This is a genomic window from Roseivirga misakiensis (assembly GCF_001747105.1).
In the GTDB taxonomy this organism is placed as follows: domain Bacteria; phylum Bacteroidota; class Bacteroidia; order Cytophagales; family Cyclobacteriaceae; genus Roseivirga; species Roseivirga misakiensis.
In genome coordinates this window covers 1153431-1211101 of the sequence record NZ_MDGQ01000003.1, presented here as the reverse complement: position 1 = coordinate 1211101, position 57671 = coordinate 1153431, and the positions used below count along the sequence as shown (strand labels likewise).

Annotated in this window: 54 protein-coding genes (2 of these 54 cut by a window edge); 36 read left to right on the top strand and 18 right to left on the bottom strand. The window is 39.5% G+C overall.

All coding sequences use genetic code 11. The features are described from left to right. Together BFP71_RS05535 and BFP71_RS05530 are read right to left on the bottom strand one after the other, a co-directional pair. A protein-coding gene (locus tag BFP71_RS05535) for a hypothetical protein (protein WP_069834431.1) crosses the window boundary here: on the bottom strand, positions 1-444 show its 5' end (the start). Its footprint begins 540 nt before the window's first position; 444 of the gene's 984 nt are visible here — the first part of the coding sequence; the start codon lies at positions 442-444; its stop codon lies off the left edge, out of view. A gap of 76 nt (positions 445-520) precedes the next feature. Continuing rightward, a complete protein-coding gene (locus BFP71_RS05530) occupies positions 521-736 on the bottom strand; it encodes a hypothetical protein (RefSeq protein ID WP_069834430.1) in 216 nt (71 codons plus the stop codon). A gap of 199 nt (positions 737-935) precedes the next feature. Here BFP71_RS05530 and BFP71_RS05525 point away from each other — a divergent pair, with 199 nt between their 5' ends. Together BFP71_RS05525 and BFP71_RS05520 are read left to right on the top strand one after the other, a co-directional pair. Further along, positions 936-2351 (top strand): pyridoxal phosphate-dependent decarboxylase family protein, encoded by a 1416-nt coding sequence (locus BFP71_RS05525; RefSeq protein WP_069834429.1) that lies wholly within the window; start codon positions 936-938, stop codon positions 2349-2351. 17 nt (positions 2352-2368) lie between these two features. Beyond that, positions 2369-2920: a hypothetical protein gene (locus BFP71_RS05520; protein ID WP_069834428.1), complete on the top strand. Its 552-nt coding sequence runs from the start codon at positions 2369-2371 to the stop codon at positions 2918-2920. On the opposite strand, the gene BFP71_RS19475 is transcribed toward BFP71_RS05520, so the two are convergent. Continuing rightward, positions 2921-3055 (bottom strand): hypothetical protein, encoded by a 135-nt coding sequence (locus tag BFP71_RS19475; RefSeq protein WP_262501522.1) that lies wholly within the window; start codon positions 3053-3055, stop codon positions 2921-2923. It lies immediately after the preceding gene. Positions 3056-3243: 188 nt separating this feature from the next. On the opposite strand from BFP71_RS19475, the gene BFP71_RS05515 reads away from it, so the two are divergent. Continuing rightward, positions 3244-3453 carry a helix-turn-helix transcriptional regulator gene (locus BFP71_RS05515; RefSeq protein ID WP_069834427.1) on the top strand — a complete coding sequence of 70 codons (210 nt, stop codon included), beginning with the start codon at positions 3244-3246 and terminating at the stop codon, positions 3451-3453. Positions 3454-3471: 18 nt separating this feature from the next. Here BFP71_RS05515 and BFP71_RS05510 read toward each other — a convergent pair whose 3' ends face one another. Further along, positions 3472-3894, bottom strand: a complete 423-nt coding sequence (locus BFP71_RS05510) for a secondary thiamine-phosphate synthase enzyme YjbQ (protein WP_069834426.1) — start codon at positions 3892-3894, stop codon at positions 3472-3474. A 1-nt stretch (position 3895) separates the two neighbouring features. Next, positions 3896-4960: a peptide chain release factor 1 gene (gene prfA / locus BFP71_RS05505; protein WP_069834425.1), complete on the bottom strand. Its 1065-nt coding sequence runs from the start codon at positions 4958-4960 to the stop codon at positions 3896-3898. Between the two features lie 81 nt (positions 4961-5041). Here prfA and BFP71_RS05500 point away from each other — a divergent pair, with 81 nt between their 5' ends. Further along, positions 5042-5533: a hypothetical protein gene (locus BFP71_RS05500; protein ID WP_069834424.1), complete on the top strand. Its 492-nt coding sequence runs from the start codon at positions 5042-5044 to the stop codon at positions 5531-5533. On the opposite strand, the gene BFP71_RS05495 is transcribed toward BFP71_RS05500, so the two are convergent. Next, positions 5523-6086: a DNA-3-methyladenine glycosylase I gene (locus BFP71_RS05495; RefSeq protein ID WP_069834423.1), complete on the bottom strand. Its 564-nt coding sequence runs from the start codon at positions 6084-6086 to the stop codon at positions 5523-5525. The genes BFP71_RS05500 and BFP71_RS05495 overlap by 11 nt on opposite strands. A gap of 82 nt (positions 6087-6168) precedes the next feature. Between BFP71_RS05495 and BFP71_RS05490 the strand changes: the two genes are divergently transcribed. The 5 genes from BFP71_RS05490 (at position 6169) to BFP71_RS05470 (ending at position 11654) form a co-directional block, all read left to right on the top strand. Continuing rightward, positions 6169-7527, top strand: a complete 1359-nt coding sequence (locus tag BFP71_RS05490) for a hypothetical protein (RefSeq protein ID WP_069834422.1) — start codon at positions 6169-6171, stop codon at positions 7525-7527. Further along, a complete protein-coding gene (locus BFP71_RS05485) occupies positions 7524-8207 on the top strand; it encodes a response regulator transcription factor (RefSeq protein ID WP_069834421.1) in 684 nt (227 codons plus the stop codon). The genes BFP71_RS05490 and BFP71_RS05485 overlap by 4 nt, the downstream gene beginning before the upstream one ends. A 14-nt stretch (positions 8208-8221) precedes the next feature. After that, complete coding sequence (locus BFP71_RS05480; RefSeq protein WP_069834420.1) at positions 8222-9532, top strand: HAMP domain-containing sensor histidine kinase; 1311 nt, start codon at positions 8222-8224, stop codon at positions 9530-9532. A 90-nt stretch (positions 9533-9622) separates the two neighbouring features. Beyond that, positions 9623-10306: a response regulator transcription factor gene (locus tag BFP71_RS05475; protein WP_069834419.1), complete on the top strand. Its 684-nt coding sequence runs from the start codon at positions 9623-9625 to the stop codon at positions 10304-10306. 10 nt (positions 10307-10316) lie between these two features. Beyond that, a complete protein-coding gene (locus tag BFP71_RS05470; RefSeq protein WP_141719684.1) occupies positions 10317-11654 on the top strand; it encodes a sensor histidine kinase in 1338 nt (445 codons plus the stop codon). Here the strand turns inward: BFP71_RS05470 and BFP71_RS05465 are convergent. Further along, complete coding sequence (locus tag BFP71_RS05465) at positions 11629-12387, bottom strand: SDR family NAD(P)-dependent oxidoreductase (protein WP_176723326.1); 759 nt, start codon at positions 12385-12387, stop codon at positions 11629-11631. The genes BFP71_RS05470 and BFP71_RS05465 overlap by 26 nt on opposite strands. Before the next feature lie 97 nt (positions 12388-12484). On the opposite strand from BFP71_RS05465, the gene BFP71_RS05460 reads away from it, so the two are divergent. The 7 genes from BFP71_RS05460 to BFP71_RS05430 all read left to right on the top strand — a co-directional run bounded on the left by BFP71_RS05460 (position 12485) and on the right by BFP71_RS05430 (position 19238). After that, on the top strand, positions 12485-13570 hold the full coding sequence (locus tag BFP71_RS05460) for an amidohydrolase family protein (protein ID WP_069834416.1): 1086 nt from the start codon (positions 12485-12487) through the stop codon (positions 13568-13570). 36 nt (positions 13571-13606) lie between these two features. Continuing rightward, on the top strand, positions 13607-14968 hold the full coding sequence (locus BFP71_RS05455) for a hypothetical protein (RefSeq protein ID WP_069834415.1): 1362 nt from the start codon (positions 13607-13609) through the stop codon (positions 14966-14968). Between the two features lie 9 nt (positions 14969-14977). Next, on the top strand, positions 14978-15997 hold the full coding sequence (locus tag BFP71_RS05450) for a sensor histidine kinase (RefSeq protein WP_088124884.1): 1020 nt from the start codon (positions 14978-14980) through the stop codon (positions 15995-15997). Between the two features lie 3 nt (positions 15998-16000). Further along, positions 16001-16762, top strand: coding sequence for a LytR/AlgR family response regulator transcription factor (locus BFP71_RS05445; protein ID WP_069834414.1), 762 nt, complete (start codon positions 16001-16003; stop codon positions 16760-16762). A 148-nt stretch (positions 16763-16910) separates the two neighbouring features. Beyond that, positions 16911-18134 (top strand): hypothetical protein, encoded by a 1224-nt coding sequence (locus tag BFP71_RS05440; protein WP_141719683.1) that lies wholly within the window; start codon positions 16911-16913, stop codon positions 18132-18134. Between the two features lie 172 nt (positions 18135-18306). After that, a complete protein-coding gene (locus BFP71_RS05435; RefSeq protein ID WP_141719682.1) occupies positions 18307-18981 on the top strand; it encodes a hypothetical protein in 675 nt (224 codons plus the stop codon). A 5-nt stretch (positions 18982-18986) separates the two neighbouring features. Then, complete coding sequence (locus tag BFP71_RS05430) at positions 18987-19238, top strand: hypothetical protein (protein WP_069834411.1); 252 nt, start codon at positions 18987-18989, stop codon at positions 19236-19238. Here the strand turns inward: BFP71_RS05430 and BFP71_RS05425 are convergent. Continuing rightward, on the bottom strand, positions 19228-19854 hold the full coding sequence (locus BFP71_RS05425) for a cytochrome c oxidase subunit 3 (RefSeq protein WP_069834410.1): 627 nt from the start codon (positions 19852-19854) through the stop codon (positions 19228-19230). The genes BFP71_RS05430 and BFP71_RS05425 overlap by 11 nt on opposite strands. A gap of 131 nt (positions 19855-19985) precedes the next feature. Here BFP71_RS05425 and mfd point away from each other — a divergent pair, with 131 nt between their 5' ends. Beyond that, a complete protein-coding gene (mfd, locus tag BFP71_RS05420; RefSeq protein WP_069834409.1) occupies positions 19986-23339 on the top strand; it encodes a transcription-repair coupling factor in 3354 nt (1117 codons plus the stop codon). Here the strand turns inward: mfd and BFP71_RS05415 are convergent. Genes BFP71_RS05415 through BFP71_RS05405 form a run of 3 tightly spaced genes read right to left on the bottom strand, consistent with a single transcriptional unit; the run spans position 23317 to position 25796 of the window. Then, positions 23317-23904 carry a hypothetical protein gene (locus BFP71_RS05415; protein ID WP_069834408.1) on the bottom strand — a complete coding sequence of 196 codons (588 nt, stop codon included), beginning with the start codon at positions 23902-23904 and terminating at the stop codon, positions 23317-23319. The genes mfd and BFP71_RS05415 overlap by 23 nt on opposite strands. After that, complete coding sequence (locus BFP71_RS05410; protein WP_069834407.1) at positions 23904-24629, bottom strand: LytR/AlgR family response regulator transcription factor; 726 nt, start codon at positions 24627-24629, stop codon at positions 23904-23906. Before BFP71_RS05410 ends, BFP71_RS05415 begins: the two co-directional genes overlap by 1 nt. Before the next feature lie 15 nt (positions 24630-24644). Beyond that, the gene (locus tag BFP71_RS05405; protein ID WP_069834406.1) at positions 24645-25796 is read right to left on the bottom strand and encodes a sensor histidine kinase; all 1152 of its coding nucleotides are present in this window, start codon (positions 25794-25796) and stop codon (positions 24645-24647) included. A 309-nt stretch (positions 25797-26105) separates the two neighbouring features. Here BFP71_RS05405 and BFP71_RS05400 point away from each other — a divergent pair, with 309 nt between their 5' ends. Beyond that, entirely contained in the window at positions 26106-27629 is a 1524-nt protein-coding gene (locus BFP71_RS05400; protein WP_069834405.1) for an SUMF1/EgtB/PvdO family nonheme iron enzyme, read from the top strand. 48 nt (positions 27630-27677) lie between these two features. Here the strand turns inward: BFP71_RS05400 and BFP71_RS05395 are convergent, their stop codons facing one another. Beyond that, on the bottom strand, positions 27678-28139 hold the full coding sequence (locus BFP71_RS05395) for a ComF family protein (protein ID WP_141719681.1): 462 nt from the start codon (positions 28137-28139) through the stop codon (positions 27678-27680). A gap of 273 nt (positions 28140-28412) precedes the next feature. On the opposite strand from BFP71_RS05395, the gene BFP71_RS05390 reads away from it, so the two are divergent. From BFP71_RS05390 to BFP71_RS05310, 17 genes are all read left to right on the top strand, one after another. Beyond that, positions 28413-28757, top strand: a complete 345-nt coding sequence (locus tag BFP71_RS05390) for a carboxymuconolactone decarboxylase family protein (protein WP_069834404.1) — start codon at positions 28413-28415, stop codon at positions 28755-28757. Position 28758: 1 nt separating this feature from the next. Further along, positions 28759-29124, top strand: a complete 366-nt coding sequence (locus tag BFP71_RS05385) for a hypothetical protein (RefSeq protein WP_069834403.1) — start codon at positions 28759-28761, stop codon at positions 29122-29124. Further along, positions 29121-29879 (top strand): exodeoxyribonuclease III, encoded by a 759-nt coding sequence (locus BFP71_RS05380; RefSeq protein ID WP_069834402.1) that lies wholly within the window; start codon positions 29121-29123, stop codon positions 29877-29879. Before BFP71_RS05385 ends, BFP71_RS05380 begins: the two co-directional genes overlap by 4 nt. A 92-nt stretch (positions 29880-29971) precedes the next feature. Beyond that, positions 29972-33361: a coiled-coil domain-containing protein gene (locus BFP71_RS05375; RefSeq protein WP_069834401.1), complete on the top strand. Its 3390-nt coding sequence runs from the start codon at positions 29972-29974 to the stop codon at positions 33359-33361. Between the two features lie 9 nt (positions 33362-33370). Beyond that, the gene (locus BFP71_RS05370; RefSeq protein WP_069834400.1) at positions 33371-33772 is read left to right on the top strand and encodes an ATP-binding protein; all 402 of its coding nucleotides are present in this window, start codon (positions 33371-33373) and stop codon (positions 33770-33772) included. A 3-nt stretch (positions 33773-33775) separates the two neighbouring features. After that, positions 33776-34204 carry an rRNA maturation RNase YbeY gene (ybeY, locus tag BFP71_RS05365; protein ID WP_069834399.1) on the top strand — a complete coding sequence of 143 codons (429 nt, stop codon included), beginning with the start codon at positions 33776-33778 and terminating at the stop codon, positions 34202-34204. 73 nt (positions 34205-34277) lie between these two features. Beyond that, positions 34278-36143 carry a tRNA uridine-5-carboxymethylaminomethyl(34) synthesis enzyme MnmG gene (gene mnmG, locus BFP71_RS05360; protein ID WP_069834398.1) on the top strand — a complete coding sequence of 622 codons (1866 nt, stop codon included), beginning with the start codon at positions 34278-34280 and terminating at the stop codon, positions 36141-36143. Then, positions 36140-37021 carry a class I SAM-dependent methyltransferase gene (locus BFP71_RS05355; protein WP_069834397.1) on the top strand — a complete coding sequence of 294 codons (882 nt, stop codon included), beginning with the start codon at positions 36140-36142 and terminating at the stop codon, positions 37019-37021. Before mnmG ends, BFP71_RS05355 begins: the two co-directional genes overlap by 4 nt. Then, on the top strand, positions 37018-38643 hold the full coding sequence (locus tag BFP71_RS05350; RefSeq protein WP_069834396.1) for an Ig-like domain-containing protein: 1626 nt from the start codon (positions 37018-37020) through the stop codon (positions 38641-38643). Before BFP71_RS05355 ends, BFP71_RS05350 begins: the two co-directional genes overlap by 4 nt. A 366-nt stretch (positions 38644-39009) precedes the next feature. Beyond that, the gene (locus BFP71_RS05345) at positions 39010-40863 is read left to right on the top strand and encodes a tetratricopeptide repeat protein (RefSeq protein WP_069834395.1); all 1854 of its coding nucleotides are present in this window, start codon (positions 39010-39012) and stop codon (positions 40861-40863) included. Positions 40864-40867: 4 nt separating this feature from the next. Then, positions 40868-41068, top strand: a complete 201-nt coding sequence (locus tag BFP71_RS05340; protein ID WP_069834394.1) for a hypothetical protein — start codon at positions 40868-40870, stop codon at positions 41066-41068. 174 nt (positions 41069-41242) lie between these two features. After that, complete coding sequence (locus tag BFP71_RS05335; RefSeq protein ID WP_176723325.1) at positions 41243-43894, top strand: SLBB domain-containing protein; 2652 nt, start codon at positions 41243-41245, stop codon at positions 43892-43894. A gap of 97 nt (positions 43895-43991) precedes the next feature. After that, positions 43992-44426 (top strand): MarR family winged helix-turn-helix transcriptional regulator, encoded by a 435-nt coding sequence (locus tag BFP71_RS05330; RefSeq protein WP_069834392.1) that lies wholly within the window; start codon positions 43992-43994, stop codon positions 44424-44426. Between the two features lie 4 nt (positions 44427-44430). Next, on the top strand, positions 44431-46815 hold the full coding sequence (locus BFP71_RS05325) for a 3-hydroxyacyl-CoA dehydrogenase/enoyl-CoA hydratase family protein (RefSeq protein WP_069834391.1): 2385 nt from the start codon (positions 44431-44433) through the stop codon (positions 46813-46815). A gap of 31 nt (positions 46816-46846) precedes the next feature. Beyond that, positions 46847-48025, top strand: a complete 1179-nt coding sequence (locus BFP71_RS05320; RefSeq protein WP_069834390.1) for an acetyl-CoA C-acyltransferase — start codon at positions 46847-46849, stop codon at positions 48023-48025. 46 nt (positions 48026-48071) lie between these two features. Then, positions 48072-49877 carry an acyl-CoA dehydrogenase family protein gene (locus BFP71_RS05315; protein WP_069834389.1) on the top strand — a complete coding sequence of 602 codons (1806 nt, stop codon included), beginning with the start codon at positions 48072-48074 and terminating at the stop codon, positions 49875-49877. Positions 49878-50409: 532 nt separating this feature from the next. Beyond that, positions 50410-50619 (top strand): helix-turn-helix transcriptional regulator, encoded by a 210-nt coding sequence (locus BFP71_RS05310; RefSeq protein WP_069834388.1) that lies wholly within the window; start codon positions 50410-50412, stop codon positions 50617-50619. 1 nt (position 50620) lies between these two features. On the opposite strand, the gene BFP71_RS05305 is transcribed toward BFP71_RS05310, so the two are convergent. From BFP71_RS05305 to BFP71_RS05285, 5 genes are all read right to left on the bottom strand, one after another. Next, positions 50621-50986, bottom strand: coding sequence for a YccF domain-containing protein (locus BFP71_RS05305; protein WP_069834387.1), 366 nt, complete (start codon positions 50984-50986; stop codon positions 50621-50623). Further along, a complete protein-coding gene (locus tag BFP71_RS05300) occupies positions 50983-52134 on the bottom strand; it encodes a hypothetical protein (protein ID WP_069834386.1) in 1152 nt (383 codons plus the stop codon). Before BFP71_RS05300 ends, BFP71_RS05305 begins: the two co-directional genes overlap by 4 nt. Positions 52135-52199: 65 nt before the next feature. After that, a complete protein-coding gene (locus BFP71_RS05295; protein ID WP_141719680.1) occupies positions 52200-52820 on the bottom strand; it encodes a hypothetical protein in 621 nt (206 codons plus the stop codon). 50 nt (positions 52821-52870) lie between these two features. After that, positions 52871-54037 (bottom strand): retropepsin-like aspartic protease, encoded by a 1167-nt coding sequence (locus tag BFP71_RS05290; protein ID WP_069834384.1) that lies wholly within the window; start codon positions 54035-54037, stop codon positions 52871-52873. An 86-nt stretch (positions 54038-54123) separates the two neighbouring features. Next, entirely contained in the window at positions 54124-55731 is a 1608-nt protein-coding gene (locus BFP71_RS05285; RefSeq protein WP_088124910.1) for a beta-N-acetylhexosaminidase, read from the bottom strand. Positions 55732-55826: 95 nt separating this feature from the next. Between BFP71_RS05285 and BFP71_RS05280 the strand changes: the two genes are divergently transcribed. Continuing rightward, positions 55827-56810: an isoaspartyl peptidase/L-asparaginase family protein gene (locus BFP71_RS05280; protein ID WP_069834382.1), complete on the top strand. Its 984-nt coding sequence runs from the start codon at positions 55827-55829 to the stop codon at positions 56808-56810. On the opposite strand, the gene BFP71_RS05275 is transcribed toward BFP71_RS05280, so the two are convergent. Continuing rightward, positions 56811-57671, bottom strand: partial view of a DUF418 domain-containing protein gene (locus BFP71_RS05275; protein WP_069834381.1) — the 3' portion only. The gene runs 375 nt beyond the window's last position; 861 of the gene's 1236 nt are visible here — the last part of the coding sequence; its start codon lies beyond the right edge, outside the window — the gene reads right to left on this strand; its stop codon occupies positions 56811-56813.

Below are 57671 nucleotides of genomic sequence, written 5' to 3'. Positions count from 1 at the left end.
AAGACCTCCTACGAGATATTTATCTTGGTACTTTATAATCCAGTCGACATCTATCTGAGGTAGTTTGTATTTACCCAAAAAACCTAAGGTCCGGGCATCAAAAACCACAACATTCTGTCCATAAATAAAATACATGTTATCGATAACGCTATGACCACTATGAAATGATAGTGCATCAGGGCCAACACCCCTTTCCCCCAAAAGACCAGCGACCCAATTAAACTTTTTATCAACTAACACTAGTTGAAATATGGTTTTATCCCAGTAAAACAGTGTATCCCCCAACTGGCCTACTTTTGAATTAATGAGATAACTTTTAGGCATCAAATGATCTGTATTGATTTCTTTAACCATTTGAACTTCGAGTTCAGGCACATCTATTTGAGAACTGCAGCCTAATACTAAGCAGGCACAAATAGTTAACAAAACTCTATTCACCGTCATAATAAGAAATTGGAAAGTCCCCGTAGAATGTTTACAAGGACTTAATTGAAGGTTTATTTAAACTAAAGAAGCTTTCCTAAGTATGAAGTATTTTACAGTTCAACTTAAACAGCTTACATTCCGCGCGTTCTTTGGAGGTATAATCACCATTAGCTTTTTTATCTATTTTACACCTTCCCTTTTCATCCCTACAAAAGCTTTTACCAGTTTGGCCAGGTAGTGGTCCTTGTTGTGAAATAGCAAAAGGTACCGTTAAAGCTAAGAGCAACACTATTGATAATAATTTTTTCATGTTTTTAGTTATTTAGTTTATAAACATGAAGTACCAATAATTAATCGGAATATCAATGACATATTTTAAAATAATTATGTTTTTAATTTCCTTGATTAAATAACAAGGCCTTAGAAGCCACGGTAAACCGAATAAATAGCGCCTAGTTTTGATCATTACGTCCATTCTTATTTTAACTTCGGTTTATAATCAGAGCTGCATGAACACGTCAGATTTTAGAAAGCACGCACATGAGTTAGTCGATTGGATGGCCGACTATTTTGAAAATGTGGAGGACTACCCTGTACTTCCAGATATTAAACCCGGCCAAATTCTCAATCAGATTCCCAATAATGCACCGGATAAAGCTGATCCCTTCGAGGCCATCTTCAAAGATTTCAAGGATGTGATCATGCCTGGTATAACCCACTGGGAAAGTCCAAACTTCATGGCCTATTTCCCTGCAAACAAGAGTAAAGCCTCTGTTTTGGCCGAAATGCTAATGAGTACCTTAGGCTCTCAATGCATGATTTGGCTTACATCTCCTGCTGCAGCGGAGTTGGAAGAGCAAGTAATGATTTGGTTAAGAGAAATGCTTGGGCTTTCGAGTAATTACACTGGTGTTATTCAAGATACTGCCTCCACAGCTACATTATGTGCCCTCCTTACTGCTAGAGAAAAGGCCACAGCGTTCGCCATTAATGAAGATGGTTTTGGTGAACAAAAATTCACTGTTTACGCCTCCTCTGAAATTCATTCATCAATTGAAAAAGCAGTTAAAATCGCTGGTTTCGGAGCATCGCAGTTCAGGCAGGTTCCTGTAGACGAGAATTTTGCCATGCGTGCGGAAGTTTTGGCCGAAACAATTCAAAAGGATATCGCAGCAGGCTTTTTACCTATCTGTGTTGTCTCAGCTATTGGGACAACAAGTACCACAGCGGTTGATCCTATCGCTAAAATCAGCGAAATCTGCAAGCGCCACAACATTTGGCATCATGTAGATGCTGCCTACGCCGGTACAGCATTGGTATTGCCCGAATTGCGTTGGATGTCTGAAGGTGTGGACGAAGCCGATTCTTTTGTCTTTAATCCCCACAAGTGGATGTTTACCAATTTTGACTGCACTGCTTATTTTGTCAAAGACCCTGTCGCACTCGTTAACACATTTACTATTACACCCGATTACCTTAAAACTTCAGTTGATGAAGAGGTGAAAAATTACAGAGATTGGGGAATACCACTAGGCAGAAGATTTAGGGCTTTAAAGCTTTGGTTTGTGATAAGAGAAATGGGCGTTGAGGGAATTCAAAAGAAGATCAGAGCGCATATAGCCCTCGGTAAATGGCTAGCGCAAGAAGTTATTGAGCATCCAGATTTCGAATTAATGGCACCAGTTCCTTTAAATACAGTATGCTTTCGGTTCGTAGGAGCCCCCCCAGATCAACTCGACCAGATCAACAAAGCGATTATGAATGAAATCAATAAATCTGGAAAGCTGTTTTTCACCCAAACCAAACTTCTAGATCAATTTACACTCCGACTAGCTTTTGGTAACACCAACCTAGAGGCTTACCATGTTGAAAATGCATGGAACCAAATCCAGGAAGTGAGTAAAACGTACAAACAAGAAGCTTAACTATGGGTTAGAAACTCATGCATGTTAAATCATTTCTTACGGTTTGTCTGATTTCCCTATTCCTATCCTGCAATCCAGATAAAAGAACTGTAGTGGATCAGGCATCGGTGACTTTCGCCACGGATGATGCTTCTGAACTATTCTTTAAAAATGTTCGCCAACTCTATTACAACACAGAAGTAATGGAGGAGGCCAAGCTCAATATTTTCAGGCTAAAGAAAAGGGATTTGTCAAATGACAGGCCTATCATCAATTTGGCCATTGTCAATAACTGGCGCTTCGATGAAGCCTATTTACTTTTAGAACCCAATGACCTTATTGGACAAGCAGATACAATCACCATAAAATGGTCTAACGCTGATGGTAATAATGGAGAAGTATTATACGAGAAAGGAAATAAGAATAAACAAGCCGAATTTGCGGATAGCATATATGCGCATATACAAAAAGGCAGTACTTTTTCTATAAAAATAGAGGATGATTGGGTGGCTTTCCTAGACACTGAAAAGTCAAGGGAAGCCTTCAGAATAACCGTATTCGATTATTACAAACTAGTTAAAAGGATCTGACTAGTGTTCCTCTTTTTTCTTTTTCCCTTTAAACAGGGCGTCATGTTGACTAATTGCGCCTACAAATCCAATTAGAATAACAACAATCCAGATAAATGTATTTGCGCCAGAAGCGATTGGTGGATCAAACAACATAATTTTTCGTTTTGAGAGCACAAAGATAGTTCAAAAGTCATTTGTTAAGAAGCCCTTCACAAATTTTTAACAACTGTGTAACAATTAAGTCTAATTCGGCACAAAAATGTAATACAAAGTTAACTCTACTTACCTGACATAAAAGTGCATTTAAGTCTAATATTGGACGATAAATATTTCCGGTAGACATGAAAAGTATACTCAAGGAAGAACGCAAAAAGAAAAAAATTACGCAAGAACAGCTAGCAACACTAGTCGGTGTGTCTCGTCAAAGTATCAATGCTATTGAAAGAGGGAAATATACTCCTTCAACGGTCCTTGCGCTCAAAATTTCAGAAATCTTTAATACCTCGGTGAATCGCCTTTTCGAGCTTGAGGCTGAAGACTATAATTCCTAAAAACCACTCTTAATACAATCAAATACCCTGTGCGGTCAGCACTATAGAGCGGCTACCGCCATGGTTTCTGTGTTCACATAGATAAATCCCCTGCCAGGTTCCCAAATTGAGCCTTCCATTTGTGATCGGTACAGTAACAGATGAACCAAGTATCGAAGCCTTTATGTGAGATGTCATATCATCTGGCCCTTCAAATGTGTGCTGATAGTGGGTACCATCTTCAGGAACCAATAGGTTGAAATGAGATTCAAAATCCTCTCTCACTGTTGGGTCAGCATTTTCATTAATCGTTAGGCTTGCAGATGTATGCTTTATATGAACATGAAGCAGCCCAGTATTTATCTCTTTCAATGCTGGAATAGCAGTTGTAATTTCATGCGTTATTAAATGAAAGCCCCTTGACCTAGGAGAAAGACGGGTCTCAGCCTGAAAAAATTTCATGCTATTCGCCCTTCATTTTATCGGCATTTTCAGCGATTCTTAGATTCTCTATGAAGTCATCGATCTGTCCGTCCATTACTGTCGGTAAATTGTGAACAGAATAGCCAATTCGGTGATCTGTTACCCTTCCTTGCGGATAGTTATAAGTTCTAATCTTATCCGATCGATCGCCACTTCCTACAAGTGACTTTCGTTCTCCTGCTATTTCGTCTTGCTGTTTCTTAAGCTCTTGTTCATAGAGTCTAGATCGCAGTACCTGGAGTGCTTTGGCGTAATTTTTATGCTGTGACCTTCCATCTTGACACTCCACAACCGTGTTGGTTGGAATATGCGTCAAACGTACAGCAGATTCTGTTTTGTTTACGTGCTGACCACCAGCACCAGAACTTCGGTAGGTATCTTTACGAACATCTTTCATGTTCAAATCAAAATCAACTTCGTCAACCTCAGGCAGTACCGCAACAGAAACAGCACTGGTATGCACGCGACCTTGAGACTCTGTGACTGGAACCCTTTGCACTCGGTGAACACCGGATTCAAACTTCAGGGAACCGTAAACATCTTCACCTTCCACACTAAAAACGATTTCCTTAAAACCTCCGGAAGAAGCTTCATTAGTCGTAATCAATTCCTTAGTCCAGCCTTTAGCGTCGATAAAGCGCTCGTATAGTCTAAACATGTCACCTACAAAAATTCCAGCCTCGTCGCCCCCGGCTCCTGCGCGAATTTCAACGATTACATTTTTTTCATCGTCAGGATCTTTCGGAATCAGTAATATCTTGAGCTCTTCCTCAAGTTCTTCTTGTCTTGGGTTAAGCTCTTCCAATTCCAGCTTCGCCATCTCGCGAAACTCTTCATCTTTTTCGGTTTTTAAGATCTCTTTGGAGTTCGCAATATTGTCTATTACACTTTGATACTCATTGTAGATATTGACGATCTTCTCCAAATCCTTATACTCCTTACTTAGCTTGGAGTAAACTTTCATATCAGACATGGCATCTGGTTGGATAATCAACTGACCCACTTCTTCAAATCTATCTTTTATGGCAATGAGTTTTTCAATCATTCTTGGCGGTATTAAGTACCAAAATTAAAAAACAAAAGCAATCCGTTATACATTTGTATACCATTCCATAGAAACAAGTGAATGAAAAAGACATTAACCTTTATTACCTGCCTATTCTTTTTACAAAGTTGTGGCAACGAGAAAATAGATACCGCTAGCGCAAAGGCTGAAATGGATGCCCGTGAAATAAGAATTGTGTCCGACGCCGAAATTCAAGAGGAGGCTATGAAAATGGGCGATCAAATCTCTTCAGATTTTAGCCTCAGCGCCATTCCAGAGCCTATATCAGATACGTATGTATTAAATATCAGGTATGGTACAGATTCTATTTATGTCAAAGATCACTACTTTTTTGATGACCCCAGAGACTTATCTGGCAAGGCCCTAGATATCTTTGAAGCTTATTTGTATAACAGTGAAGCTGGACTGGTTTCGGAAGCTAATGTCCAGAAAATTGAGGATGGAAAAGTGCTACTATACACCAAACCAATGATTGCCAACGATACCACTGCCGTCGGTATGTGGACAATAGAAATACCTAGAAAAAACGTGGTATTAAATATTAAACAGTAGCATATCGAAAGCAGTCTACAACATGGTCGTTGACCAAACCGCAAGCCTGCATGTAAGCATACATAATAGTACTCCCTACAAACTTAAACCCTCTCCTTTTTAGGTCTTTACTCATTGCATCGGATTCTGGGGTTTTCGCTGGCACCTCCTCCATAGTTTTCCAGCGGTTAACTATAGGCTTATGGCCGACGAATGACCAAATGTATTGATCAAATGAGCCAAACTCCTTTTGCACTTCTAGAAACTTTTGAGCGTTAATAACGGTCCCTTGCACTTTAAGCCTATTTCTGATTATTGAAGGGTCAAGTAAAAGTTCTTCAACCATGCTCTGTGGGTACTCAGCGACAATCTCTGGGTCGAAATCTGCGAAGGCCTTTCGGTATCCATCCCGCTTTTTTAAAATGGTAGACCAGCTTAAACCAGCTTGTGCCCCTTCTAAAATTAAAAACTCAAAGTGCACGCGGTCGTCATGGACAGGCACACCCCATTCTGTATCATGATAGGTTATATAAGCATCAAAACTATTTTCGCACCAAGCACACCTTTTTTTCATACGCTTAAATTAAGAAACATTAATTTCAATTTAATTTCATCTTAAGGTTAGGCCATAGCTTGCGATCATAAACTCAAGAATTATGAAAAAAACTATCACAATACTATGCTTAACTGTGCTGGCAAACATCAGCTTAGCGCAAAAGGTAATTAGGCTTAATGCCGACCCAAGCGTCTCTTATACCGAAAAAGTTACCATAAACAAATTTCTACCCTCGACACTTGGGTTGATTATCGGTGTCGAAGTTGAAAAAGAAAACGGTGAAACAGCGTACATCCAATTCAAATCGATATTAGCTAAAGAAATGATGGATGCATTTCCAATTGGCACAAAAGCGGAAGTAAAATTTCGTAAAAGAGCTCGGTGGCAAATGAACATGATGTTCAACACAGCTCTTTTTAGAAGTTACTACAATAACGTTGGTTTACCAGAGGGTGGTTCTGCCTATCGAGTTCTGAGCAACGACTTACAAGTACAAAAAGAAGCCATGAAAAACATGAGCCGAAAAGAGCTCAGAGGCTTCGAGATAAATGAATTAATCTCCGTCAAAAGCGGCAATCAATATGTTGAAAATCCAAAAACATTTGAGCGTGAAAAAACCAGACCGAAAAAGGACGAATTATTCGAGAACATCACGGTTTTAAGCGTAAAAAAGGAAAACCGCTTCACCTCCACTGTAAAAACTGAATATGGCAGGACGCTTTCTATAAAGAATTATATTGATCGTAAAGTTGGTGACAAAGCTACCTTCTTAGTTCAATACCCATGGCTTTTTGAAGGAGAGGTTCCCGTAAGCGACGTCTTTTTCGAAAACGCAAGTAAGGCCAGAGTCTTAAAAGGTCAAAAAATGCAATTGTCAACACCTCTTTATGATAATTGGGGCAGATTATTTGCTTATGAGGCCGTTGTGGATGGTAAGGAAGCGGTTGTTAAGTTTGAGCCTTTTCACGCAGAACAAATTCAAGCTTATGCCGATGAACACCAAGGAGAGGTGCATGAGCTGCTTACATCTGGGAAGTCAAAGCGTGTGATAAAGAGAGCCAATAAGAGACGAGTTGTTGGTATATCCTATGACATTAGTGCCATTCCCACGGATGAGGGCAATGTACTTCTTAACGATCGTTTTGAGCCATACACTTATCAAGACACCGTTACTCTTAAGTCCAAAATCGTTGAGACAGAAAAAAAGACTTCTGAAAACTTTGAATGGCTGAACATATACGATAACCGATTTTTATTAGATAATGGGTATGCCTTCAGTATTAGTGAGAGAATTAGGAAAAGTTTTAAAACACCTCTCTTACCTGGCGACGAAATTGAAATTACTGGAGTGCCCTATGTCAAGAAAGAAGGAGAAGTATTGGAAGATGGGGTCAAGCAAATGTTTAAACCGATCTCAATTAAGGTTGGTAACATCACCTATAGCATAAATATCAGATGAAGATACTATTGATAGAAGATGAGGAAAAGCTAGGCTTATTTATTTCAAAAGCACTTGAAGAGTCTGGTTATTCATGCGAACTATCCACTAATGGCAGCGAGGGCTTAGAGCTCGCTGCCATTGGCGGTTTCGATCTGATCCTCTTGGACATTATGCTCCCGGGTCAAGATGGGTTTGAAGTACTGAAGAACCTTCGCAAGTTTAAAATCGAAACGCCAGTGGTGTTCATCAGCGCCTTAAATGAAACGGAGCACGTAATTAAAGGACTAGACCTAGGTGCTGTAGACTACCTAAAAAAGCCTTTCGATATAGAAGAGCTTAAAGCCAGGATTAGGAACGTTTCCCGAAAATTCACTGGAAAAAGAGCCACTATTTTATCGATAAAGGACTTAGAACTTGATTTGGTACGGAGAATGGTCAGCCGAAATGGCGTTGAAATCGACTTGAGTAAAAGAGAGTTTTCGATTTTGGAATTACTGGTTAGAAATACAAATCGTGTTGTTTCTAAAACTGAGATGACTCAAAAGATTTGGAATATTGAGTTTGATATGGGAAGCAACGTCATAGAAGTACATATGCACCAATTGAGAAAGAAAGTAGACGAACACGCCACTGAAAAGCTAATCGAAACTCAGGTGGGTTTTGGATACTTGATCAGGGGCGAACTCATTAAAAATTAAATGACCGTAGGCAGATGAACAGGTTAAGTATACGTTCCAAAGTCGCTTTTGCCTTTTTCGGCGTCTTTGTACTTATCTCCACAATCACGGGGATACTACTTTATCTGTTCATACAGTCCACACTCGAAAAAACCCATATCCAGTCTTCCTTCTTAGAAGCTCGAAGTATTTTGGAAGACACAGAGTTCGACCCAATTCAAATACCCATTACAGACACAGATCAGTGGATTTATATATGGTTTCAGTCTGCGAATGAACAGCAAGAGATCTATCAAAAAAGCGGGTTTCCTTTTGACGCCAATTTACTTCTGGATTTTAATGACCAAAGCTTCATGTTAGAAGAAGTAGAAGGCAATGTTTCATTCCTTTCCGATACGGTCACATATGTATTGGCTCGAAAACAGGTCACTTCTGGAGAAAATGGCACGCTCAACCTTGTGCTCGCAAAAAATAATGATGAATTCAAGCAACAGCTCACTCGCGTAAAAGGCAATATGGTTTTGGCTAATTTATTAGCGATTGCCTTATCACTAAGCCTTGCCTATTTTCTATCGGGTTATTCCCTAAAGCCTATTAAAGCCATAATTGCAAAGGCTCAAGAAGTAAAAGCTGGGACAAAAATGGCTCGATTACCGGTAGCCGATTCTGGTGATGAAATCGCTCAGTTATCTAATACTATGAACGCCATGATTGCCCGCATTGAGGCATCGATCAATGACCAAAATCGATTTTTCTCTTCTGCCGCGCACGAATTGCGTACGCCGCTCGCCAATATGCTTTCAGAAATAGAATATAGAATGTCTAAAAAAGGTCAAGTAGATAATGAGTCGCTTGATAGTATAAGAGATGAAGTCGTTCGGTTAAAAGTTGTCGTTCAGGATTTTCTACTCGTAAGTCAGCTTAAAAATGAAACTCTCGAGCTCAGAAAACGAAGCATTCGGTTGGACGATATCGTTTATGATGTTTTAGAAAAAAGCAGGCCTACACTAAGAAAGTCTGGGTATGAAATTAAGGTTTCACTACCCAAGGAATTAACGAAGGTTGAACTCGACTCAGAAAAGATGGAAAGCCTAATCCTTAACCTAATCGATAACGCCCAAAAATATGGTGATAACGCTGAGCCAATTATCATAAAGATTGAGGAATCAACAGACAAGCTCTCTTTAGAAGTTCAAAATAATATTAGTGATCAAGATGTGGTGAAAGGCAGCAACCTAGGCCTATGGGTTTGTCAAAGAATAGCTGAACTACACGGTTTCACTCTATCGACAGCTTCCAATGCCGGTAAATTCACAGTTTCGCTTATTCTCCAGAAAAGGGCATAAACGTCGTATTAAGAAACATTAATCGCTTACTCACGCTATTATACTACATGATCCTTATGTTTAGGGCCAATAAGAGCATGCTATCCGATTATGGAAATTCTGGTCATAGAAGATGAAGCTAAACTAGCCGCGCTAATAAAAGAGGGGCTGGAAAAATCTGACTATATCGTAACTGTTGAAACGAACGGAAGCAATGGAATAGCCACCGCAATCAACCAGACATTTGATCTGATTCTTTTGGACATTATGTTACCTGACCAAAGTGGGTTTGACGTACTTCAGGCAGTTCGGGCAAATAATATAATCACCCCGATCATATTCCTTAGTGCTTTGAATGAAAGCAAAACTGTCATTAAAGGACTGGACTATGGCGCAGTTGACTATATCAAAAAACCATTTGATTTTGACGAGTTGAGGGCGCGCATTAGAAATGTGCAGAGGAAGTTTGGCTCGGATCGAGTGTCAATACTTGAACTTGAAGGAGTAAAGGTGGACTTGATTAAAAGAGAAGTTTTTCGCGCTAATAAGAAGATAGAACTTAGTAAACGTGAGTTCGCCATTTTGGAGCTACTTTTAACACATGCCAATCGACCTTTGTCGAAAGCAGAAATCACGGAAAAGATATGGAACATCAATTTCGACATGGGCACCAATGTAATTGAAGTGCATATGCATCAATTAAGGAAGAAGCTAAATGACGGTTTTGAAAAACAGTTGATAGAAACCATAGTAGGAAGTGGTTATCAAATTTCTGGTGTATTAATCAAACGTTAAACTGTCCAAATTGAATTTTCTCAGGAGTTTACGGTTTAAAATCGCTACCTCATTTTTTGTGGTTTTTACTATAATCGCTTCACTTTTCAACGTTTTTTATTTTAAAGCTGTTAAGGATAGCCTTATTGGCGCCTATTATGAAAAAGTAACGGCGGAAGCACAGACCATTTTGACTGAGATAGACTCTGTCAATCGAGATCCTACCGCGCTACCAAATGTAAATTCATTTCAAGTTTGGCACTCCAACGCCGAAAAAAGCTCTCTAATAAAGACTCAAGGCAATTTTCCAGAAAGTTTCCATGAAAATTTTCCGCTCTTAAATGCCAATATGTTCGTCCCTGGTTTAGAAGAACCTTCCATCCTAGAATTAGATGATATCACCTATTGTATAGTAGAAGCAGCGCTTATCAAAGGACAACCCGATAAGCTCACTATAATAACTACACAGAATAACAATAATGCGTATGCTCAAATTAGCTCTTTGAGGCAATCACAAATTTATATGAGCATCACCGCCGCCTTGATTTCTTTTTTAGTTGCCCTTGTGGTTTCTGGATGGGTATTAAAACCTATTAAGGCCTTAATCACACAAGCACGCCGGATTAAAGCGTCCGAAAAGATGGAGAGAGTTCCTGTTTCCTCCGCCAATGATGAGCTTACAGAACTCGGTCTCACAATGAATAAAATGATTGAAGGAATCGAGTCTTCCATTCAGCATCAGAGCCAGTTTTTTACGTCGGCAGCACATGAACTGAGAACGCCACTAGCCAATATGCAAGCTCAATTAGATTTGACGGAGCCACTTTCCAATGAAGCACCAAATACAGAGACATTAAGCAGCTTTCGCCAAGAGTTGCAGCGATTGAAAAGAGTAGTCGAATACTTTTTGCTAATGAGTCAACTCAAATCAGACACATTATCCCTTCAATTGACGGAATTTCGACTTGATGATTTAGTCTATGACGTCTTGGAAAAGATGCATTTTAATAAAGATGACGAGCCATTTGAATTTCATTTAGAAATCGACCCACATACCGACCACAGCATTAAAGGTGACAATGAAAAAATGGAAAGTATTCTTGTCAATTTATTTCAGAACGCACAAAAATATGGTGATATCTCAAAGCCAATAGAATTTCACCTGAAAAGAACAAATAGTAATCTCAAGCTATTCATTCGAAACAAAGTGAGTCTTACGAAAGCCAAAAACCACGGAAATCAGCTTGGTTTATGGATATGTGAACAACTTTCACAAAAGCAAGGGTTTGAATTCAGCTATTCAAACGATGGGGGATACTTTAATGCACAAATAAATATCCCATTTAGTGAACATAACTCGCAGCATTAATATCAATTGTAGTTCCTGTAGCGTGATCGGCCAATCCGCTGGCGAGTAACACAATCATTGGGGCCAAATCTTTCGGTTCAGTCAGCGTCGGAAGGGCAATATCATTTAGGGCAAAGCCCTCTCCATACTGATCCATAAAATCTTTCGCCATGTCGGTCCTTACAAAACCAGGCGCAATATTAAATGCCTTAATGTTATCCTTTCCGCAATAACGGGCGATCGACCTGGTCAAAGATGGAATAGCACCTTTAGATGCCCCATATGCCAAATAATCTAGGGTGTCCCCTCTAAATGCGGCTCTAGATGAAATGTTGATTATTCGTCCTCCACCAATTTCTCGAAAATGATCAATCGCCTTTTTACATAAAATTCCCGTAGCGCGTGTATTAACCGCAAAAGTTTTATCCCATTCTTCTACCCAAGTGTGGTCATCTTGCCCTAAATCAGAGGAAAGAGCAACACCAGCATTATTTATGAGTACATCAATACGACCAAAATACGCTTTAACTTGTTCAAACAACTTTATGACATCCGCCGCATTTTCCAAATTGGCCGAAAATGCCTTTGATCTAGTTTTTAGCCTTGAAACTAATTCCTCAGCCTTTTTTGAACTCTTATTATAATGTAGCCCAATCTCGGCTCCTGAGGCCGCCAGGGCCAAAGAGAACCCTTCTCCAATACCACGAGAGCCACCTGTTACTAACACTACTTTTCCTTTTAAAGAAATTTCCATGAACAAAACGATTTAGTCCGATAAATTACATTGTTTATTGCGCTTAATAAACCCTATGGTTTTTAAATCCGATAAATGAATGTAAACTGTTTCGGCTATGAAAAAACTATACTTCTTCATCTTACTCTGTTTATTTTTCACTGACCAGGTGACTCAAGGCCAAACGGTAACTTTCGAGGAATACGACCCTCCTTCTTCCTTAGTAGTCCCAGAAAACCCCATTTTCAAGTCAAAATTTCCTTTTATAGACGTACACAGTCATCAGTGGCGCATGGGCGAACGAGACTTAAACAAGCTTGCATCAGAAATGGATGAACTGAATATGGGCTTAATGGTGAATTTATCAGGAGGCAGTGGAAAAGCCGTGGTCGACGCCATCAAAAACATCAAGGGAAATCAACCAAAGCGCTTTATAGTCTTTGCCAATACAAACTTTAATAACATCGATGATGACTGGGGTGCTCGTGCGGCCGCTCAACTAGAAAGAGATTATAATCAAGGAGCCCGGGGCTTAAAAATTTTCAAAAGCTTGGGCTTTTCAGTTAAAGACAAGGACGGTAACCGCGTAGCCGTAGATGACCCTCGTCTAGATCCTTTATGGGCTAAATGTGGTGAATTAGGCATTCCTGTTCTGATTCATACAGGCGATCCAAAACAGTTTTGGGAACCTTTCGATGCCAACAACGAAAGATGGTTAGAGTTAAAAACGCACCCTCGAAGAAAACGTGAAGACGACGACCCTGCTCCTTTCAAACAATTGATTCAAGAACAGCACAACGTTTTCAAAAAACATAAAAACACCATTTTTATAGCAGCTCATATGGGTTGGTATGCCAATGACTTGAATCATTTAGGAGAACTCTTAGATGCGATGCCTAATATGGTGGTAGAAATTGGTGCTGTAATCGCGGAGCTAGGCCGGCAGCCTCGTTTTGCTAAAGCATTTTTAGAAAAATATCAGGACAGAGTGCTGTTTGGAAAGGACGCTTACAACCCAGACGAGTACCCTACCTACTTTAGAGTTCTAGAGTCAGAAGACGAATATTTTCCATACTATAAAAGGTACCACGCCTTCTGGCGTATGTACGGTCTAGGCTTATCGGATAACGTCTTAAAAAAGATATACTATAAAAATGCCTTAAGGATAATACCTGGAATAGACTCAAGTATCTTTCCACAATAACTAAAAGTTCAGTCGTTAATTTTCCCGATTCAGAATATGAAAGCACTACTTTGGCCTAATCCGGTTCAATTTGAGCAACCAGCAGTATACGTTTGTAGTATGCATAGACAGAATCAATTAAGTAGGGAAATGGTCAGAGGCATATTACTCTTCATCGGCATCGTGGTTGGTTTGCTCATTATTAGCAATCAATCCAATGCGCAGAAAAACAGCTTTATCTATGGCAAAGTCACTACGATCAGTGGAGACGTTTACACTGGACCTATTAGGTGGGGTAGTAAAAATGCACAAAAAGCAGAGGTGTTTTGGGTAGAGGTATTCAATGGCACCAAAACATCGAACGACCTGCTGAAATATCTGTCAAAATCTGAAATCGAAGAACTTTCGCAAGGTGAAGAAAGCGGTGGATCTTGGTTAAATATTGATCTAGGTGTGCTAAGTATTTGGGCTGACAAATTTACTGATACCCCACATGAGTTTAAGGCCCGTTTTGGTGATCTAAAATCAATCGAGCCAGTAAAGAGAGATCGAGCCATGGTTACTTTCAAAAATGGCACCTCCATGGAGATCAAGGCTGGCAATAGTGAAGATATTGGAGGAAGTATTGGAGTTTACGATTTCGAGCTAGGCGAAGTAATGCTTTCGTGGGGCCGTGTTGAAAAAGTCGAGTTTATGGCTTCCCCTAAAACCCAAGAAGAAGGGTTTGGTAAACCGATCTATGGTGTTGTAAATGCGGGCAGAAAAGGAACTTTTAAAGGTCAAATCGAGTGGGATTCTGATGAGCGCTTCTTGGAAGAAGTATTAGACGGTAAGGATAGAGATGGCGACAAAAAGGTTCCTTTTAGAAGTATTCAAAAAATTGTAAAACAAAGAAATGGAGTTGATCTGACTCTAAAGTCTGGCCGATCGCTTTATCTCACGGGTAGCAATGACGTAAACAATGAAAACCGCGGTATAGTCGTAAACGACCCTGATGTTGGTCAAGTAAAGATTGCCTGGAGAGACTTCATTGAATTGAATATTTCGGATGACGAAAGCTTGCGCATGTCTTATGACGACTTTCTTCCTTCAAGAGGTCTTAATGCAAAAGTTATTACAATTCAAGGTGACGAATATGATGGTTTGATCGCATTTGATCTTGATGAAGCATACGAATTCGAACTGTTGGATGCCAACGACGATGAGGCTGAATTTCAAATAGTATTTAGAAACATTAAGAGCATTATTCCAAAGAATTATAACTACTCTATGGTAGAACTTAAAAACGGAGAAAGATTGTTACTTGGAGACCACAGAGATGTGAGCGAGAATAATGCCGGAGTCTTAGTTTTCCCTTCAAAAAATGCAGAGCCAATCTATATCAAATGGTCAAAGATCGACGAAATCATTTTTGATTAACTTGTATCCGTGACACTATCCAAAAAAATTAGAAACCAGTTGATCGTTAGCGTAGTGCTAACGGCTGCTGTTTTTATAACACTTTACGCTACAAACGCCGATAGAGAGCTCTATTTAACTGCAAGTTGGGTAGTTATCACACTTATATTGGTTTGGATTTCCAATCACTTTTTAACCAGAAAACTAGATAAAAGTATGCCATGGCTAGAACATGGCAATAAACGTTTCTATTGGCAATTGGGGGTGGGAATTCTTCTTTCACTCATTATTATTAACCTAAGCTACTTTATATTAAAACTAGGCCTAACAACCGATCCGCCTAATGAAGCGCAAATAGTATCGATGAATATTTTGGGGCTTCTAGTACTTTTACCTACCATTTCGATCAACTTCGGCATACAGTTTCTTAGCAACTGGAAGACAGCGCAGGTTAACTCTGAAACTTTTCAAAAAGAAACCATTCGGGCAGAGCTCACCACACTAAAAAACCACTTAGACCCACATTTTCTATTTAACAACTTGAACATTCTATCCTCATTGATTAGTGTGGATACTGAACTTTCTCAGACGTACTTAGAAAAATTTGCCGATGTTTACCGCAATATTCTCAAGAGTAGTAAAGAAGAACTAGTTACACTAAATGAAGAGCTTAGGTTTATCGCTTCTTACTTATACCTATTAGAAATCAGGTTCGAAGATACTATCCAGACTTTCATAGATATAGAAAGTAAATCTCACACGCTTTATCTGCCACCGCTAACGCTGCAAATGCTGATAGAAAACGCGATCAAACACAACATCATATCCGAAGTAAAACCTCTGAAAATCCATATTTCTTGTCAAAACGGTTATCTGACGATTAAAAACAACCTGAGAGAAAAACGTGTTGAAACTAGGAACAGTGGGAAAACCGGGCTGGATAACATTAAGAAAAGATATTCTTACTTTACCGATAAGGAAGTTCAGGTGTTTAAGAATCCCGATAACTTTATTGTTAAAATCCCTTTGGTAGACTTAGAGGCACAGTAAATTATGAATGTAGTTGTTTTTGAAGACGAAAAATTAGCCTCCGATCGATTGATCCAGCTTTTAAAGAGCCTGAAACCTGAGGCCGAAATTCTTGCGGCCATGAAATCAATCGAAGCGGCTGTATTATGGCTACAGAACAACGAACACCCCGACCTTATCATTAGCGATATACACCTACTGGATGGCTCGAGCTTTGAAATCTTCGATCAGGTTGAAGTAAAGACGCCTGTAATATTTACCACAGCTTATGACGAATACGCGATCAAAGCATTTGAGGTAAATAGTGTGGATTACATACTTAAACCTATTCAAAAAGAAAAGCTAGCGAGCGCACTCGACAAATACGATAACAGGCAAGCTTCCGAAGACAACAGCAAGATTGATATGGACGAAATTCGAGCTGTGATTTCAGGCGCCTCGAAAGAGTACAAATCTAGGTTTTTGGTAAAGCTAGGGCAGCGAATTAAAGCCATTCCTATAGAAAAGGTCGCTTATTTCTTCTCTCAAGATAAGCTTTCATACCTGGTCACTTTTGACAACCAGAAATTACCAATCGATCAGACCCTAGAAGAATTAGAATCACTCTTAGACCCCAAGCATTTCTACAGAGTAAACCGCAAGTTCTTCGTCCATTTTGATGCTGTCACAGACATTCACCCTTATTTCAAAGGTCGTGTCAAGCTTGGGTTGAACCCTGCTATCGATCAGGATATAGTGGTGAGTAGTGAGAAAACTCCTCTCTTCAAGCGTTGGTTAGACCAGTAAGCTGAATCAGGCTGTCGGATTCGGTATTAGGCGCGCCCGTTTCAGTTCAATAATGCCCCGATAGAACCCCTATTGATTTCATAACCTATCCGTTGTCTTCATATTTGACGTATCGAAAATGAGAAAACAACTAAAACATAAAAAGGTCATGAACTCAAAACTTAAAATCACTTTAATAGCAGTTTTCACTTTGGTAGGTTCCATGAGTGCTGTCGCTCAAGATGAAGCACTCATCTACGGAAAACTAACAACTATTGACGGTGATACATATACAGGTCAAATTAGATGGGGCGATGAAGAAGCCATGTGGGTGGACATCTTCAACGGCAACAAAGAAGACAACGAAAATTATAGATACTTATCTAGAGAAGACAGAAGAGAATTAAGGAACAGGGAAAGAAGAAGCTGGAATGGTTTCAACATCAGTTGGAACAGCAACAGCAACTACGAAACCACTCACGAGTTCCAAGCACAATTCGGTAACATCTCTAAAATAGAGATTAACAGAAGGTCTGAAGTAAAGATGACCATGCGTGATGGCGAAACGGTTTATGTGAAAGATGGATCGAATGACTTCAACACGACGGTTCACATTATGGACAAAGAGCTAGGTAAAAGTTCTTTCAGATGGAGTAGAATTGAAACAATCGAATTCATGGATACACCATCAAAACTTGATGAAACCATGGGCGCTCCTCTTTACGGTACAGTTGAAATTTACGGTGGTGAGTATACTGGATTTATCGAGTGGGATCACGACGAAAGAATATCAACTGACATCCTAGATGGCGATACTAGAGATGGTGACGTGAAAATCGAATTCGGCAAGCTTAAGTCAATTGAAAGAGAACGTAGTGGCAGTAACGTAATCACTAAATCAGGTAGAGAGTTATACTTGAGAGGTTCTAACGACGTAAATGGTGAAAATAGAGGAATCATTGTGAGTACCGACTTTGGTCAAGTTGATATTCCATGGAGAGATTTCAAAAAAGTAACTTTTAAAGATGCGCCGAAAACCGTTCAAAACTACAAGAGTTTTGCCAACCTAAAGAGACTATCTGGTACAGTAACAACTGTAGATGGTGAAACATTAAGCGGAGATATCACTTACGATTTAGACGAAGCTTACTCTTATGAAATGCTTCAGGGAAAAGATGACGATGTTGAATTCATCATCACCATGGGCAGTATCAAAAGCATTACTCCAAAAAATTATGATTACTCGAGCGTAGTACTGAAAAATGGTACAGAGCTATTAATCGGAGATGCTCGAGATGTAAACGAAGACAACGACGGTGTACTAGTATTCTCAGGAAGTGGAGATCCTAAGTACATAGCATGGGAAGACGTTAAGTCAATCACTTTTAACTAAAAAACTCAGGGCTGAGCCCAAAAGTCAAAAACAATTCTTCATAAGTCAATTGCTGAAGGTCGCGTTTGGTCACGCGGCCTTTTTTATTTTGATTGATAATATTTTATAATTCAGGGAGAATATATTCTGCCTATATTTATGTTTAATATCTTTATCAATAGAAAGGACCATTATGAAGTTTGTTCTAAGTAGGCTCTTGACGTGGGTCCTATTCATATCAATCTGCACGACCTCAATCAAGGGCCAAGGTTGGAGTAGTGTGGTTTACGGATTTAAAGATGCTCACTTACATGAACACACATTCATGGTTGATGACTTTACTGACTTGAGACTATCATTAGTTTTTAGGAAAACAGACAATGGCAGCATAAAGCTTGACACCATAGTGAGTACATTAACAGGCCTGCTCATCGGAATTGAAGTATTCCACCAAGGTCTTCAGTTAACGCAGAACTCGAAGGAAAACACCGTTTATTGGTCTCTACCTGTTTCATTAAGAATAAGCGGGTTAAACATTGTTGAAAGTTTATTCATCAAAGGTGAGCTTAATGCCTTTTTCACGGATGGCTCAAACCAACCTGAGATTGAAAGCTTTATCTATAACAAGCCTGAAATTGGTGGTTCATTTATTTTCGTGAGAAAACTATATGTCTATCAGTTCTTTCTTATGATAGTTTCATTTTTCTTAATGTCCTTTCATAGGAACATCAACAGGATTTGGCTGTTCATTGTGCTTTTCATTACCCCTGTTATTGGACCCACGATTTATATTTTGAATCGGATTACAAAAGCTTTACTGGTTATTAGAAACAGAATAAAAACTTCGAATGCTGTAAATATTCGATAAAAGACATGAGTAAACTCCATTACCCCACCGATCATTCATTGATAGGTTTTTTCCAAAATAATGACATTTCCCAAACAGTAGAGGTCAACGCAGTAGAGCCACAATTCAATAATATAGTCATTGCGGTAATGATCATCCTATTTATGATCTGGTTTGCCGTATTGAATATTGGTTTACAGAAAATCGGTGTTTCTATACCCAAGGTTGTGGGTAAGTTTTTCAAAGATTTAAAACAGCTACTTCAGTCTAAAAGCTAAATAGGAAATAGAAGAAAAGAACAATCCAAACAGCATCTGCAAAATGCCAAAAGTCTGTTAGAATCTTTAGCTTAACCTTCTGGTACGGGTTCGTGGAATACATTAGATGCTTGACTGCATCTTGTGATGTTTTATGGCATTCTAGCAAAAGAACAACCGCGAAAATCATAACGCCTGCCATATGTAAAACATGTAAGCCAGAAATAACATATAAATAAGCCCCAGACCGATGCCCAGTAAACAGGATATTATAAGACTGTAGCTCCTTCCATCCCGTGAGTTGGGATAGCGAGAAAGCAAAACCCAGCAAAAGAGTAAAGCCAAGCCACTTCTTTACCTCATCTAAATCGTCCTTTTCATAGGCTGGTAAAACCTTCGAAACCGTAAAACTCGATAGCAGTAAAACGAACGTACTGATGATAAAAGACTTTGGGAAGTTAATCGTCAGAAAATCAGCGTCAGCAGGCCTAGATACAGTAAATGCCACTATAGTGAAAAGAAAAATAATGGCACTCCCAATCATACTCACATAGAGCAATACCATGTGAGGATGCATGCTTTCAATACGTTTGAAAGCCTCTTTTCTTAAGTCAACACGCCGCTTTTCCTTTTTCATTCGCCGTTCGTAACAACTAGATAAACGAAAGGGTTTAGTTTAGCAACAATTATTTCTTTCAAAGGCAATTAACGCCTCATGTGCTTAAGACCAAAATATACTACATTTGCTGCCCACTCTAGCGAGATTCATTGAAGGTTAAAGATTTCATAAAGGTTTATAAAGAGGATGCGCTTATTCAGACCATTGCGGAAAGAATAAAGCCAAATCAGTCGTCAAGGCTTAGGCTTAAGGGACTGGTAGGCAGCCTGGATGCTGTAGTGGCGGCGGCCACTTATCAGCTGACAAAGCAGACGAATGTCTTTGTACTTCACGATAAAGAGGAGGCTGCCTATTTCCATAATGACCTTCAAAATTTAATGGGAGAAAAAGAGGTTCTCCTCTTCCCAACTTCTTATAAACGCCCTTACCAATTCGATGAGACCGAAAATGCCAACATTTTAATGCGGGCAGAAATTCTCAATAGAATTAACCACAAAGCCTCTACAGGTGAACTAGTGGTGACTTATCCGGAAGCCCTCACCGAAAAGGTTATTAACAAAAAAGCACTTTCTAGTAATACGTTTTCTGCCAAGGTAGGCGAACAGCTTGACGTTGCCTTCCTTTCGGATCTCTTGGCGACTTATGATTTTGAGAAAAATGACTTTGTTTATGAAGCAGGTCAATTTTCAGTGCGTGGTGGCATTGTAGACGTATATTCCTATGCCCACGACTTACCTTATAGAATTGAGCTTTTCGGCAATGAAATAGAAAGCATTAGAACTTTCGACCCAGTCTCCCAGCTGAGTGAAGACAGCATTAAGGAAATCAACATTATTCCTAACGTGCAAACCAGATTATTAGAAGAGACTAGGCAGTCTTTTCCAAGCTTTCTGCCAAACAATACTAAAATCTGGTTCAAGGATTATCAACAAACCCTTGATACCATAGATAAGTACTTTGCCAAAGCGACAGAAAACTTCGACGAAGTACTGTCAGTAACAGATACGCAAGTCGTCTTAAGCCCGAGCTCTTTATTCGAGAATGCTGATTCTTTCATTTCCGATATTCACGGTTATGCACAAGTGGAGTTTGGCAGTAGGAACTACATGCAACCTGATTTTGCTTTCGATTTCGACGTAGAGGCACAGCAATCTTTCAATAAGAACTTTGATAAGATTACTGAAAACCTAGGGAAATGGCAGTTACAAAACACAATGCTATGTATCGCTGCCGAATCACTCAATCAGATCAACAGGCTGGAAACTATCTTTCTGGAGCTTGATCCAACCCTCAAGATCCAGTCTTTGAACATCGGACTTCGGCAAGGCTTTATTGATAAAACCAGGGAGGTTCTTTGCTACACAGATCATCAACTTTTTGATCGTTTTCACAAGTACAAAACCAAAACAAAACACTCTAAGTCAAAGGCCCTTACGCTAAAAGAGCTACGATCGCTCCAGCCAGGAGACTATGTTACCCATATAGATCATGGCGTCGGCCGTTTTGTGGGTATGGAAAAAAAGGAGGTCAACGGAAAGCTCCAAGAATCCATTAGGCTGGTTTATCGCGATGATGATTTGCTCTATGTCAGTTTACACGCTCTGCACAAAATATCTAAATATACGGGCAAAGAGGGCATGGCGCCGTCCATGAGTAAACTGGGTAGCCCAGAATGGGAAAACAAAAAGAAACGGGTTAAGGGAAAAGTAAAAGACATTGCCAAGGATCTGATCAGTCTTTATTCGAAAAGAAAAAATGCCCCTGGTTTCGCTTTCTCCCAAGATGGCTTTCTACAGGCCGAACTCGAATCTTCCTTTATTTACGAAGACACACCAGACCAAGCCCTAGCAACAGAACATGTTAAACATGACATGGAGCTTTCGCACCCAATGGACAGATTGGTTTGTGGCGATGTCGGTTTTGGCAAGACGGAAGTAGCAATTCGTGCCGCCTTTAAAGCCGCAGTGAACGGAAAACAAGTCGCAGTACTTGTGCCAACAACTATCTTGGCCATGCAGCACTACAGGACCTTTGCCGAGCGCTTGAGCAACTTCCCAATTAAGGTAGAATACATCAACCGATTTAAGACAGCCAAAGAAATAAGAGAGACTTTAGAACGGGTAAAAGAGGGTAAAACCGAAATACTGATCGGTACGCATAGAATTGTCAACAAAGACGTGTCTTTCAAAGATTTAGGCCTATTAGTAATTGACGAGGAACAGAAGTTCGGTGTAAAGGTGAAAGACAAGTTGAAAGAATTTAGGGTCAATGTTGACGTACTAACGCTCACAGCGACACCAATTCCGAGAACACTTCATTTTTCACTCATGGGTGCTCGAGATTTGAGCGTGATTGCCACTCCTCCACCAAATAGGCAGCCAGTAACCACCGAGATTCATTCTTTTAACGAGGTCATCATGAGAGACGCAATTAGCTTTGAGCTGAGGCGTGGTGGTCAAGTTTTCGTAGTTCACAATCGAATCAACGATATAGAGCAAATCGGTAATATTATTCTAAAATTAGTCCCAGATGCCCGAATCGGTATTGCCCATGGCCAAATGGACGGAAGCGTTTTAGAAAAGCGTATGGTCAAGTTCATCGAAGGTGAATATGACGTACTCGTTTCAACAAATATCATTGAATCAGGCCTGGATATTCCGAATGCCAATACGATCATTATCAATCATGCACACATGTTCGGTCTTTCTGATTTGCACCAAATGCGAGGTCGTGTAGGACGATCTAACCGAAAGGCTTTCTGCTATCTATTGACTCCTCCTACCATTGGACTTACAAGCGAAGCCAGAAAAAGGCTCAGTGCATTAGAGGAATTTTCTGATTTAGGTGATGGCTTTAAGGTGGCCATGCGCGACTTAGATATCCGCGGTGCGGGTAATTTACTCGGGGCCGAACAAAGTGGTTTTATTTCGGACCTTGGTTTCGACATGTACCATAAAATCCTGGATGAGGCTGTTCAAGAACTAAAAGAAAATGAGTTCAAGTCTCTTTTTGAGAAAGATCTGGTAAAAGAGGCCGCTAAAATTGTGGCCCAAGACTGTACCATTGAAACGGATTTGGAAATCCTGATTCCTGACTCCTATGTTTCCAACATATCCGAAAGACTCAGCCTTTATTCTAAGTTGGATAGTATTAAAAATGAAGAAAAGCTTCAGGAGTTCATCAATAACATTCAGGATAGGTTTGGTAACCTACCTACAGCTGTGGTTGACTTAGTGGAAACCGTCAGGTTAAGGTGGCTGGCCGAACAGCTCGGTTTCGAAAAGGTAGTTTTGAAAAACGAGGCTATGAAATGCTATTTCCTTCCGTCGGACAACGAGGCATACTTCCAATCTCCCACATTTGGAAAAATCCTTGCCTTCGTTCAAAAAAGACCGAAAACCAGCAAAATGAAGGAGTACAAAACAAGGCTAATCTTAACCTTCAACGAAATTAAGTCCGTGGACGAAGGAAAAGCGCTCCTCAATCAGATGCTAGCACCGTAGCATAATTCTCTAAAAAGGTGCTAGATTGTTCCAAATAAGCGTTTATCGTATTGTAGATAATTCTTAAGTGAAACCTGAGCGTAAGCACGTGCGGTAGAACTTCCTTAGGATTCGGTTCGGTCATTTGACCTACAAACCCTCCCATAATATCGAACATCTTAGTGCCATGTTCACTGTAAAAGTCTTGCGCGGCATAAATATCCGCCAAGTCCATATGCTGTTCCATGCTCAAAAAAGCCAAGGATTGGTTGATTTCAGCTACCTCCATGGCAGAACTGTTTAGAAATGATAGGCTAAAACCAGCACTAAAAGTCTCGGGCTTTTTATCCTCACTTACGTCTTCAACCCATTTTTGTATAAACGCCAAATCCTTTGCGATTTTGGCAGAGTCTCGCTTGAGTTGTTCTTCATTATGCTCTACTTCGAGCACTATATTTTTAAATGTCTTTTTCGCGAGCTGTTCGTTCAAATAGTTTTGTCGGAGTTCGCTCAACGACATGGCCAATATCACCGCTACTACGATAGAAGTGAATTCTAGAACCGCTCTTTTTGCATTTAATTTCATTAGAAACTCATCAACTCCTTAAACTTCAGGGTCTGTCTTCTTGAAACGTCAATTTCCTCTCCACCTTTCAGGTAAATTCGTAAACTTCCGCTAAACCAAGGCTCTATTCTTTCAATCCACTTTAGGTTAATGATTTGCTGTCTGTTTGCTCTAAAGAACGTTTTGTCATCTAATCGAGATTCTAAATAGTTCAACGTTCTGGTGATCATCGGCTTAGATGTGTCGAAGTAAACCGTTGTATAATTACCACTTACCTCAAATAACCTTATATCCGATAACTGCACGAACCAACATCTCTCACCATCCTTCACAAACACTTGATCGTGGATCGTCAATAAATTGTCATTGTTTTCATTCTGGTCCGCTTCTTTCTTCTTGATCTTGTCGAAAACCTTCGCTACAGACCCAGCTAATCGCTGCTTTTGTACTGGCTTAACCAAATAGTCAAGTGCATTATATTCAAAAGCTTTCAGCGCATGTTCGTCGTAAGCCGTAGAGAAGATTACTTCTGGCAACACCTCTAGTTCTTCTAGCAACTGAAAACCATTTTTTCCAGGCATTTGAATATCCAGAAAAATCAAATCTGGTTTTAACTCACCAATCTTTTCTTTGGCTTCATCGGCACTAGCAGCCTCACCAATGATCTGAACATTGTCAAATTCCTTCAAAAGCCTTTTTAACTCGTTTCTTGCTAACCTTGAATCGTCTATAATTAGTGTTTTCATGCCTTAATTTATCTATTACTTAAATGGTATCCTTACTGTAGCGCACACCATTTGTTCGTTCATATTTTCAACTGCTAACCGAGCTTCCTGCCCATACAAAAGTCTCAATCGCTCTCTGGAATTACTTATCCCTATTCCACGACGTTTCTTTTTACCCTCTACAGAGGCCTTCATATTCAACTGACCCGTGTTTTTCACATAAATACTCATGCTTTCCTCATCAATTCGAGTGGAAACAATGATCTCTCCGCCATCAGGAAGGTTATTTATACTGTGCTTTATAGCGTTTTCAACCAATGTTTGAATGATCATCGGAGGAATTAATACTTCTTTTGCCTCCTCATCTATGTTAAAACTATACCGTAGCCTCTCTTCCAGTTGGATGGCTTCCAAATTCAGGTAGTCTTCCACCACTTCCAATTCCTTTTCTAAAGAAACCTTCTCGTACTGATCGAATTGAATGGAAAACCGTAACAAGTCTGATAAATGAGTGATAGAGTCACGTGCCCGGTCGGCATCTTCAACTACAAGGGACCTAATATTATTTAAACTATTAAAAATAAAGTGTGGATTGATTTGAGCCTTAAGCGTACTTAGTTCTGCATCCTTTACAGACGCCGAAAGCTTCCATTTTTCAATTTCCATCTCACGCGCCTTCAGAATGAACTGATAGGCAAAATATATGGCCGACCAACTGATAAAGTAGATGGTATTGCTAATAACAAAGCTTATGGCAAATACTATGATTCGGTTTCCAGAGTATGAATCCAAAGTAGCTTGTCTTATGATTTCTTGGGTTGACTCGTCTAAGCCGTCAATTTCTGGAACACTTAGCAGTTTATCGAGCAATGCCGGGTGCGTAACGGCCAGTACTGTAATAATACCCACCACGATTAGTAGACTTAGTACGGAAAGTACAATTCCCTGTACTACACTGGCAACGAATACCTTGGGAACGAGGACTGGTACACGCAAGTCCTTCCAATTCCTTTTTTTGACATAAACTCGGTACCGATGACTCACAAATACGGCTAAAAATACTATCGCCGTATTGATAACCAAGGCAGGTAATGTCGGAAGGAGCAATACCATTACAAGGAAACTGGTAAGCATAAGTCCGCCCCAGCCTCCAAACTGTAGCAGCCAATACAGTTTAGTTTTGTTCATAATTCAAATAAAGAATATTCTTACCGATCGTCGTTTATCTGTTGACTGAAAGGTCATATGGAATGACCAAGTGACATATATGCGGTTTAATTTTACAATGTTAGGCAGTGAAAGTACGTTATTCGTTCACCAATACAATTTTAGTAACTAACAATAAGTTAAACAGATACAATTTCCTGCACTCCCTGAAAATAAGCGTTATAAAAATGCGTTTTGAACATTGAATCAGGTTTTTGGTTTTGTGACATTATGACTATAGCTGTATATTAGCACGTTCAACTTTCACCTGAGAATACAAAATATTAAAAAATGAAAAATCTAGTAGGTTTCATAAAAGTAGGTTCCTTGGGACTTCTGATTATGTTTTCAGTAAGTGCCTGCTCTATTTTTGGTAAGAAGCAAAGAGTAAGTAGCACAACAGGTGCTGCTTATGGTACCAGAAAGAGCAACCTCGGTTTTAAGCCTTATGACGACAGAAGACTTCCGAACCCTCCGGGAATGGTGTATGTACAAGGAGGTAGAACTGTTCTAGGTTCTTTTGAAGAGGACCTTTATGGCTCTAGGGATAACATAGAAAGAACGGTAACAGTCAATTCTTTCTGGATGGATGAAACTGAAATCACAAACTCTCAATGGAGAGAATATGTGTTCTACCAATACAACCCTCAGGTATTAGATCTTCCGAAGAATATTGAAATTGAAAATCCTAACTCCAAGGGTGCTGCGGATTTAGCCGAGCCACCAGAGCCATTCTTACCTGATTATACTGGACCTACGCACAGCATTAGTAGTCCAAAAATGATGGAAGATATTATACCTGATGATAACGTTTGGACGAGTAGCTTTTCATTTAACGATGTTTATGCGGAAAATTACTACAGTAACCCAGGTTACAATGATTATCCCGTAGTAGGTGTTTCTTGGAGACAAGTGGTTGATTTCGCTAAATGGCGTACGGACAATGTAAACCTTAGCCTCATCTTTGAAATGGACTTTGAAGATCTTCCATTGGCTTTCCAAGAAGAGTTCATCGTAATCAACGAAACTACTGGTGATCCAGAATTGGCCATTGGTGGACAAATAATCGGGGATAACAACGGTGAAAAGCAAGTAATCTCTGTAGAAGACTTTGATGATTTCCAACAAGAGGTTGTCGAATTCATCAACGATCCACTAAACAAGCGTGAGTTTATAGAAAGAGGTATTTACTTACCGCAATTCCGTCTTCCAAATGAGGCAGAATGGGAATATGCAGCAAAAGCAACTATCGGTACGGTATACTTAGATGAAAATGAAGAGTATGGTCGTATTTACCCTTGGGATGGCAGAAGTACGCGAAACCCGTTTGGTAAGCGTAGAGGAAAGCAATTAGCCAACTTTAAAAGAGGCCGAGGAGATTATGCCGGTATCGCAGGAAACACGAATAACGATGGTTCGTCAATTCCAGAAAAAGTAGGCCAAAGAGAACCAAACGATTTCAACCTATTTAACATGGCTGGAAACGTGAGTGAGTGGGTTTTCGACACCTATCGACCACTTTCTTTTGGAGAGTTTGATGATTTAAACCCCGTGAGAAAAGATGGTACTGGCGACTCAGAAGAAAACTATGGCTGGCAATCGAGCCAAGTGGCTGATAGTATCTCTTACAACCCTCAACTAGAGTACCGATCGCTAGTAAATGATCGCTCAAAAGTCTACAAAGGTGGTTCTTGGAAAGATGTTGCCTACTGGATGGCTCCTGGTACGAGAAGGTTTACCGATATGGACCGAGCAAGCAGTACGATCGGATTCCGTTGTGCAATGATTTCAATCGGAGACGACATCAAGAAATAATTAAAGAAACGATCAAAGAAGCACTAGCCTACTCGGTTAGTGCTTTTTTTATTTCAACCCACCTATAGTAGCGATACTAATCGCCTTTGGATTAGCCTTTTCCAATGATTCAATGCAAGCGATAAGCGTTGAACCAGTAGTCACAACATCATCAACTAATAGAATTCTTTTTCCTTCAAAAGAATGCCCATCTATTACCGAAAAGACATCATCCACACTCGCAATACGGTTAATTTTTGATTGCTTAGTAAGGGAATCAATGTGTTTCTTTTTTACGAATTCACTCGTATTCATTGGTACACTTAAGGCCTTCGATAAACCCATCGCAAAATACTCGCTTTGATTATAACCTCTAGTTTGAAGCCTTTTATGATGTATAGGCACCGGCACAATGATATCAAACTCCCCTTCAAAACCAGCTAAGGCCAGTTCATTACCATATCTACTGCCCAATTCCTCGCCTATTCCTGGCTGATCGCCATACTTTAATGCCTTGAGAATCTTCTGCACCAAACCGTGTTTATTGAAATAGCAATAGACCAAAACATGCTCTAACCTGACAATACCTGAAAATTTATTTTCAAACTCAGGAACTTCGAGCTGGTGAGAATTGGTTTTCGGTAAATTGTAAAGACATTTGGGACAAATATATTTGTTGCTTGATGGCAACAGGTCTTCGCAACCCACACACAAGTTTGGGTAGAGTAAAGACAAAAATTCTGAAAAGTATGATACCAAAGTCCTTTTCAATAAAAGTTAATTAGAGTAGAAAGTAGTCAAATCATGAGTATAGTTCAAGAATTCAACGAATACAGGACTAAAATGAATGAAAAGATTCTTGAAGAAGATAACAAAGTTCTCAAGAGGCTTTTCAATTTAGATACCAACGCCTTTGCTGAGGGAGCTTTGGATGTTAAAACAAAAGAGGTTGTCGGTTTGGCTAGTTCTATGGTGCTGCGCTGCGACGACTGCGTACGCTATCACCTAGGTAAATGCCATGAAGTGGGCGTCACCACACAGCAAGTATTCGAAATATTTTCAATCGCCAATTTGATCGGAGGTACTATTGTAATTCCTCATTTGCGAAGAGCAGTAGAATACTGGGAGCAACTCCAGAAAGAAGGGTAATATGTACAAAAAGGATTTAGACCTTCAAAGAAAGTGGGTAAAGCTAATGAGTACATTGGCCTCTACTATCGGTAAAAGGCCTAAAGACTTGAACAGCGTCCTCTTTCTGATCGGTGTACAAGAACTTGGAAAAGGAAAGCAAACATTTTCAAAGGAGGAAAAGCAAGACTTAATGCACATTGCCATTTGTAAAGTCTTGAGTTACTCAGGATATTACGAAATAGAGGGGCTGGATGAAGATGGTTGGCCACATTGGAAACCTTTAAAAAAGCTTCCCCGCTTCGACTTACTAGATCAAGAAAAGCTCTTGAAAATGAATGTTCTCGAGTATTTCGAAAATGAGTACGACCTAATTATAACCCTATGAAAATTATATCCTACAACGTAAACGGTATTCGTGCAGCGCTAAAGAAAGGTTTTACAGAATGGCTCGCTCAGGAAAATCCTGATATTCTTTGTTTACAAGAGCTCAAAGCGCACCCGGATCAAATTGAGCCATTTTACAAGGAACTAGGCTATGAAATGTATACAGAAACGGCCGATAAAAAGGGATATAGTGGCGTAGCGATTCTAACCAAAGAAACTCCAAAAAACGTAGCGATCGGCTGTGATAATCCCTTATACGATACCGAAGGAAGAGTTATTAGGGCAGATTTCGAAGACTTTTCAGTCATGTCAGTATATATGCCAAGTGGAACGAGTGGTGATATTAGACAGGACTTTAAATATGACTGGCTCGACTTTTTTTACGAATACGCCTTGGAGCTGAAAAAGACACACCCGAATCTGGTACTATGCGGGGATTATAACATTGCCCATACCGAAATAGATATTCACAACCCTGTTTCTAACAAAAAGTCCTCTGGGTTTCTTCCTGAAGAAAGGGCCTGGTTAACAAAATTCATAGACGCGGGGTTTATCGATAGTTTTAGGGTTTTTAATGACCAACCTCATCATTATTCATGGTGGAGTTACCGAGCGAACGCACGGGCAAATAACAAGGGTTGGAGAATTGACTACAACATGGTTTCTGAAGAAATGTCTTCAAGACTAAAAGGGGCTCATATACTTCCTGAAGCTAAACACTCCGATCACTGCCCGATTGTGGTAGAAATTGACTGATTTAGTCGTATATTTTCCTGTTTATCAATTGTTTCACAATCCTTTGACGCTAATTTGCGTAATTAGAGTGTAGATAAATTCTTTTATAAAGTATGGGTTCGAATGAAGCACTTAAAAATCAACTGAATTCCTATAAAGCCAAGTTTTATAAGAATAAAGCGATTAAGGGTGCCATTGTGTTCGGTGCATTGCTGATTCTTTCTTTCCTACTCATAAATACCATAGAATACTCTGGCCGACTTGGAAACGCAGGCAGGGCAATACTTCTCTACGGTTTTATACTGCTAAACTTTGCCGTACTCTATAGTAAGGTCATTAAAAACTTAATGCTTTTAAATAAAAGCGGCGATCAACTCAGTAATGAAGAAGCGGCGGAGCAAATTGGTAAGCATTTCCCTGAGGTTTCTGATAAGCTTCTGAATATCATACAGTTAGAGTCTCTTTCTGATAAAGATAATGAGTTATTACAAGCGAGTATAAGGCAAAAAAGCACTGAAATACAGCACATACCGTTTGTCAATGCAATTGACTTAAAGGCGAACCGGAAATACTTAAGATACATTTATGCCCCCGGATCAATTGTGGTTTTACTTCTTCTGTTCTTACCGCAATTTATAACTGAAAGTTCCACTAGAATCATCAACTACAACAACGATTTTCAACCAGAAGCACCATTCAAGTTTCTCGTTCAAAATAATCAGCTAAATGGATTTAAAGATGAGCCATTTACTATTGATATTAACACTGAAGGGCGATCGAACCCTGAAAATGTTTTTGTGGTCATCAACGAGCGAAAAATCAAAGCAGAGAAAATAAATGCTGATGAGTTTAGCTACAAAATCAATCGCCTTCGGCAGAAAACCACGTTTAAGTTAGAATCTGAAGGGGTATTATCAGAAGAATACACCATTGATGTCTTCGAAAGACCAAGTATCTCACTCTTTAATATAGACCTTGATTTCCCTGAGTATACCAAAATAAAAGATGAGCAAGTACAGAATTCTGGAAACCTGACTGTTCCAGAGGGTACCAACATTCGATGGATATTTAATACGAAAGAAACAGAATCGTTAGCTATCAACTTCGATAGTGACAGCTTGAACCTTGCAGGTGATAAGAAGGCAAATGATGTATTTGAGGTAAACAAAACACTTTCCAAATCGAGCGCATATTCCATTCAACTCCAAAACCAATATAGCGGAAATAAAGACTCTCTGCTCTTTCAAGTAGAAGTGATAAAAGATCGGTTTCCAGAAATTAACCTAGATCAATTCCAAGACACAGTACTTTATAAGAACGTTGTACTGGGCGGAAAAATCAAAGATGACTATGGTTTCAACAGACTTACCTTCCACTATTCATACGACGATTCTAATTATGAATTTATCAGCATACCGATTAATAAGTCATTAAACGATCAGAGTTACTATCACATTTTCACATTAGATTCTGCTAAAATTCAAGCTGGTAGCGAGCTGAAATATTACATGCAAATATCTGATAATGATGCAGTTAATGGGTCGAAAACTAACAGAAGTGCGACATACAGTTTCAAAATTCCTTCAAAAGAAGAGCTCGAGGAAGAAATCGAAAAGAGCAGTCAACAAATTCAGCAAAAGGTTGATGAAAGTCTAAAGCAAGCGGAAGAACTTAACCGAAAGATCGAAGAAGCTGATGAACGCTTAAAAACCAAGAAGGAAATGGATTGGCAGGATGAAAAGCTAATGCAGGAGATTCTTGATCAAAAAGAGAAGCTCGCGCAACAGATGGAGCAACTGAAAAAAGAGAATGAACTGAATAATTCAAAGCAAAATCAGTTTCAGCCGCAAAGTGAAGAGCTTAAACAAAAGATGAAGCAGCTTCAAGACATTATGAATAATGTTCTTGACGATGAGTTGAAGAAAATGTATGATGAACTCAGAGAACTACTCGAAGAAAACGCTGATATTGAGGAGTTTAGGGATCAAATGCAAGACTTGAGAGAAAACAGTCAAAACCTTGAAGAAGACCTTGAAAGAACGCTTGAGTTGTTTAAAAAACTGGAGTTCGACAAAAAGCTAGAAAATAGCATTGAGGATCTTGAAGAAGAAATCGAAGACCAAGAGGAGCTCTCTAAAGAGACAGAATCTGGGGAAAAGAGCAATGAAGAATTGGCTGACGAACAAGAAAAAGCGCTTGAAGACTTAGAAAAATTAGAAGAGGAACTCAAAAAACTGGAAGAACTTAATCAAGAGAGAAAAAACCCAGACCCGCTACCTGACGATCTAGATGAACAGTTAGAAGACATTAAGGAAGAGCAGGAAAAAGCTCAAGAATCCTTGGAGGAAGAAAGTAGCGAGGAAGAAAACGGTGAAAAAGAAGAGGAGAACGAAGAAGGTGAGCAGGGAGAGGAACAAGAATCTAAAGAAGGACAGCAAAAGCAATCACAAAGCAGACAAAACGCAGCTAAATCCCAGAAACGAGCCACTGGTAAGATGCAAGAGCTAAAACAAAGCCTTGAAAACATGCAGAGTGCCGCTCAAATGGAACAACAACAAGAAAACCTAGAGCACCTTAGAGACCTAGTCGATAACCTTGTGACGCTTTCGTTTAACCAAGAAAACTTGATGAATGAGTTCAAGGAGATTCGGCAAAGTGACCCTCGCTATGTTAAACTATCTCAAGACCAGCTCAAACTACAGGATGACTCGAAAATTATCCAGGATAGTTTAGTCTCTTTATCACAAAGAGTATTTCAAATCTCCTCTTTTGTAATGAAAGAGTTAGCCGCTATGAATTTTCAAATGTCAGGTGCGGTAGAAACGCTGAAAGAAAAGAGAATCAGTCAAGCCGTTGGTAAACAGCAATTTGCAATGACTTCTATTAATAACTTAGCTCTTTTGTTAGATGATATTGTTCAACAAATGCAAGAACAAATGGCTAATCAAATGATGAGCCCTGGTAACGGAAAGAAAGGAAACAAAAATAAGCCACAAATGGGCGGTCTTAGTGATCTACAGCGACAATTAAGCGAACAGATTAAAGAGCTTAAAGAAAGTGGAAAAACTGGACGGCAGCTCTCAGAAGAATTGGCTCAATTAGCATCACAGCAAGAAAGGTTAAGAAATGCACTCGAAAATTTTGAAACCGGACTTGATGGAAATAAATTGGGCGAGAAGATCGATAAGTTGATCGATCAGATGGAAGAAAACGAATGGGATTTAATCAATAAGAATATTACTGATGAAACTGTTCAGCGCCAACAAGAAATGTTAACAAGGCTACTTGAAGCTGAAAACTCCATTCAAGAGAGAGGTGAGGATGATGAAAGAAAAGGCCGTAGTGCCGAGAACTACGAACTTTCCATTCCTGAGTCACTTAATGAGTATTTAAAAGCTAAAGAAAAAGAGATAGAACTATTAAGAACTATTCCAGCAAAACTCAATCCCTACTACAAGAAGGAAACCAGTAAATACTTTAAGAAGATTAAGGAAAACAATTGATCACTTTCAATGAAGAACATTAGTATCCAGATACCGTCCATGGTCGAAAATATCCGCATCGTCGAGAGCTTTGTTGATAACGCCAAAGAAGTATACAGCTTGACAGATGACCTTTATGGAAATATCATGATCGCAGTGATAGAATCTGTCAATAATGCCATCATACACGGAAACAAATTAGATAAAGACAAACTTGTCTCCTTAAATGCCAATTTAAGCGACGAACAAATAGTTTTTAATATCAGTGATGAAGGTGCAGGATTCGACCATCACGAATTACCAGACCCAACAGCCCCAGAGAACATTGAAAACGTTGGTGGCCGGGGGATTTTCCTAATCAAGCATTTAGCTGACGAAGTAGACTTTCAACAAGAGGGGCGAAACTTACAACTCACATTCTACCTTAGTTAATTAATGCCAGAGATCAACTTCTTTACTGAAGAAGTCAACTTCGAACTCAAACACAAAAAGATTATACGACAATGGCTTCATGACGTTTCCGCGTCAAACGGTCAAACCATTGATGCTCTGAATTACATATATTGTTCAGACAACTATTTACTAGACGTCAACCAACAATACCTAAATCACGATTACTTTACTGACATCATCACGTTTGATAATCGCGATGACCTCTCAGCTCCAATTTCTGCTGACCTATTTATTTCTCTAGATCGAGTTAAAGACAACGCTTCTAAACAAGACGCCCAATTTGAGCATGAACTACACAGGGTTATGGTCCATGGCTTACTTCATCTGTTGGGTCAAAACGACAAGTCACCTGAAGAACAAAAAGAGATGACCAAAAGAGAAGAAGACTCTTTATCTTTGCTTCACATTTGAAAGACACTCACATGTTCCACGTGAAACATTACAACACAATTTGATGTTCCACGTGGAACACATGTTTTAAATCATGCATTCAAACTACGATATTATTGTTGTCGGTGCCGGTCATGCTGGTTGCGAAGCGGCGTATTCTAGTGCCAAAATGGGTTCAAAGGTTCTATTAATTACCATGAACATGAATACCATTGCACAAATGTCTTGCAACCCAGCAATGGGTGGCGTAGCTAAAGGCCAAATTGTACGAGAAATAGATGCGCTTGGTGGTATGTCTGGTATCATCTCCGACAAGTCGATGATTCAATTCCGCATGCTCAATAAATCCAAAGGTCCAGCCATGTGGAGCCCACGAACTCAAAACGACCGCATGAGGTTTGCCGAAGAATGGCGTTTGGCGCTTGAAAGCAATCACAATGTAGACTTCTGGCAAGAAATGGTGACTAATATTTTGTTAGAAGGAGATAAGGTTGTTGGGGTCAAGACTAGTATGGGTATAGAGTTTCATGCTGATGCAGTAATACTTACGTCTGGGACATTTTTGAATGGAGTGATACATATTGGTGAAAAACAGTTTGGAGGTGGTCGAACGGGTGAAAAAGCATCAACTGGAATAACTGAGCAACTAGTTACTCTAGGTTTTGAGGCTGGCAGAATGAAAACGGGTACTCCTCCCAGAGTAGACGGCAGATCATTAGATTATTCTAAAATGGAGGAACAAGCTGGTGATGAGTTAGCAGAGAAATTCTCTTTCTCAACAGAAACTAAACCTTTAGAGGAACAACGAAGCTGTTATATCACTTATACAAATCCAGAGGTCCATACGGAACTTGAAAAGGGTTTTGAGAAATCCCCCATGTTTAACGGCCGAATCCAAGGCCTGGGGCCCAGATACTGCCCATCGATAGAGGATAAAATCAATAGGTTCGCAGAACGTAACAGACACCAAATCTTTGTGGAACCAGAGGGTTGGAATACCGTAGAAATCTACGTTAATGGATTTTCAACCTCGCTTCCAGAAGACATTCAATACAAAGCACTGACGAAAGTGCCTGGCTTTGAAAACGTAAAAATGTTTAGGCCCGGATATGCAATCGAGTACGATTACTTTCCACCTACTCAACTAAAGAACACCCTTGAAACAAAGATCATTGAGAATCTTTTCTTTGCGGGACAAATTAATGGTACTACTGGGTATGAAGAAGCTGCCTGCCAAGGATTAATGGCTGGGATAAATGCTCATGAAAAAATTAATGGTAAACCTGAATTCATATTAAATAGGGCTGAAGCTTACATTGGTGTGCTCATAGATGACTTAATCAATAAGGGTACCGATGAACCTTACAGAATGTTTACATCGCGCGCAGAGCATAGGATTTTACTTAGGCAAGACAACGCTGACATTAGACTAACCGAAAAGGGACATTCCATTGGGTTGGCAACTGATGAACGTTTAGCACAAATGAAGAACCGTTCTCAAGACCTTCATAAGCTACTCAATGATTTGGAGCAGAAGAAAGTAAACCCTAACGACATCAATGAACTTCTAGATCAATTGAATTCTGCCCCTATTAAGCATCGCTCTTCCGTTAAAAAGCTAATTAAAAGACCTCAAGTCCATATCAATGATTTACTTCATATTAACGAAGACTATTCATCTTACTTTGCTAAGTATGATAAAGCGACACTAGAAGGCGCTGATATCTACATTAAGTATGAGGACTATATTGATAAAGAGACTAAACTGGCAGAACGTGTCATCCAACTAGAGGGGTTGGTTATCAGGGACAGTATGGATTTCGACAAGATCACTGCACTCTCGTCTGAAGCCAAAGAAAAACTGGGTAAAATAAGACCGAAGACGATTGGCCAGGCATCAAGAATTAGCGGTGTTTCCCCCGCAGATATTTCAGTACTGATGGTACATATGGGCAGATGATAACAGAAACAATCCATTCATGTTACTTGTGCGGAAACAACGAGCTAATCAGCGATCGGTTAGTTGAAGATCACTATGGTAGTGGAGAGCGTTTTCAGCTTACTAGATGCAAAGTATGCGACACTATCTACACAAATCCCAGACCAAGTAAAGATAAAATCATAACATACTATAAATCAAATAGTTACGTGTCTCATGGTGATAAAATCAACCCAATTTTTGACACTATATACAAATCGGTTCAATCCTTAAACTTTAGATCGAAGAGAGGTATTTTGGAAAAGTATACACTAGCTAAAAACCATCTAGATTATGGCTGTGGCAGTGGTGCTTTCCTTAACTACTTAACCAAACATAAATGGAATGTAGAAGGTGTCGAGCCGGACTCAACCGCCAGAGCATTTGCTCAAGAGAAGTATCAACTAAATATTCTCCCTGATACTGATTCAATAGATCCACAAACCAATTTTTCGTCAATCAGTCTATTTCATGTTCTAGAACATGTTCATGACTTAGAGAATACACTTAACGATCTTATCAATCAATTAGACGAGAATGGAATACTGCTTTTAGCGCTCCCTAATTTTCATAGTAATGATGCACAGCACTATCAAGAGTATTGGGCTGGTTATGACGTGCCGCGACATTTATACCATTTCTCTCAAAAGAGTATTCATCAATTGAGTAAAACATTTGGTCTGAATATTGTTGCAACACACCCCATGAAGTTCGACAGTTACTATGTAAGTCTATTATCTGAACAATATAAAACCGGAAGTAAAAAGTATCTATCTGCATTTAGAAGAGGTTACATTTCAAATCGAATGGCTAAGCGAAATGGAGAGTTTAGTAGTTTAATATATATACTTAGCAAATGACCACTACCCATCGGTTCATAGCCTTAATAATCATTGCCAACCTATGTGCAGTTTCTTGCGCACGCATCATTTCTCCAACAGGAGGGCCTGAAGATGAAAAAGGTCCAGAGTTGATATCATCGAACCCAAAGGCAGGAGAGACGGGTTATTCAGGTAATACACTCATTTTTTCTTTTGATGAAAGAGTACAAGCCAGATCACTGGAAACCGATCTAGTAATTACACCAAAGCCCAAAGGATCATTCAGATCAAAGATTACCAAAAATACGGTTACCTTAACCTTCTTTGAACCTTTTGAGGACAGCACAACCTATAGCATAAACTTTGCGAACAGCATTCAAGATGTTACCAATAACAATCCAGCAATAGGTATTGGCATAAGTTTTTCTACTGGACCATACATTGATTCTTTATCTATTGCTGGTAATGTAAAGAACCTTTACAACCAAGAACCTGTTGAAAACGCCTTGGTTTCTCTGTATCAACTTCAAGATTCTTTGGACATTATAAAAGGCTCGGCATCCTACTACAGTAAAACAGATTCACTTGGAAATTATACTTTTCAGAACCTTCCTAGCGGTTCTTTCCGAATATATTCTGTAAGGGATAAAAACAATAATGGTATTGCAGATACAGATAAAGAACAATACGGATTTTATGCTGATACTCTAGAGTTAAGCAATTCATTGGAAGGTATAGATATGACTCTTCAGAATCTAAGCACAGAAGACCTTAGAACTGTTTCTGCCAGATCTTTCGGTACCTATTACGATATTACATTTAACAAAGCTATTGAAGACTTCAAAATCCTATCTGGTCAGGAATTGATCTATCATCCTTTTAGTGAAGAAAAAATACGCTTCTATAATACCAGTCGTACCTTTGAGGATACCACCCAACTCATTTACTCGGTAAAAGATTCACTTAATTTCACCTTAGTAGATACTGCAGATTTTTACTTTGTGGAATCAAAACTATCCAAAACTAATTTCACTTATCAATTCACTGAGAGTTCACCAGGAATCTTAGACATAGACACCTTAAGCATTGAATTTACTAAACCAGTACTCACTATAAACGCTGATAGCCTCAACTTCATTAGAGATAGTGTTAATATTATTAGTCTAGACACGAGTCTCTTTCAATGGAATGAATACCGAACAGAAGTCAAATATCCAGTTACTGCTGAAACAATGTTTTCTACCAATTCTCAAAGCGCCATTTTCGACATTAGATCAGCGGCTTTTATATCAGTTGATCTAGACAGCTCTAAGGGTCAACAGAAGACAATCACTAAATTGTTAGCAGAAAATACAGCTACCATCAGCGGTACGGTTACATCATCATCCAATAACGTTCTAGTTCAACTTCTTGATAGTCGAACACTAAATGTAATTAAGCAGAGCACAGAGAAAAATTTCACTTTTCCATACATACCAGCTGGACGATACCAAGTGAGAGTTATTAAAGACATTAATGGAAACGGAAAATGGGACATAGCTAACATACTTACAAATTCCGTATCTGAACCAGCTAAATTCTATTTTGATGACTTCTATAATACGAAGATTATAGAGGTAAGAAAGAACTGGGAACAGACAGATGTAAACGTGATTTTCTAGTTTAATCTTCGAAGTATAAGTTGTGGATATCTGTATGACTTATGTCAATTAATCCACTTAATCTATATACCTGTGACCATACCAAATTCGTTATCTGAATAACTCCATTGTTCTACACACAAATCCACAGTACATATAACAGTTGACAAGAAATTCTAAGTTATACACATAGCATGAACGTTTTCCAACAAATAAAAGCAAAGTGCTAAAATACAGCAGCTTATGAGTTAGTAAATTGTGAACAAAACCGTATTATTGAACAATACGTAAACAAGTACTTGGATTAAATGTTGACTAAAAAGTTTTCCACTTATCCACAGGTCTAATAACGATAACTTAATTTTATATAAATCAATTAAATATAATATGGGTCGCTTAAATCTGTTGATAAAGTATTTCCTCGGGGTAACCTGTTCACTAATTGTTTCCCTTGGTTCCTTAAATGCACAATCAAATGACCCAGTCCAAATAGCAAGAGAATATTATAACATTGGTGAGGTCGATAAGGCGCGAAAGGAATTTGAAAAGTTAGCTAAGAATAAAAGAAACATTGTACGGATCCACAATACGTACTTAAGCCTCCTTTTAACCCAAGAAGATTATACTGCAGCAGAGAAATACGTTAAGAAAGTTTTAAGGGACAATCCTGATAATTTTGAGTATGAAATAGATTTAGCAACTGTTTATCGAGCAAAGAAGGAGGAAGAGAAAATAGAGTCCTTACTGGACAATGTTATTCGAAAAGAAACTCTAAAGACTTCAAAAGATAAGAAGGGTACGCGAATCAGAATTCTAGCGAATAAGTTCTTTGAGAAAGACTTCCGTGAAAAGGCGATCAAGGCATATGTAGATGGACGTAGGGCAATTGGCAGAGAAGATATGTTTGCGCTGGATTTGGCCAATATATATCGCTTTATGAATCGAAAAGCGGAAATGGTTTCAGAGTATCTAACCTTTTCAAAAAATCAGCCGCAGAACTTAAACTATGTAAAAAATTCCCTTCAAAATTATCTTAGAGAACCTGAGGACTTAGATACCCTAGAGGTGATCCTATATGATTTCATTCAAAAAGAACCTGGAAAACCAGCCTTCAATGATTTGTTAGTATGGACTCATCTGCAACAAAAGAATTTTTCAGCAGCCCTACGTCAGGCAAGAGCATTGGATAGAAGGTTAGAAAATAATGGAGATAATATCATGAATGTAGGCATGATTGCCTACAGAAATACGGATTACAAAACTTCTCAAAAGGCATTTGATTATATTCTCAATGATTTTCAAGAAAGTCCAAATCGTAGACTCGCTTCTAGATATACACTCCTGTCTGAAGAAGAAGTTTTAAAATCGACATACCCTGTAGATACAACTGCAATAAAACAACTAATAACTAAGTATGGAGATTTTATTGAGCAGTCTAGGGATGTATTTTCAGTAATTGAGGCACAGCGTCGTGTTGCTTTATTGCAAGCTTTTGAATTGAATCAAGTCACAGCTGCGATTGAAACCCTCACCGAAGTTCTAGATCAGCCAGTTGGAAGAAATAAGGTGGTTGCAGAAGCGAAAATGGATCTTGCCGATATCTACTTATTAAATAAAGAACCCTGGGAGTCAATTCTTCTTTATGGTCAAGTAGAAAGGATGTTTAAAGATGAACCTTTGGGTTATATGGCTAAACTCAAGAGCGCTAAACTATCTTACTTCAAAGGTGATTTCGAATTAGCACAAAGCAACTTGGATATCTTGAAACTAGCAACGTCGAGAGAAATCGCAAATGATGCTCTCGACTTAAGTATACTGATTAAGAATAACACTGTGTTTGATACTACTGATCTTGTGATGCAAGAGTATGCTAACATTGAATTGATGCTTTTTCAGAACCAGAAACAAGAAAGCATTGCACTTATGGATAGTATGTTGATCAAGTATGAGAGTCACTCCATAGTAGATGAACTACTTTATTTGAAAGCTAATACATTAAGAGAACTTGGAGATTTTCCGCTCGCGCTCGAAGCTCTGAATAAAATAAATGAAACTTACTACTACGAAATATTAGGTGACGATGCACTTTTTCTCACTGCCAAGATTAACGAAGAAGACCTAGGGAATAGTGAGAACGCAATGAATATTTACAACGATTTACTTAAGAAGTTTCCGGGAAGTATTTTTGTCGCAGAAGCAAGAAATAGATTCCGGGAATTACGAGGAGACTTTAGTAATTAGTTCAATGTCAACATCATTCAATAACCTTAGAATTGGCAAGCGCTTTGAGCTTGTCAACTTTGGAGAAACCTTTCATTTCGAAGTCATGGAAATTATGGATAATGGTGACTGTAAGTTGAAAGATACCTACACCTTAGAGTTCTATTCATTGTTTGATTTAATAAGTCTAGGAAAAGGGCCAGATTTTCACATTACTGAGTTTTAACTAGATTATTATAATGTTAAGGATGGTGGTTTAGGCACTATATTGCTACACCTATAAAAAAAATTCTTACTTTTAGGGACTGACGCTACCCGAAAGGGTGCGTTTTTTTTGCTTCAACACATGAAAGATACTAGAACCAAAAGTCCCTTCTGTCTGTTTGCATCAATTTTTTTGTTGATAACAGTCTTTTCAATTACTCCTACAAATGCCCAGTCTGAAGCTCAAGTTAAAGCTGAACTTGAAAAGAGAGGAATTGATACGAAAGAAGAAATTCTATCTGAATTGCGTAAAAGAGGAATGACTGAAGATGATGCCAGAAGGCAAGCAAAAGTATATGGACTGGATTATGACGAATACATCAGAAAATATATTTCTGGATCTGAGACGACCGACTCTACTCCTAAAAATGTTCAAGAAGTTTCAACAGATACTGTCAAGTACACTTCGGGTGATCAAATAATAAAACAAGCTGAAACCCAGCCAACCAATGCGCCAGTAACTGCTCAAAGTACATCAGTCAAGTACTTTGGCTACAGCATATTTAATAATAACCCTTATGCAAATCAAGGGGCTTTAGTAGGAAACATCGATCCGGGATATTTGATCGGTCCAGGAGATGAGTTAAGAGTTTATTTATGGGGGGAAGCAGAGTTCCAATTTGAGGGGAAAGTCGATATCAATGGAAACTTGTTTATCCCTAATGTTGGGCAAGTGTTCGTTTCAGGTACTACTTATGAAAACCTGAATGTTCGAATGAAAGAGTATCTCTCTAAATTTTATTCAGGTCTAAAGAAAAATCCACCAAAAATATTTTTAGATGTTTCATTGACCAAATTAAGACCCATCAGAATCATGGTAATGGGGGAATCTAATAAGCCAGGGTCGCATTTGATTAATGCATTTGCAACCACAATGAATTCACTTTATGTTTCTGGAGGAATCAAGATATCTGGTTCACTTAGAGAAATTAAAGTCTTTCGAAACAATAGGTACATATCAACAATGGATTTGTACGACTATCTCATAAAAGGTACTGCAAGAGAAGACATTCGACTGGTAAGCAATGATGTAGTATTTATACCAAGTAGGAAGAACAGTATAACCTTATTAGGAGAGGTAAATAAGGAAGCTATTTTTGAATTAAAGGATAACGAAGGGTTGATTGACCTAATCAGTTTTGCTGGGGGCTTGAGACCCACAGCCTATACTGAATCCGTGACGATTAAGAGAATAAAGTCCATTTCGGACAGAGATGGGTCATCAAATTTTGATCGGGAAATTATCAATATCAACTACAAGGAATTAATCGAACAAGGAGTCAATTACAAACTTCAAGATGGTGATATTATAACCTTTGATAAGGTATTAGAAGACTTAAATAATGTTGTAAATATTGAAGGGTCTGTTTTTAGGCCAGGAGAATATCAGCTCAACGAGACAATGAACCTAAAGGATTTGATAATGAAGGCTGGTGGTATCAGGCCTAATACTTATTTAGACAAAGTGGATTTATTCAGAGTCGATGAAAATGGTGATTTAAAGTTTAGAACATTTTCTCTCTCTTCAATACTTAACTCAACTAATGGGGCAGAAAATATAGTACTGCAAAGACAAGATAGTCTCAAAGTTTATAATGAGAATGAGGTTAAGTCTCTAGAATCTGTTTCTATCTCCGGCTTTGCGGCAGACCCTATAACTATGCCGTGGAGAGAAAACCTTTCTCTTTATGACCTTATATTCATGTCTGCCAATATCGAAGACTTAGATTTTCAAAATCGAATTTTGACTAGCAGGGCGGATCTCTTTCGATATCAGGAAGGAAAAATCGAATATCAAGTTGTGTCTTTTGATCTTGATAGCGTCTTGAATAAGCAATTTGATGTTGTCTTAAGGCCGAAAGATCAGGTTATTCTTTATAGTAGAGATATTACGGAGGTTTTAGAAAAGTATGTTTCTGTTCAAGGTGCCGTAAAAAACGGCGGTCGATTTAGAATGACTGAAGAAATGAACGTAGAAGATTTACTAATTCAGGCTGGAGGGTTTTTGGAAAAGTCTTTTCAAGACTCAGTAACAATCACACGTGAATTTTTTGACTTTAGTGGAAATGAAATTGCTACAAATCAAAGGGTAAAAGTCGACAAAGATTATTTATTAGGACTTAAATCGGCATCAGATAATAATGACTTTCTACTAAAACATAATGATAGAATTAATGTGGACTTGATACCAGGGTCTGCTGAAGGAAGATCTGTAGTTTTAGAAGGCGAGGTCAAGTTTCCCGGAACTTATTATTTGGAATCCAAGGGAGAAACACTGTCAAGTGTTATAAGGCGGGCAGGAGGTTTATCTCCCAATGTCTATTTGCCAGGAGCAAAATTTTTTAGAAATGGTCAACAATTGGCATTTTCTTTTGAAAAACTCTTTGAAGAGCGTAATTCGAAGTTTGATATTACAGTAAACGATAATGACCGTATTGTATTCCCAGAATCTGTTTTTACTGTTCAAGTTGGTGGTCAGGTGGTTAACCCATCCTTGCAAAAGTATATCTCTGGTAAAGGTGTAAGAACATACGTTAGAAATGCTGGAGGAAAAACGAAAGAAGGTAGAAAAATATACATCACGGAACCTACTGGGTTCACTCGAAAAGTTGGTTGGTTTGCTAACCCTAGGGTTCTCGATGGATCCATAATTACAGTCTCCATTAAACCTCCGAAACCAGAGCGCCAAAACAATGGTAAATTCTTAGAAACATTCGGTACGCTTGCTGCTATTATTAGTTCTTCATTGACGGCAGTTTTCTTAGCTCAAAGAATCGCTGAAAATTAATTTAGTTAGAGCCTATTTTATGCTAGGCTCTTTTTTTAGAGAAAATAGTATGCATGCATAACAAATTTTTTCTAAATTCGTAAGACCTCAAAGCCTTATGAAGAGAGAAGAGACTGTAGATCACCAAATAAAAATGTGCTGGCATGCCATTTACAGGATGTATAACCAACAGGCTGTACAGCATGAGAGTACAACATCCATGGCTTTTGTCGTCCTTAACATTGACCCTGTTGAAGGTACACCTGCAACAAAGATTGCACCTCTTATGGGTCTCGAATCTCGAAGTCTTACGCGCATGTTAAAAAACATGGAAGAAAAAGGCTTTATCTACAGAGAAAAAGACCCGAACGATGGCCGGTCGGTGAGAATTTTCTTGACCGAAACAGGTCAGGAAAAAAGAAGAGTTTCAAGGGAAACGGTGATCCGTTTTAATGAAGCTGTTAGGAAATCGATTGCATCGGATAAGCTCGATACATTCTTTGAGGTAATAACTAAGATTAATCAATTGATAGATTCTAAATCAATATTCTAAACACATGAGTCGAAGTATAAAAAAAGTAGCAGTATTGGGTTCTGGAGTAATGGGTTCCAGAATTGCCTGTCATTTTGCCAATATTGGTGTAGAAGTTTTGCTTTTGGATATTGTCCCAAGAGACTTAACAGAATATAACAAGAATAAACCGGCATCCAGAAATCAAATTGTAAATGATGCGCTCACCTTTGCATTAAAGTCTAAGCCCTCCCCAGTTTACGACAAGTCAGTCTCCAAGCTGATTACTACTGGAAATTTCGAGGATGATATGTCAAAGATTGCGAATGTTGACTGGATCATTGAAGTTGTTGTAGAAAGGCTTGACATCAAGAAGATCATTTTTGATCAGGTAGAAAAGTACCGAAAGCCTGGAACACTTATTACATCGAATACCTCGGGGATTCCGATGAACCTAATGTCAGAAGGTAGAAGTGAAGATTTCCAAAAACACTTTTGCGGAACACACTTCTTTAATCCACCAAGATACCTAAGGCTTTTAGAAATTATACCAGGCCCTAAAACAGACCCAGAGATCATTGATTATTTAATGCATTACGGTGACCTGTACCTTGGTAAGGAAACTGTATTGTGTAAAGATACCCCAGCCTTTATCGCCAACAGAATTGGAATCTATGCGATTATGTCGGCAATGCATACCATTGAGGATATGGAGCTGACGGTCGGTGAAGTAGATAGGATGACTGGCCCAATTATCGGTAGAGCTAAATCTGCAACTTTCAGAACAATGGATGTAGTAGGTCTTGATACAACTGTTAATGTGGCAAATAACCTTTACGCAGGTTTACCGAATGATGAGTCGAAAGAGGCCTTTGTTTTACCGAAAATTGTAAAAGAAGTTCATGAAAAAGGCTGGTTTGGAGATAAATCTGGCCAGGGATACTTCAAAAAATCAAAGGACGCGAATGGTAAAAGGGTTATACAGGAATTAGACCTCAAGACTTTCGAATATGGTGATAGAACTAAGGCAAGGTTTAAAGCTTTAGAAGCTGTTAAAGATGAAGAAAGCCTTAAGGCTAGAATTAAAATGCTGGTCAACTTTGACGATAAGGCAGGTGAATTCTACAGAAAGACTTTCTATGACACATTTAAATATGTGACCTATCGTATACCAGAAATTTCAGATGAACTTTTTAGGATAGATCAAGCAGTTTGCGCAGGCTTTGCATGGCAAATGGGCCCTTTCGATACTTGGGATTTACTTGGGGTTCGATCGGTGGTAGAGCAGATGGAAAGTATGCACCTGAAACCAGCCGAGTGGGTATATGAGATGTTAGCCGCTGGTCATGAATCATTCTATAAGATTGAGTCAGGGATTAAAAAATACTACGACATCCCTTCTAAATCATACAAGACTATACCTGGCACAGAAGACCTTGTAATTCTTGAGAATATTAGAGAAACGAATAAGGTATGGGGTAACCCAGGAGCCTCCATTTTTGATATTGGAGATGGTGTACTTTGCTTGGAATTCCACACAAAAATGAACGCGATCGGTCAGGAAGTGATTGAGGGAATTGAGACTGCAATTTCAATGGCCGAGAAAGATTACAAAGGTTTGGTCATTGGAAATGAAGGAGAAAACTTCTCGGCAGGCGCCAACTTAGCCATGCTCTTCATGTTTGCTGGAGATCAAGAGTTCGATGAAGTGAACTTGATGGTAGCGCAATTCCAAAATACGATGAAAAGGGCGAAGTTCTCTTCGATTCCGGTGGTGTCAGCCCCAGCTGGCCTGGCCCTAGGAGGAGGATGCGAATTATCGCTGCATTGCGATGCCATTCAGGCACACGCAGAAACATATATTGGGTTAGTAGAGGTTGGAGTTGGCTTGATCCCAGGAGGTGGCGGCACCAAAGAATTGACTATGAGAGTGGCAGACTCAATCGAGGGAGGCGATCCAGAGTTGAACCGTCTACAAGAAGCATTTATGAATATCGCAACAGCTAAAGTGGCTACTTCAGCAGAGGAAGCGAGAGGCATGCATATTCTTAGACCTCAAGATGGTATAACGCTGAATAGGAAAAGGCTGCTGACAGACGCTAAGGCTAAAGTACTTGAGCTTTATGAGGCTGGTTATACTCAACCGGTAGAAAGAAAGAACATCAAAGTTCAAGGAAGAACTGGCTTGGCGCTATTTGAGGCAGGAATCAACGGCATGCTTTTAGGAAACTATATTTCAGAACATGACGCTAAAATTGCACGCAAATTAGGGTGGATAATGTGCGGTGGAGATTTGACTTTCCCACAAGAAGTATCGGAACAGTATTTACTGGATTTAGAACGACAAATGTTTGTCGAATTAACGGCAGAACCTAAGACGCTGGAAAGAATTCATAGCATTCTTTTCAAAGGGAAACCGCTTCGTAATTAATCATTTTCATTCAAAAAATAACAACCCAAAAATGGACGCATATATAGTAGCAGGATATAGAACAGCAGTAGGCCGAGGCAAAAGAAGTGTTTTAAAAACAGTTCGCCCGGATGATATGGCTGCTGACGTAATTAAGCACTTAGTCAACCAAGTACCGAGTTTCGATGCAAAAAGAGTAGATGACCTTATTGTAGGTAATGCAGTACCAGAGGCCGAGCAAGGGATGCAAATGGCTCGAATGATTTCACTACTATCCTTACCGATCGAAGTACCAGGGGTTACAGTAAACAGATATTGTGGTTCGGGCTTAGAAGCCATCGCTTTAGCCTCTGCCAGAGTACATGCTGGAACAGCCGATTGCATTATTGCTGGAGGTACCGAGTCTATGTCTATGGTGCCTGTAATGGGCTATAAAACAGCCTTAAATTACAAGTTGGCCACGGAACATAGTGATTACTATCTAAGCATGGGCTTAACGGCGGAACAAGTTGCAAAAGAGTTTGACATCAATAGAGAAGAAGCCGATCAGTTTGCACTAGATTCTCATTTGAAAGCAGTTGCTGCACAAGCAGAAGGTAAATTCAAAGACGAAATTGTGCCGATTAAAGTGACAGACAAAGTGGTTGGTCCTGATGGTAAAATCGTTGAAAAATCATATACAGTCGATACAGATGAAGGACCTAGAGGCGATACATCCTTAGATGTTTTAGGAAAGCTAAGGCCAGTATTTGCACAAGGAGGTCAAGTTACGGCAGGTAATTCATCGCCAGTCTCTGATGGAGCCTCTTTTGTAATGGTCATGTCAGAGAAGATGGTCAAGGAATTGAACCTAGAACCAATTGCTCGAATGGTTACTTACGCTGCCGTAGGAGTTCACCCAAGAATTATGGGAATAGGTCCAGTAGAAGCAGTGCCGAAGGCGTTGAAACAAGCTGGTTTGAAACAGTCTGATCTAGACCTGATAGAACTAAATGAAGCATTCGCCGCTCAGTCACTAGCTGTAATTAAAGAATTAGATCTTGATAGGTCAATCTTAAATGTAAATGGTGGTGCGATCGCGCTAGGTCATCCACTAGGATGCTCAGGTTCCAAATTGTCAGTCCAGCTTTTCAATGAAATGAGAAGAAGAGAAAACGCCAAATATGGTATGGTAACCGCTTGTGTCGGTGGAGGCCAAGGGGTAGCAGGTATTTACGAATTCCTTAAGTAAAACCAAGCTTAAAAGTTGAAAGGGCGCATTAAAAAATTAGAAACACATGTCTACAGAAACAAAACAGTCAATTAAAGGAGGCGAATTTCTCGTGAGAGAAACAAGTGCCCAAGAAGTCTTCATTCCAGAAGAGTTTAGTGAAGAACAAAAAATGATGGCACAAGCGTGTCAAGACTTCATAGATACTGAGATTCATCCAAATGCCGATCGAATTGATTCTATGAAAGAGCCAGATTTGGTTCCCAACATTTTCAAAAAAGCAGGTGAGCTTGGTCTTTTAGGAATTTCTGTTCCAGAAAACTATGGTGGTTTGGGTATGAGCTTCAACACGAGTATGTTGATCGCTGATATTATCGGAGCAGCTGGATCTTTCTCCACTACTTATGGGGCCCATACTGGAATTGGTACACTACCGATCCTCTACTATGGAAACGAAGAGCAGAAGCAGAAATACCTACCAAAATTGGCCATGGGAGAATGGGCCGCATGTTACTGCCTAACAGAGCCAGATGCAGGTTCAGATGCCAACTCGGGCAAAACCAAAGCAGTCTTATCAGAAGATGGTTCACATTATAAGATCACAGGTCAGAAAATGTGGATTTCTAATGCTGGTTTTGCAGACCTATTTATAGTGTTCGCAAAAATTGAAGATGACAAAAACCTGACAGCGTTTATAGTGGAGAAAAGCTTCAACGGCATTACCATGAACGATGAAGAAAAGAAGTTAGGTATCAAAGGCTCTTCTACTCGTCAAGTATTTTTCAATGATACGGAAGTTCCAGTTGAGAATATGCTTTCGGAAAGGCAAAACGGTTTTAAGATCGCCGTGAATATTCTGAACATAGGTAGAATTAAGCTTGGTGCAGGAGTTCTTGGTGGATGTAGAACGGTAATTTCTCAAGCCACTCAATATGCCAACGAGCGCAAGCAGTTCGACGTTTCAATTTCAAGCTTTGGCGCTATAAAGCACAAACTGGCTGAAATGGCAACTCAGGTTTATGTGACCGAATCATTGGATTACAGAGCTGGGCAAAATATCGAAGACAAAATCAATGACTTGGTTGCTTCAGGTATGGACGACGCTCAAGCAAAACTTAAAGGAGTTGAGCAATTTGCGATCGAATGTGCGATCGGTAAGATTCATAGCTCGGAAGTGCTGGATTACGTGGTCGACCAAGGAGTTCAGGTGTACGGTGGAATGGGTTACTCAGCAGATGCGCCAATGGAAAGAGCTTATAGAGATGCGCGTATCGCCCGTATATATGAAGGCACTAATGAGATTAACCGAATGCTCATGATCGGTATGATCTTAAAAAGAGCAATGAAAGGTGAACTTGATATGTTCGAACCAGCTATGGCTGTTTCTAAAGAACTAACCGCGGTACCTACATTCTCTACTATAGATAAATCGGTTTTATTCAATGCTGAAAAAGAAGTATTGAAAAACCTGAAAAAAGTATTCCTTATGGTTGGTGGTAAAGCAGCCATGGCTTTACAAGACAAAATCGAGGACGAGCAAGAAGTAATGATGAACCTAGCTGATATCTTAATCGAGATATATGCAGTTGAATCCGCTATGCTCAGAACAGAGAAGCTTATTAGTCTAAGAGGTGAAGAAGCCTGTGCCGACTACATTGCCATGACTCAAATTTACATGACCAAGGCGGTGGATAGAATAAATGCCGCTGCTAAAGAAGCGATAGCCTCATTTACCAAAGGTGATGAGCAGAAAGTTATGTTAATGGGCTTAAAACGCTTCACGAAAATGGATTTGGTGAACACCAAAGAATTAAGAAGACAAGTGGCTGATACGATGATTAAAGAAGGAAAATTTCCTTACTTCTTTGCCTAAGTACAGTTACAAGAAAAGCTGACGAAATCAGCTCTCTAAACAAAAAGCGAACTCCGAATAGGGGTTCGCTTTTTTCTTTGTTGTATAGGCGATGAGGTAGTAAAATTATCTTGTGGGTGCACAAAAGAACCCTACTAACCTCGTTTCACCTATAACACAAAACACATCAACGGTTTGGATCCCGCCAAACACGTACACACGATCTTTGCATTCTTCAACCCAAGTGTGGAAACACGATTCATCGTTTATGAATGGGTACAAGCTCTATTAAGAAGAAAGGCTAGTTTCGTATATATCATCAGTTGATGATTCACTAAATTTTATTCCCTGTGACAAGAATAAAATATCTAATAGTCGATAATATGGTAAAGTTATAGTTGCGTTAAACATCTTTAATGTTGTTCTAATGTATTTGAAATAATAGTTAAAAGCAAACTTAAAATACTTAAAGGGAAAAATAAGTGCGTTAAAAGCAAATAATGCAGTCTTAATAGATGTTTAGAATTTGATAATTTGGAGTAAACAAGCTCTAATGTCACGTAAAAAACTTAACCGGATTAAGGCCGTATTGGCTGAAACCGAGCGTACCAATCTTTGGCTAGCAGAAAAGCTCGATGTGAATAAAACCACTGTTTCTAAGTGGTGTACCAATGAAATGCAGCCGCGAATTGAAATGCTATCAGATATCGCTGAAGCCCTTGACGTAGATATTCGTGAGTTGTTGGTGGGAAGAAAACTATAACCTAAACCCCCCTCCCAAAAGGAGCGAAAGCCAAGCCAGCTAGCTTAAAGTGTTGGGCGCCAAAAGGGATACCTATGATAGTTATCGAGAAAAGAATTCCCCAAATCAGGTGAGTGACAAACACCCAAAAACCACCAAATATCAACCAGATTATATTCAAGGGTAAGGACAAACAGCCACTTAAACTTCTACCCGGCTCAATGCGCTGGCCGAAAGGTGCAAACCCCAATATGGCCAATTTAAAACACTGTATGCCAAACGGTATGCCCACTATAGTCATGCATAAAGCAATGCCACCAATAATATATTCGAGGGCAATCATCCAACCCCCAAACACGATCCAAATAATGTTACCAAGTAGATTCATTGTGCCTTTTTTAACTCATAGATATAGAACTTATTGTAATCCAACTCCTCATCTTCACCGGCTATATAGGGCGTAATAAATCGATTTTCATCTATCCGAACCAACTGTTTAAAACGCTTTTCAACAGTAAGCACCACTTTTTCATTCTTTATAAAAGTTGTGATATACTTATTCAGGCGTACATAATCGGGGTTGGCCTGTCTTGCAGTATTATATTTCGACTTTTTTAAACCAGTTTTGTGCTCTATAATGATTGTATTTCCCTCTGCATGAATATCTAAAATGGCACTATTAGTCATCCTAAGTATCGTGTTTCTTCTATTAGTTCGGCCCGTGTACTGACCTGGGTTTTTAAGTTGGTCACCGAATGGAATACCTTCGGGCTCTTTAAAACGTTCGAGCTTAATTGGAAATTCATTCACTAGGTTGAATTCCTTTTTCGGGTTATAGGTGTAAATCGTTTTTTCTAATGGTAAAGCAACATAAAGTAGTCCATTGGATTTGTTGATTGATAACTTCGGAAGGTGGCTATCATAATAGGTTTCTTCATCCTGATAAACAGTGTTTTTTGGGTAATTAAGGTGCCCCTCTGCTTTCTCTGATTCTCCATTAAAGGACTCTATCATTTTAGCAGATAAGAAATGCCCTTTCTTTAATTCCAACGACCCAAAGTAATTTTGATTGATATACCTTAAAACAGTAGGCTTTCCATTGAGCATAAGGCCAGTGAGGTCATAGGGTAAGCCGACAAGTGGAATCATACCAGAACCAGGCGTAAACTTATTTTGATAGTTCCAGTCCTTATCTAAAAAGATATAAGAAGCAGCACCCTCTATTACTTTATGATCACCGACATACCCTAAAGCACTCATACCTCTTCCAAAGTGGCCAGGCCCCTCACCTGATAGGTCTACCTCGCTCAGAATGTTTCCTTGAAAATCTATTTCTAAACACTTCTTTGACGTGGTGCCATAAACTAAAAAGTTGTTGGTTTTAGGGTTGTAATCAGCTATCTGCAGAATTTCCAGTTTGTTAATAATAATGGAGTCGCTTATAACGAGCTTATATTCAGTATTGCCCTGAAAAGAGTAAAGACTGTTGGATACAAGGGCTATTGCCAAAAGGAATTTGAGCGTGAACTTCAGCATGTTGATGTGTTTAAAGACATCAATATAACTAATTAGTAGTACAGGAAGTGCTCAAAATGGCTATCCTAAATTTCTTTAAAAGAGCTGACTTCTAGTGTCTTCTTATTTAATTCAAAAATGCCCTCGTAAGACTGGTTTTTGATTTGAAAACGGTGATAGTAAAAAACGTTTTCTCCATCGGTTAGATTTATGTTATAAATAGAAAGCCCATAGGCCGAAAGGCTGGTATTGAGTTCAGTAAGAGCGATCTCTTGTTTCTGGTTGGCAGATAAAATGGCTTTAGGCAATTCGTCAAAATGATCGGCAAGTGCTTTGTTTAGTCTGGCATTTTGAAATTGAAATTCGTCTACTTCGTCCACGGTAAGGCCATTCACTTTTCCCGATAACTCAGTAATCAGTTGATCGCTGGCGTTTTCAATACGTGAATAAAAACCCAGCTTAATGCGTGTAGTGTCTTGAAGTACGGTAAGTGACTTTTGAATATCTCCTTTGGCCATTAAAAAGTCCACGTCAATTTTCTCAAAATCAATGGCCTTATAATGCTTAAAATCATCGGTCTGGGTCATGATGAAATATCTAATTTCAGCCATCCAACGTTCCTCCTCGCTCCTTTTATCACAGCTTAAGAAGACCAAAAGGGACGCAGATAAAAGTAGAATGCAGTTTTTGTAAACCTTTTTATTCATGGCAGAAGTGAGTTTAGAACACGTTTAGACTAATATCTGAAAAACGAGAATTAATCTATCATTGAAAAAGGTTTTATGCTGATCGTTTTTGATTCGCCATTCCGCGAAATCTCAAGTGAAATGTCGGCTTTCCGGTTGTTGGCATAGGCTTTAAATTCGTCAAGCGTCATTTTCGTTTTTCCGTCAACCGACACAATTTCATCCCCTATTTGAATATCGACCTTGGTGGCTGCCGACCCTGCAATAATGGCCTCAACCTCCAGCGAGTCGCCAGACTTCTTTAATTTCAGGCCAGTAGTATTATTTCGAAATGGCGTGTTTGACAACGAGTTCTTTTGATAGTACATCGCATTTCGGCTGTAGTCAAAAATTAGGTTGAACCTCTTCAAGATTTCCAGCCCCAAAATACCATCTACCGTATCCCAGCTACTTACACCTGAGGTAACTGTAGCCATGCGGATAGGTATGTCTTCAAAAGTTTCCCCTAAAACCTTGTAGGCCTTTAGTTTGCCTATATGGTCGTCCGAAGAGTTGTTTAAAGCACGGCTGGTGTACACATAATTAGGGGTTATATTTTCTATGAGTTTGTTAGATTTTACCAGCGGCGTATTCATTCTTAGGGATAAAGCCGCTCCCGTATCCACCAGATATGAACCCGTCAAAGTCTTCGATTCGGCATAGTTAAAATCCCCAGAGATGATCGGAATACCATAGGGTCTTAAATCAATCTTTTCTTTAGAATAACCATCTGGTACATCAAAGTCCTTGTTTTTATAAAGACTCATGATTCCTTCGTCAAAATTCAATTCTACCACATATCGCCTCAGCACATTTGCTCCGATCAGTGCGTCTAAAGGGTAATCGGAATCACCTAAATGATCAAGGTTCATAACCAGAAATGTCTGATTTTTCATTTCTAGGCTTTCTCCTAACAAAAGCTTATTCCCACTAGACCGGTCAATCGATACAGGACCCGAAGCACCACTTATCATCTGGGATCCTCTAATTTTTAGACCAAGTTCTGCGGCCGTTTCCTCACTAGCAAGGTTTGCACCAGCCCCAGTATCAAAAACGACATTGATTGTTCTGCCATCATTGATCTTGGCTTTGATGTATATGTGTCCTAAATGGATTTCGAAAGGAAAACTGACGATTGGCTCGTTGGCATAGGCAATGCTGCTTAGAAATAGCAGCAGGAAGAAAAAAGTGTTACGCATAAATTTTGATCTTAATCTATTATTAAACCCAAATTAAGCCATCAGGTTGCTTATTTGGACCTCCGTTAACACACGTTAAGAAAAAACTATTCGTTAGGCGCTACTTTAACAGTATCCGTGGCCGCGTTAAAATAGTTTACACCCCTAGCATCCAAAAGTTTATACTGCTGCTGCATTTTCTCTTGAAATCTAGCCCAATCTTTTTTCGCAGGATCTGTCCAAACGGTTTCGGCAAGTGCTACTACCCTAGGGTAAGCCATGTATTCCACGTAATCGGAAGTTTTCATATACTCTGTCCAAACATTTGCTTGCGCACCAAGTACATGTTTATGATGCTCGCTATCCAGTGCTGCAGGAATAGGTTCGTAATGATAGACACTTTCCAAAGTCGTATAACCGCCGATTGCCAATGGCTGATTTTCAGGGTTGGCCTGATAATGATCGAAATACATATCAGCATTGGGCGACATGACAACATCGTGCCCATTTTCCGCCGCTTCAATACCCCCGTTTTCCCCTCGCCAAGACATTACTGTAGCCTCTGGTGCCAGGCCTCCTTCTAAAATTTCATCCCAGCCGATCAATTTTTTACCCTTGCTGACCAAAAACTTTTCAATGCGTTTGATAAAATAACTTTGCAACTCAAACTCATCCTTTAAACCCTCTCTTTTGATAACCTGTTGGGCCAACTTGCTTTTTTTCCAAACAGCTTTTGGGGCCTCATCTCCCCCGATGTGTATGTAATCACCTGGAAATAAATCGATTACTTCCTTCAATACATCTTCCAAAAACGCGAAAGTCTTTTCACTTGGGCAATAAATATCTTCATACACCCCCCAGCGTGTGCCCACTTCATAAGGGCCAGGGCCACAACCTAACTCGGGGTAAGCCGCCAGCGCCGCCAGACTGTGCCCAGGCATTTCTATTTCAGGTACAACAGTGACATGCCGCTCAGCAGCATAAGCAACGATTTCTTTGACCTCATCTTGTGTATAAAAACCTCCATAAAGTTTTCCATCACCGATATAAGGGTTGAAGTTTTTCTCCTTGATTGTCTCTTTTCTTTGACTACCCACAGCCGTAAGCTTAGGGTACTTCTTTATTTCGATCCTCCACCCCTGATCTTCAGTCAAGTGCCAATGAAAAGTATTCAATTTGTAGAATGCCATCAGGTCGATATACTTCTTAATGAAGTCTACAGAATAAAAGTGGCGTCCCACATCTAGGTGCAGCCCCCTCCAACTGAACCGCGGTTTGTCGAGCAGTGCCATATAAGGCAAAACAGCAATTTGCTTATCTGTAGGCAGCATTTGAACCAACGATTGCACACCGTAGAAAAACCCAACATCGGTATTGGCTCGAATAGTCACACCCTCATGGTCTACTTTTAAGGCATAGGCCTCACCCTGCATTTCGCCATTATATTTGAAATGAATTTGTGCGTTACCAGACTCATGCAGTTCGGCCGACCAGCCAGCTGATTTCAGGTAATCGTGCAAAAAGCCCATGGCCTTATCGGCACTTTCAGTTTCTGACAATAGAATGGGCCGACTATTCAGGTAAAAATGCTTGTTGAGGTTGTAATTAAGCTCGAGGGGTTGTGGTACAATCTGCGGGGTAATAACTTCTGGAGCTTCAGACTGACAACTCAACAGGACTAAAGAGGTGATTAGTCCAAAAAATAGGTTTTTCATTTCGGAAGATATCGAGTTTGAATCAAAAATGAAATGCATTGATAAACGGTTAAAAACTTAATGTCGATTTCGATAACTTAGGGCAAACTACAACTATGGCAGACAGACGAAAATTCTTGAAATCCTCCATTTTTAGTGGATTAGCGGTAACCACAGCTGGTTTTAGCAGCATGGCTTGTGCTTCGGAACCACAGAAAAAGCCGGTAAAAAAACCGATTGTTATTTCTACTTGGAATCATGGTTTAGACGCTAATAAGTCTGCTTGGCAAGTACTTTCGGCCAAAGGTAGAGCCGTAGATGCGGTAGAGCAAGGTGTACGTGTAACGGAGGCTGACCCTAATAATGCGACCGTTGGTATTGGTGGTTTTCCTGATCGCGATGGCGTGGTGACTTTGGATGCTTGCATCATGGATGAGTTTGAGAACTGTGGATCTGTAGCTTTTCTTCAGAATATAAAGCATCCCATTTCAGTAGCTAGAAAGGTGATGGACGATACACCTCACGTGATGCTTGTTGGTGAGGGAGCGCGTCAATTTGCCGTGGAAAAGGGCTTTAAAGAAGAAAACCTCCTGACAGAAAAGTCAGAAAAAGCATGGAAAAACTGGCTAAAAAACCAAGACTATAAACCGAAGATTAATATCGAAAACCACGATACGATCGGTATGGTAGCCTTAGATGATGCCGGAAACTTGTCAGGCGCATGCACTACCAGTGGTGCCGCTTGGAAAATGCATGGCCGAGTGGGAGACTCACCAATTATTGGAGCAGGGCTTTACGTCGATAACGAAATAGGCGCTGTTACCGCGACAGGCTTAGGTGAGTTTGTTATTAAAATTTGTGGTGCTCATATGATTGTAGAGCTAATGCGCCAAGGCCTGGCACCGCGAGAGGCATGTAAGCAGGCCGTCGAACGTATTGTACGGAAATATCCAGACAATTATAAAGACCTACAGGTAGGCTTTCTTGCCTTGAGTAAGGACGGTGAATACGGAGCATATGCTATTCACAAAGGGTTCAATTTTGCCGTAAAATCAGAGGATCAGGAAGAGCTCATTAATGCGGAATATTACCAAGGGTAATTAATCTTTCATGAGAGGCTGGAACTTTCCATAGGACAAAGAGCGCCACAGCCATTCGAATGGACCATATCTGAAATAACTCAGCCAGATATTGGAAAAAGCGATGTTAAATACCCAAATAGCCAGTACAAGTACGGCTTGTGCCGAACGATCGAGGTCCCCGAAGAGCCCTAAACCGTGACCATAGAAAATAAATCCGCAGATAATAGACTGGAGCAAATAAGTACTTAAAGCCGTACGCCCAACGGCCGCTATTTTTTTGGCCAGAAAACTTCTTGTAGAATCTTTAGTGAGTAGCATAATGATACCAACGTAACCCAAGGCCATCAAAACACTACCCCAATAATTGAGCTGCGTGAAGAAAAAGAAACTGTATTGGAAGTCCCATTTGTAATGGAAGTCAAGTATAAGTCCGATTACTACTAAAGATAGACCAACACCCAAACCATAGGCAATCATTTTGCCATAATATCGGGAGCCCTGCTTTCCTTTAAACACACGGCGTTTGAAGAGTGCCATCCCGATAAGCATCAAACCAGAAACTCGCCAAAAAGTCTCAAATAAGAATATAGTTGTTTGCATCTGAAAGGACTGTCCAGACCTAAAGAGCAACTGTCGTTCCCAAGAACCAGTAGAAAACTCAATTTCTTCAGCAATGCTCTCTTTATCAGGTGTCCAAATTTCCATTTTGGTACGCTCTAGCTCACCTGGCTCCCAGTATGGCGTAGTGTAGCCAATCACGAGACTGATCAACGACCCTACCACTAACAAGGCGATACCAGCTCTGATTTGGACCTTGGTCTTTTTATTTCTGAATGAAAACATAAAGAATCCACAAACAGCATAGGCGAAAAGAATGTC

Coding starts and splice junctions, on each gene's coding strand:
- BFP71_RS05530 (WP_069834430.1), bottom strand. CDS start 736: ATGAAAAAATTATTATCAATAGTGTTGCTCTTAGCTTTAACGGTACCT.
- BFP71_RS05525 (WP_069834429.1), top strand. CDS start 936: ATGAACACGTCAGATTTTAGAAAGCACGCACATGAGTTAGTCGATTGG.
- BFP71_RS05520 (WP_069834428.1), top strand. CDS start 2,369: ATGCATGTTAAATCATTTCTTACGGTTTGTCTGATTTCCCTATTCCTA.
- BFP71_RS19475 (WP_262501522.1), bottom strand. CDS start 3,055: ATGTTGTTTGATCCACCAATCGCTTCTGGCGCAAATACATTTATCTGG.
- BFP71_RS05515 (WP_069834427.1), top strand. CDS start 3,244: ATGAAAAGTATACTCAAGGAAGAACGCAAAAAGAAAAAAATTACGCAA.
- BFP71_RS05510 (WP_069834426.1), bottom strand. CDS start 3,894: ATGAAATTTTTTCAGGCTGAGACCCGTCTTTCTCCTAGGTCAAGGGGC.
- prfA (WP_069834425.1), bottom strand. CDS start 4,960: ATGATTGAAAAACTCATTGCCATAAAAGATAGATTTGAAGAAGTGGGT.
- BFP71_RS05500 (WP_069834424.1), top strand. CDS start 5,042: ATGAAAAAGACATTAACCTTTATTACCTGCCTATTCTTTTTACAAAGT.
- BFP71_RS05495 (WP_069834423.1), bottom strand. CDS start 6,086: ATGAAAAAAAGGTGTGCTTGGTGCGAAAATAGTTTTGATGCTTATATA.
- BFP71_RS05490 (WP_069834422.1), top strand. CDS start 6,169: ATGAAAAAAACTATCACAATACTATGCTTAACTGTGCTGGCAAACATC.
- BFP71_RS05485 (WP_069834421.1), top strand. CDS start 7,524: ATGAAGATACTATTGATAGAAGATGAGGAAAAGCTAGGCTTATTTATT.
- BFP71_RS05480 (WP_069834420.1), top strand. CDS start 8,222: ATGAACAGGTTAAGTATACGTTCCAAAGTCGCTTTTGCCTTTTTCGGC.
- BFP71_RS05475 (WP_069834419.1), top strand. CDS start 9,623: ATGGAAATTCTGGTCATAGAAGATGAAGCTAAACTAGCCGCGCTAATA.
- BFP71_RS05465 (WP_176723326.1), bottom strand. CDS start 12,387: ATGGAAATTTCTTTAAAAGGAAAAGTAGTGTTAGTAACAGGTGGCTCT.
- BFP71_RS05460 (WP_069834416.1), top strand. CDS start 12,485: ATGAAAAAACTATACTTCTTCATCTTACTCTGTTTATTTTTCACTGAC.
- BFP71_RS05455 (WP_069834415.1), top strand. CDS start 13,607: ATGAAAGCACTACTTTGGCCTAATCCGGTTCAATTTGAGCAACCAGCA.
- BFP71_RS05445 (WP_069834414.1), top strand. CDS start 16,001: ATGAATGTAGTTGTTTTTGAAGACGAAAAATTAGCCTCCGATCGATTG.
- BFP71_RS05440 (WP_141719683.1), top strand. CDS start 16,911: ATGAACTCAAAACTTAAAATCACTTTAATAGCAGTTTTCACTTTGGTA.
- BFP71_RS05435 (WP_141719682.1), top strand. CDS start 18,307: ATGAAGTTTGTTCTAAGTAGGCTCTTGACGTGGGTCCTATTCATATCA.
- BFP71_RS05430 (WP_069834411.1), top strand. CDS start 18,987: ATGAGTAAACTCCATTACCCCACCGATCATTCATTGATAGGTTTTTTC.
- BFP71_RS05425 (WP_069834410.1), bottom strand. CDS start 19,854: ATGAAAAAGGAAAAGCGGCGTGTTGACTTAAGAAAAGAGGCTTTCAAA.
- BFP71_RS05415 (WP_069834408.1), bottom strand. CDS start 23,904: ATGAAATTAAATGCAAAAAGAGCGGTTCTAGAATTCACTTCTATCGTA.
- BFP71_RS05410 (WP_069834407.1), bottom strand. CDS start 24,629: ATGAAAACACTAATTATAGACGATTCAAGGTTAGCAAGAAACGAGTTA.
- BFP71_RS05405 (WP_069834406.1), bottom strand. CDS start 25,796: ATGAACAAAACTAAACTGTATTGGCTGCTACAGTTTGGAGGCTGGGGC.
- BFP71_RS05400 (WP_069834405.1), top strand. CDS start 26,106: ATGAAAAATCTAGTAGGTTTCATAAAAGTAGGTTCCTTGGGACTTCTG.
- BFP71_RS05390 (WP_069834404.1), top strand. CDS start 28,413: ATGAGTATAGTTCAAGAATTCAACGAATACAGGACTAAAATGAATGAA.
- BFP71_RS05385 (WP_069834403.1), top strand. CDS start 28,759: ATGTACAAAAAGGATTTAGACCTTCAAAGAAAGTGGGTAAAGCTAATG.
- BFP71_RS05380 (WP_069834402.1), top strand. CDS start 29,121: ATGAAAATTATATCCTACAACGTAAACGGTATTCGTGCAGCGCTAAAG.
- BFP71_RS05375 (WP_069834401.1), top strand. CDS start 29,972: ATGGGTTCGAATGAAGCACTTAAAAATCAACTGAATTCCTATAAAGCC.
- BFP71_RS05370 (WP_069834400.1), top strand. CDS start 33,371: ATGAAGAACATTAGTATCCAGATACCGTCCATGGTCGAAAATATCCGC.
- ybeY (WP_069834399.1), top strand. CDS start 33,776: ATGCCAGAGATCAACTTCTTTACTGAAGAAGTCAACTTCGAACTCAAA.
- mnmG (WP_069834398.1), top strand. CDS start 34,278: ATGCATTCAAACTACGATATTATTGTTGTCGGTGCCGGTCATGCTGGT.
- BFP71_RS05355 (WP_069834397.1), top strand. CDS start 36,140: ATGATAACAGAAACAATCCATTCATGTTACTTGTGCGGAAACAACGAG.
- BFP71_RS05350 (WP_069834396.1), top strand. CDS start 37,018: ATGACCACTACCCATCGGTTCATAGCCTTAATAATCATTGCCAACCTA.
- BFP71_RS05345 (WP_069834395.1), top strand. CDS start 39,010: ATGGGTCGCTTAAATCTGTTGATAAAGTATTTCCTCGGGGTAACCTGT.
- BFP71_RS05340 (WP_069834394.1), top strand. CDS start 40,868: ATGTCAACATCATTCAATAACCTTAGAATTGGCAAGCGCTTTGAGCTT.
- BFP71_RS05330 (WP_069834392.1), top strand. CDS start 43,992: ATGAAGAGAGAAGAGACTGTAGATCACCAAATAAAAATGTGCTGGCAT.
- BFP71_RS05325 (WP_069834391.1), top strand. CDS start 44,431: ATGAGTCGAAGTATAAAAAAAGTAGCAGTATTGGGTTCTGGAGTAATG.
- BFP71_RS05320 (WP_069834390.1), top strand. CDS start 46,847: ATGGACGCATATATAGTAGCAGGATATAGAACAGCAGTAGGCCGAGGC.
- BFP71_RS05315 (WP_069834389.1), top strand. CDS start 48,072: ATGTCTACAGAAACAAAACAGTCAATTAAAGGAGGCGAATTTCTCGTG.
- BFP71_RS05310 (WP_069834388.1), top strand. CDS start 50,410: ATGTCACGTAAAAAACTTAACCGGATTAAGGCCGTATTGGCTGAAACC.
- BFP71_RS05305 (WP_069834387.1), bottom strand. CDS start 50,986: ATGAATCTACTTGGTAACATTATTTGGATCGTGTTTGGGGGTTGGATG.
- BFP71_RS05300 (WP_069834386.1), bottom strand. CDS start 52,134: ATGCTGAAGTTCACGCTCAAATTCCTTTTGGCAATAGCCCTTGTATCC.
- BFP71_RS05295 (WP_141719680.1), bottom strand. CDS start 52,820: ATGAATAAAAAGGTTTACAAAAACTGCATTCTACTTTTATCTGCGTCC.
- BFP71_RS05290 (WP_069834384.1), bottom strand. CDS start 54,037: ATGCGTAACACTTTTTTCTTCCTGCTGCTATTTCTAAGCAGCATTGCC.
- BFP71_RS05285 (WP_088124910.1), bottom strand. CDS start 55,731: ATGAAAAACCTATTTTTTGGACTAATCACCTCTTTAGTCCTGTTGAGT.
- BFP71_RS05280 (WP_069834382.1), top strand. CDS start 55,827: ATGGCAGACAGACGAAAATTCTTGAAATCCTCCATTTTTAGTGGATTA.